This is a genomic window from Aquimonas sp. (assembly GCF_044377145.1).
Classification (GTDB): Bacteria; Pseudomonadota; Gammaproteobacteria; order Xanthomonadales; family Xanthomonadaceae; genus Aquimonas.
The window spans coordinates 1-55,052 of record NZ_JBILJQ010000004.1 but is presented as its reverse complement, the minus strand read 5'-3'; the positions used below and the strand labels follow the sequence as shown (position 1 = coordinate 55,052).

General features: G+C 66.2%; 57 protein-coding genes, 1 tRNA gene and 2 pseudogenes (1 of these 60 running past the window's edge). 45 read left to right on the top strand and 15 right to left on the bottom strand.

The genetic code is table 11. From position 1 onward, the window contains the following. Window positions 1-581, top strand: the 3' portion of a protein-coding gene (queF, locus tag ACIQ7H_RS02670; RefSeq protein WP_395788105.1) for an NADPH-dependent 7-cyano-7-deazaguanine reductase QueF. The gene continues 256 nt to the left of window position 1, outside the view; the window shows 581 of its 837 coding nt (coding positions 257-837); its start codon lies beyond the left edge, outside the window; the stop codon is at window positions 579-581. 94 nt (window positions 582-675) lie between these two features. Beyond that, entirely contained in the window at window positions 676-1,452 is a 777-nt protein-coding gene (locus ACIQ7H_RS02665) for an AMP nucleosidase (RefSeq protein ID WP_395788103.1), read from the top strand. 21 nt (window positions 1,453-1,473) lie between these two features. On the opposite strand, the gene ACIQ7H_RS02660 is transcribed toward ACIQ7H_RS02665, so the two are convergent. The 3 genes from ACIQ7H_RS02660 to ACIQ7H_RS02650 all read right to left on the bottom strand — a co-directional run bounded on the left by ACIQ7H_RS02660 (window position 1,474) and on the right by ACIQ7H_RS02650 (window position 4,280). Then, entirely contained in the window at window positions 1,474-1,821 is a 348-nt protein-coding gene (locus ACIQ7H_RS02660) for a hypothetical protein (protein ID WP_395788101.1), read from the bottom strand. 356 nt (window positions 1,822-2,177) lie between these two features. Next, window positions 2,178-3,107: a Grx4 family monothiol glutaredoxin gene (gene grxD, locus ACIQ7H_RS02655; protein WP_395788099.1), complete on the bottom strand. Its 930-nt coding sequence runs from the start codon at window positions 3,105-3,107 to the stop codon at window positions 2,178-2,180. A 312-nt stretch (window positions 3,108-3,419) separates the two neighbouring features. After that, window positions 3,420-4,280, bottom strand: a complete 861-nt coding sequence (locus ACIQ7H_RS02650) for a UDP-2,3-diacylglucosamine diphosphatase (protein WP_395788097.1) — start codon at window positions 4,278-4,280, stop codon at window positions 3,420-3,422. A gap of 288 nt (window positions 4,281-4,568) precedes the next feature. Here ACIQ7H_RS02650 and ACIQ7H_RS02645 point away from each other — a divergent pair, with 288 nt between their 5' ends. Both ACIQ7H_RS02645 and ACIQ7H_RS02640 read left to right on the top strand, forming a co-directional pair. Then, the gene (locus ACIQ7H_RS02645) at window positions 4,569-5,174 is read left to right on the top strand and encodes an SET domain-containing protein (RefSeq protein WP_395788095.1); all 606 of its coding nucleotides are present in this window, start codon (window positions 4,569-4,571) and stop codon (window positions 5,172-5,174) included. Continuing rightward, complete coding sequence (locus ACIQ7H_RS02640; RefSeq protein WP_395788093.1) at window positions 5,171-5,776, top strand: SET domain-containing protein; 606 nt, start codon at window positions 5,171-5,173, stop codon at window positions 5,774-5,776. The genes ACIQ7H_RS02645 and ACIQ7H_RS02640 overlap by 4 nt, the downstream gene beginning before the upstream one ends. Window positions 5,777-5,793: 17 nt before the next feature. On the opposite strand, the gene ACIQ7H_RS02635 is transcribed toward ACIQ7H_RS02640, so the two are convergent. Together ACIQ7H_RS02635 and ACIQ7H_RS02630 are read right to left on the bottom strand one after the other, a co-directional pair. Continuing rightward, window positions 5,794-6,546, bottom strand: a complete 753-nt coding sequence (locus ACIQ7H_RS02635; RefSeq protein ID WP_395788091.1) for a class I SAM-dependent methyltransferase — start codon at window positions 6,544-6,546, stop codon at window positions 5,794-5,796. 309 nt (window positions 6,547-6,855) lie between these two features. Continuing rightward, window positions 6,856-7,797, bottom strand: coding sequence for an NrtR DNA-binding winged helix domain-containing protein (locus ACIQ7H_RS02630; RefSeq protein WP_395788089.1), 942 nt, complete (start codon window positions 7,795-7,797; stop codon window positions 6,856-6,858). 175 nt (window positions 7,798-7,972) lie between these two features. On the opposite strand from ACIQ7H_RS02630, the gene ACIQ7H_RS02625 reads away from it, so the two are divergent. The 9 genes from ACIQ7H_RS02625 (at window position 7,973) to ACIQ7H_RS02585 (ending at window position 19,905) form a co-directional block, all read left to right on the top strand. Further along, entirely contained in the window at window positions 7,973-9,448 is a 1,476-nt protein-coding gene (locus ACIQ7H_RS02625; RefSeq protein ID WP_395788087.1) for a DUF3375 domain-containing protein, read from the top strand. Window positions 9,449-9,610: 162 nt separating this feature from the next. Then, entirely contained in the window at window positions 9,611-10,348 is a 738-nt protein-coding gene (locus ACIQ7H_RS02620; protein ID WP_395788085.1) for a DUF4194 domain-containing protein, read from the top strand. Then, entirely contained in the window at window positions 10,345-13,656 is a 3,312-nt protein-coding gene (locus ACIQ7H_RS02615; protein ID WP_395788083.1) for an ATP-binding protein, read from the top strand. Before ACIQ7H_RS02620 ends, ACIQ7H_RS02615 begins: the two co-directional genes overlap by 4 nt. Next, a complete protein-coding gene (locus ACIQ7H_RS02610) occupies window positions 13,640-14,797 on the top strand; it encodes a Wadjet anti-phage system protein JetD domain-containing protein (RefSeq protein ID WP_395788081.1) in 1,158 nt (385 codons plus the stop codon). Before ACIQ7H_RS02615 ends, ACIQ7H_RS02610 begins: the two co-directional genes overlap by 17 nt. A 68-nt stretch (window positions 14,798-14,865) precedes the next feature. Continuing rightward, the gene (dusA, locus tag ACIQ7H_RS02605; protein ID WP_395788079.1) at window positions 14,866-15,864 is read left to right on the top strand and encodes a tRNA dihydrouridine(20/20a) synthase DusA; all 999 of its coding nucleotides are present in this window, start codon (window positions 14,866-14,868) and stop codon (window positions 15,862-15,864) included. Beyond that, on the top strand, window positions 15,861-16,754 hold the full coding sequence (locus ACIQ7H_RS02600; RefSeq protein ID WP_395788077.1) for an arginine deiminase-related protein: 894 nt from the start codon (window positions 15,861-15,863) through the stop codon (window positions 16,752-16,754). Before dusA ends, ACIQ7H_RS02600 begins: the two co-directional genes overlap by 4 nt. A 117-nt stretch (window positions 16,755-16,871) precedes the next feature. Beyond that, window positions 16,872-17,201 carry a hypothetical protein gene (locus ACIQ7H_RS02595; protein ID WP_395788075.1) on the top strand — a complete coding sequence of 110 codons (330 nt, stop codon included), beginning with the start codon at window positions 16,872-16,874 and terminating at the stop codon, window positions 17,199-17,201. Window positions 17,202-17,290: 89 nt separating this feature from the next. Beyond that, window positions 17,291-17,971, top strand: a complete 681-nt coding sequence (locus ACIQ7H_RS02590; RefSeq protein ID WP_395788073.1) for a response regulator transcription factor — start codon at window positions 17,291-17,293, stop codon at window positions 17,969-17,971. A 512-nt stretch (window positions 17,972-18,483) separates the two neighbouring features. Next, window positions 18,484-19,905 carry an ATP-binding protein gene (locus tag ACIQ7H_RS02585; protein WP_395788071.1) on the top strand — a complete coding sequence of 474 codons (1,422 nt, stop codon included), beginning with the start codon at window positions 18,484-18,486 and terminating at the stop codon, window positions 19,903-19,905. Window positions 19,906-19,921: 16 nt separating this feature from the next. On the opposite strand, the gene ACIQ7H_RS02580 is transcribed toward ACIQ7H_RS02585, so the two are convergent. Both ACIQ7H_RS02580 and ACIQ7H_RS02575 read right to left on the bottom strand, forming a co-directional pair. Further along, window positions 19,922-20,707, bottom strand: coding sequence for a zinc-dependent peptidase (locus ACIQ7H_RS02580; RefSeq protein ID WP_395788069.1), 786 nt, complete (start codon window positions 20,705-20,707; stop codon window positions 19,922-19,924). A gap of 86 nt (window positions 20,708-20,793) precedes the next feature. Continuing rightward, window positions 20,794-21,132, bottom strand: a complete 339-nt coding sequence (locus ACIQ7H_RS02575; protein WP_395788067.1) for a hypothetical protein — start codon at window positions 21,130-21,132, stop codon at window positions 20,794-20,796. Between the two features lie 203 nt (window positions 21,133-21,335). Here ACIQ7H_RS02575 and ACIQ7H_RS02570 point away from each other — a divergent pair, with 203 nt between their 5' ends. From ACIQ7H_RS02570 to ACIQ7H_RS02515, 12 genes and pseudogenes are all read left to right on the top strand, one after another. After that, window positions 21,336-23,162: a DegV family protein gene (locus tag ACIQ7H_RS02570; protein WP_395788065.1), complete on the top strand. Its 1,827-nt coding sequence runs from the start codon at window positions 21,336-21,338 to the stop codon at window positions 23,160-23,162. Window positions 23,163-23,361: 199 nt separating this feature from the next. Continuing rightward, window positions 23,362-23,994, top strand: coding sequence for a glycerol-3-phosphate acyltransferase (locus ACIQ7H_RS02565; RefSeq protein ID WP_395788063.1), 633 nt, complete (start codon window positions 23,362-23,364; stop codon window positions 23,992-23,994). After that, window positions 23,991-24,773, top strand: coding sequence for a biotin--[acetyl-CoA-carboxylase] ligase (locus ACIQ7H_RS02560; RefSeq protein WP_395788061.1), 783 nt, complete (start codon window positions 23,991-23,993; stop codon window positions 24,771-24,773). Before ACIQ7H_RS02565 ends, ACIQ7H_RS02560 begins: the two co-directional genes overlap by 4 nt. Window positions 24,774-24,777: 4 nt before the next feature. Then, on the top strand, window positions 24,778-25,533 hold the full coding sequence (locus ACIQ7H_RS02555; RefSeq protein WP_395788059.1) for a type III pantothenate kinase: 756 nt from the start codon (window positions 24,778-24,780) through the stop codon (window positions 25,531-25,533). A 104-nt stretch (window positions 25,534-25,637) separates the two neighbouring features. Beyond that, window positions 25,638-26,300: an SPOR domain-containing protein gene (locus tag ACIQ7H_RS02550; RefSeq protein ID WP_395788057.1), complete on the top strand. Its 663-nt coding sequence runs from the start codon at window positions 25,638-25,640 to the stop codon at window positions 26,298-26,300. Between the two features lie 105 nt (window positions 26,301-26,405). Beyond that, window positions 26,406-26,481: transfer RNA gene (locus ACIQ7H_RS02545), tRNA-Thr, on the top strand. A 52-nt stretch (window positions 26,482-26,533) separates the two neighbouring features. Continuing rightward, window positions 26,534-26,908, top strand: coding sequence for an Hpt domain-containing protein (locus tag ACIQ7H_RS02540; protein WP_395788055.1), 375 nt, complete (start codon window positions 26,534-26,536; stop codon window positions 26,906-26,908). Next, complete coding sequence (gene rocF, locus ACIQ7H_RS02535) at window positions 26,905-27,858, top strand: arginase (protein ID WP_395788053.1); 954 nt, start codon at window positions 26,905-26,907, stop codon at window positions 27,856-27,858. The genes ACIQ7H_RS02540 and rocF overlap by 4 nt, the downstream gene beginning before the upstream one ends. 142 nt (window positions 27,859-28,000) lie before the next feature. Beyond that, a pseudogene (locus ACIQ7H_RS02530) lies at window positions 28,001-28,114 on the top strand (entericidin A/B family lipoprotein); the annotation flags it as partial. A gap of 7 nt (window positions 28,115-28,121) precedes the next feature. Further along, complete coding sequence (locus ACIQ7H_RS02525) at window positions 28,122-29,450, top strand: tryptophan--tRNA ligase (protein ID WP_395788051.1); 1,329 nt, start codon at window positions 28,122-28,124, stop codon at window positions 29,448-29,450. Between the two features lie 146 nt (window positions 29,451-29,596). After that, window positions 29,597-31,903, top strand: a complete 2,307-nt coding sequence (locus tag ACIQ7H_RS02520) for a DUF1800 family protein (RefSeq protein WP_395788049.1) — start codon at window positions 29,597-29,599, stop codon at window positions 31,901-31,903. An 11-nt stretch (window positions 31,904-31,914) separates the two neighbouring features. After that, complete coding sequence (locus ACIQ7H_RS02515; RefSeq protein ID WP_395788047.1) at window positions 31,915-33,579, top strand: DUF1501 domain-containing protein; 1,665 nt, start codon at window positions 31,915-31,917, stop codon at window positions 33,577-33,579. 76 nt (window positions 33,580-33,655) lie between these two features. Here ACIQ7H_RS02515 and ACIQ7H_RS02510 read toward each other — a convergent pair whose 3' ends face one another. The 4 genes from ACIQ7H_RS02510 to ACIQ7H_RS02495 form a co-directional block, all read right to left on the bottom strand. After that, window positions 33,656-34,183 (bottom strand): hypothetical protein, encoded by a 528-nt coding sequence (locus tag ACIQ7H_RS02510; RefSeq protein ID WP_395788045.1) that lies wholly within the window; start codon window positions 34,181-34,183, stop codon window positions 33,656-33,658. A gap of 11 nt (window positions 34,184-34,194) precedes the next feature. Then, window positions 34,195-34,797 (bottom strand): hypothetical protein, encoded by a 603-nt coding sequence (locus ACIQ7H_RS02505; RefSeq protein ID WP_395788043.1) that lies wholly within the window; start codon window positions 34,795-34,797, stop codon window positions 34,195-34,197. 102 nt (window positions 34,798-34,899) lie between these two features. Then, entirely contained in the window at window positions 34,900-35,208 is a 309-nt protein-coding gene (locus tag ACIQ7H_RS02500) for a P-II family nitrogen regulator (protein ID WP_395788041.1), read from the bottom strand. Continuing rightward, entirely contained in the window at window positions 35,205-36,146 is a 942-nt protein-coding gene (locus ACIQ7H_RS02495) for a sodium-dependent bicarbonate transport family permease (RefSeq protein WP_395788039.1), read from the bottom strand. The genes ACIQ7H_RS02500 and ACIQ7H_RS02495 overlap by 4 nt, the downstream gene beginning before the upstream one ends. A gap of 74 nt (window positions 36,147-36,220) precedes the next feature. Here ACIQ7H_RS02495 and ACIQ7H_RS02490 point away from each other — a divergent pair, with 74 nt between their 5' ends. From ACIQ7H_RS02490 to hemC, 4 genes are read left to right on the top strand one after another with little or no spacing between them, the layout of a single operon-like run. Then, complete coding sequence (locus ACIQ7H_RS02490; protein ID WP_395788037.1) at window positions 36,221-36,892, top strand: alpha/beta hydrolase; 672 nt, start codon at window positions 36,221-36,223, stop codon at window positions 36,890-36,892. 35 nt (window positions 36,893-36,927) lie between these two features. Continuing rightward, window positions 36,928-38,001, top strand: coding sequence for a sensor histidine kinase (locus ACIQ7H_RS02485; protein ID WP_395788035.1), 1,074 nt, complete (start codon window positions 36,928-36,930; stop codon window positions 37,999-38,001). Beyond that, window positions 37,998-38,732 (top strand): LytR/AlgR family response regulator transcription factor, encoded by a 735-nt coding sequence (locus ACIQ7H_RS02480; protein WP_395788210.1) that lies wholly within the window; start codon window positions 37,998-38,000, stop codon window positions 38,730-38,732. Before ACIQ7H_RS02485 ends, ACIQ7H_RS02480 begins: the two co-directional genes overlap by 4 nt. Further along, a complete protein-coding gene (hemC, locus tag ACIQ7H_RS02475; RefSeq protein WP_395788033.1) occupies window positions 38,729-39,646 on the top strand; it encodes a hydroxymethylbilane synthase in 918 nt (305 codons plus the stop codon). The genes ACIQ7H_RS02480 and hemC overlap by 4 nt, the downstream gene beginning before the upstream one ends. 80 nt (window positions 39,647-39,726) lie before the next feature. Here hemC and ACIQ7H_RS02470 read toward each other — a convergent pair whose 3' ends face one another. Beyond that, a complete protein-coding gene (locus tag ACIQ7H_RS02470) occupies window positions 39,727-40,488 on the bottom strand; it encodes a YdiY family protein (protein WP_395788031.1) in 762 nt (253 codons plus the stop codon). Next, window positions 40,473-41,366 carry an SLC13 family permease gene (locus ACIQ7H_RS02465; RefSeq protein ID WP_395788029.1) on the bottom strand — a complete coding sequence of 298 codons (894 nt, stop codon included), beginning with the start codon at window positions 41,364-41,366 and terminating at the stop codon, window positions 40,473-40,475. Before ACIQ7H_RS02465 ends, ACIQ7H_RS02470 begins: the two co-directional genes overlap by 16 nt. A gap of 114 nt (window positions 41,367-41,480) precedes the next feature. Between ACIQ7H_RS02465 and ACIQ7H_RS02460 the strand changes: the two genes are divergently transcribed. From ACIQ7H_RS02460 to ACIQ7H_RS02430, 7 genes are all read left to right on the top strand, one after another. Next, complete coding sequence (locus ACIQ7H_RS02460; RefSeq protein ID WP_395788027.1) at window positions 41,481-42,353, top strand: YbaY family lipoprotein; 873 nt, start codon at window positions 41,481-41,483, stop codon at window positions 42,351-42,353. A 236-nt stretch (window positions 42,354-42,589) separates the two neighbouring features. Then, window positions 42,590-43,081, top strand: coding sequence for a DUF2244 domain-containing protein (locus ACIQ7H_RS02455; protein WP_395788025.1), 492 nt, complete (start codon window positions 42,590-42,592; stop codon window positions 43,079-43,081). Window positions 43,082-43,083: 2 nt separating this feature from the next. Next, the gene (gene coxB / locus ACIQ7H_RS02450) at window positions 43,084-43,989 is read left to right on the top strand and encodes a cytochrome c oxidase subunit II (RefSeq protein WP_395788208.1); all 906 of its coding nucleotides are present in this window, start codon (window positions 43,084-43,086) and stop codon (window positions 43,987-43,989) included. Window positions 43,990-44,006: 17 nt separating this feature from the next. After that, window positions 44,007-45,626: a cytochrome c oxidase subunit I gene (ctaD, locus tag ACIQ7H_RS02445; protein ID WP_395788023.1), complete on the top strand. Its 1,620-nt coding sequence runs from the start codon at window positions 44,007-44,009 to the stop codon at window positions 45,624-45,626. 51 nt (window positions 45,627-45,677) lie between these two features. Next, window positions 45,678-45,812 (top strand): hypothetical protein, encoded by a 135-nt coding sequence (locus ACIQ7H_RS02440; RefSeq protein WP_395788021.1) that lies wholly within the window; start codon window positions 45,678-45,680, stop codon window positions 45,810-45,812. Continuing rightward, window positions 45,809-46,396, top strand: coding sequence for a cytochrome c oxidase assembly protein (locus tag ACIQ7H_RS02435; RefSeq protein WP_395788019.1), 588 nt, complete (start codon window positions 45,809-45,811; stop codon window positions 46,394-46,396). Before ACIQ7H_RS02440 ends, ACIQ7H_RS02435 begins: the two co-directional genes overlap by 4 nt. A 95-nt stretch (window positions 46,397-46,491) precedes the next feature. Continuing rightward, window positions 46,492-47,370, top strand: coding sequence for a cytochrome c oxidase subunit 3 (locus ACIQ7H_RS02430; RefSeq protein ID WP_395788017.1), 879 nt, complete (start codon window positions 46,492-46,494; stop codon window positions 47,368-47,370). 107 nt (window positions 47,371-47,477) lie between these two features. Here ACIQ7H_RS02430 and ACIQ7H_RS02425 read toward each other — a convergent pair whose 3' ends face one another. Continuing rightward, the gene (locus tag ACIQ7H_RS02425; RefSeq protein WP_395788015.1) at window positions 47,478-47,684 is read right to left on the bottom strand and encodes a twin transmembrane helix small protein; all 207 of its coding nucleotides are present in this window, start codon (window positions 47,682-47,684) and stop codon (window positions 47,478-47,480) included. A gap of 60 nt (window positions 47,685-47,744) precedes the next feature. Between ACIQ7H_RS02425 and ACIQ7H_RS02420 the strand changes: the two genes are divergently transcribed. The 8 genes and pseudogenes from ACIQ7H_RS02420 to ACIQ7H_RS02385 all read left to right on the top strand — a co-directional run bounded on the left by ACIQ7H_RS02420 (window position 47,745) and on the right by ACIQ7H_RS02385 (window position 53,705). Then, window positions 47,745-48,479, top strand: coding sequence for an SURF1 family protein (locus ACIQ7H_RS02420; protein WP_395788013.1), 735 nt, complete (start codon window positions 47,745-47,747; stop codon window positions 48,477-48,479). Then, window positions 48,476-49,024: a hypothetical protein gene (locus ACIQ7H_RS02415; protein ID WP_395788011.1), complete on the top strand. Its 549-nt coding sequence runs from the start codon at window positions 48,476-48,478 to the stop codon at window positions 49,022-49,024. The genes ACIQ7H_RS02420 and ACIQ7H_RS02415 overlap by 4 nt, the downstream gene beginning before the upstream one ends. A 2-nt stretch (window positions 49,025-49,026) precedes the next feature. After that, on the top strand, window positions 49,027-50,157 hold the full coding sequence (locus ACIQ7H_RS02410; RefSeq protein ID WP_395788009.1) for a heme A synthase: 1,131 nt from the start codon (window positions 49,027-49,029) through the stop codon (window positions 50,155-50,157). A 158-nt stretch (window positions 50,158-50,315) separates the two neighbouring features. Continuing rightward, a pseudogene (gene cyoE, locus ACIQ7H_RS02405) lies at window positions 50,316-51,230 on the top strand (heme o synthase); the annotation flags it as partial. Window positions 51,231-51,574: 344 nt separating this feature from the next. Beyond that, a complete protein-coding gene (gene msrB / locus ACIQ7H_RS02400; RefSeq protein ID WP_395788007.1) occupies window positions 51,575-52,042 on the top strand; it encodes a peptide-methionine (R)-S-oxide reductase MsrB in 468 nt (155 codons plus the stop codon). A gap of 8 nt (window positions 52,043-52,050) precedes the next feature. Beyond that, window positions 52,051-52,542, top strand: coding sequence for a peptide-methionine (S)-S-oxide reductase MsrA (gene msrA / locus ACIQ7H_RS02395; protein ID WP_395788206.1), 492 nt, complete (start codon window positions 52,051-52,053; stop codon window positions 52,540-52,542). A gap of 84 nt (window positions 52,543-52,626) precedes the next feature. Further along, the gene (locus ACIQ7H_RS02390) at window positions 52,627-53,040 is read left to right on the top strand and encodes an antitoxin Xre-like helix-turn-helix domain-containing protein (protein ID WP_395788005.1); all 414 of its coding nucleotides are present in this window, start codon (window positions 52,627-52,629) and stop codon (window positions 53,038-53,040) included. Further along, the gene (locus tag ACIQ7H_RS02385) at window positions 53,037-53,705 is read left to right on the top strand and encodes an RES family NAD+ phosphorylase (protein WP_395788003.1); all 669 of its coding nucleotides are present in this window, start codon (window positions 53,037-53,039) and stop codon (window positions 53,703-53,705) included. Before ACIQ7H_RS02390 ends, ACIQ7H_RS02385 begins: the two co-directional genes overlap by 4 nt. A gap of 9 nt (window positions 53,706-53,714) precedes the next feature. Here ACIQ7H_RS02385 and ACIQ7H_RS02380 read toward each other — a convergent pair whose 3' ends face one another. Next, complete coding sequence (locus ACIQ7H_RS02380; RefSeq protein WP_395788001.1) at window positions 53,715-54,611, bottom strand: hypothetical protein; 897 nt, start codon at window positions 54,609-54,611, stop codon at window positions 53,715-53,717. A gap of 108 nt (window positions 54,612-54,719) precedes the next feature. On the opposite strand from ACIQ7H_RS02380, the gene tnpA reads away from it, so the two are divergent. Then, window positions 54,720-54,908, top strand: coding sequence for an IS66 family insertion sequence element accessory protein TnpA (tnpA, locus tag ACIQ7H_RS02375; protein ID WP_395787999.1), 189 nt, complete (start codon window positions 54,720-54,722; stop codon window positions 54,906-54,908). Window positions 54,909-55,052 lie beyond the last annotated feature (144 nt).

Sequence of the window (55,052 nt, the reverse complement as noted above, 5' to 3'; positions counted from 1 at the left end):
TCGAATCCAAGAGCTTCAAGCTGTACTTGAACGGCTACAACCAGGAGCGGCTGGACAGCGCTGAGACCCTGCGTGCGCGTCTGATTGCCGACCTGTCGGCCGCCGCCGGTGCAACGGTTGGCGTGCGCCTGAAGTCGCTCGATGAAGCCGCTGCCGAGCCGATGGCCGAGCTGCCGGGCTTCTGCATCGACAGTCTGGATATCGACATCGACCACTACGGCCCGCCGCGCCCGGAATTTCTCAGCGCCAGCGATGAGGTGGTTGACGAACTCCTAGTGTCGCGGCTGCTGAAGTCCAACTGCCCGGTCACCGGCCAGCCCGACTGGGCCAGCGTCCAGCTCAGCTACCGCGGCCCGCGCATCGATCGCGAAGGGCTGCTGCGCTACCTGGTGTCGTTCCGCCGCCATGATGATTTCCACGAGCAGTGCGTGGAGCGGATCTTCATGGACATCAGCCGCCGCTGTGCACCCGAAAGCCTGACCGTCTACGCGCGCTACACCCGCCGCGGCGGGCTCGACATCAATCCTTGGCGCAGCACGCTGGGTGGCGAGCCCGCGAATCCGCGCGGGGCGCGGCAGTAGGTCGCGCCGGCTGGCGTAAACTGCGCGCCGTGCTCGATCAACTCTGTCTGCACCCGGCGTGGCGTCGCCGGCATCTGCTGCATCGGGAATCCCCATGAAAAACAAGAGCGAGATCGTTTCAAACTGGCTGCCGCGCTACACCGGCGTGGCCCTTGAGGACTTTGGCCAGCACGTTCTGTTGACCAATTTCGGTGGCTATCTGGATGTGTTCGCGCGCTTGACCGGCGCCGAAGTGGTGGGCCGCGATCGGCCGATGCCCAGCGCCACCAGTGATGGCATCACCATGGTCAACTTCGGCATGGGCAGCGCCAACGCCGCCACGGTGATGGACCTGCTGTCGGCCTACGGCCCGAAGGCGGTGCTTTTTCTCGGCAAGTGCGGTGGGCTGAAGAAAAAGAACCAGCTCGGCGACCTGGTGCTGCCGATCGCGGCGATCCGCGGCGAGGGCACCTCCAACGACTACCTTCCACCGGAGGTGCCGGCGCTGCCGGCATTCGCGCTGCAGCGCGCGGTGTCGACGATGATCCGCGATCTTGAGCACGACTATTGGACCGGCACGGTGTACACCACCAATCGCCGGGTCTGGGAGCACGACGAAGAATTCAAGGTCTATCTGCGCAAGCTGCGCTGCATGGCGATCGACATGGAAACCGCGACCATTTTCGCCGCCGGTTTCGCCAACTCGATCCCCGCCGGTGCTCTGCTGCTGGTGTCGGATCAGCCGATGATCCCGGAAGGGGTGAAGACCGAGGCCTCCGACCGCGTGGTCAGCGCCAATTTCGTCGAGAACCATATCCAAGTCGGCATCGAGGCGCTGAAGCTGGTGCGCCGGCACGGCAAGTCGGTCAAGCATCTGCGCTTCGACAGCTGACAGAGCCGCGCTCGGCTTGACTCAGTCTGAATCCAACAGGAAATGGAATGCGATCACGTCCGGGCTGTCCTGCCCGGGGGTGAATCGCGTTCGGCACAGAAAGTTCTGCGGGGTACGCTGTCCGCCTTCGCCGTCGACGCTGGCGATCACCCGCAGCTCGAACACGCTGTCCTCGATTGGGGTGATCGTCGCCAGGCTGGCTGCGGAATCGATTTCGAAGCTGCGCTTCTGCGCATCGCTGTAGGTGCGGTTCTTTGCGGTGGCCGCAAGAACCGATGCCGAACAGGCGTCGAAGCTCAGTTGATCTGTGCTGGTGACGCAGCCGGTGAGGCTGGTGCAGACGATGAGCAGGGCGGCCCGCAGTCGCATTTTCGTTTCCCTCCGGAATCTTGTTCTGTGACGCGGGGCGGCTCGCGAACCGGCTGCCGCGCATCCAGACCACACTGACGGTGGTATTCCATTTGTGCATCCTGTCACAGGTTTTGCAAGCTCTACGGGCAGCGGACGCGCGAACGGTTCAAGCACCAAGGCGTGCGTAGCGGTATCTCGGCCGCGCGGCGTGCATGGGCATCGATCAGATGCCTGCGGCAACTCGGTCGCGCAGAGGCGATCACCGCACGCTGCGCCCGCAGGCGTAGGCGATCCCACGGCGCGCTCGCCGGGCCGGGCTGCAGCCTCGGCTGCGATCAGCGAGCGCTGCAGCCGGCGGAATGTCGCGCGGCAACTCAGTAGCGCGGCACCGAAGGATCGATCTGCTGCGACCAGGCCTCGATGCCGCCCTCGACATTGAACAGCTGGCGGAAGCCCTGGCCGCGGAAGTGCTCGGCCGCGCGCGCGCTGGAGATGCCGTGGTGGCAGAGAAAGGCGAGCGCGGTGTCCTTCGGCAGCGACTCAAGTCCGCCGACCGTGGTTTCATCCAGCACCCGGTGCGGGTGCGGAAACTGCGCGTACTCGCGGTCCGATGCCGGGCGCACATCGATCACGGTGATGTCGCCCGCCGCCACCCGCGCGGCCAGTTCCTGCACGGAGAGGGCCTGCACAGCAGCCGGTGCGTTCGGGTTCCGGATCGCCAGACCGGCGCCGCGTACGTCTTCCACCCAGTCGATTTCCAGGCCCTTCGCGCGCTGCGCCGAGGCCAGGTCGAAGTGCACGCGCACGCCTTCGGACTCGGACACGATTTCATTGCCGGCCACCGGCTTGAGCTGGAACTGCGCGTTGAAGCGGCCGTCGATGGCCATGTGCAGGGCCAGGCCGGGGCCGCTGTCGGCCATCGCCGAGCGGATCGCCTCGGCGGCTTTCGGGGTGACCGTGATCGGCGGCGGGCTGCGGTCGGGCGCGCTGGCGCCGAACAGGCCATGCAGCTCGCCGCTGTTCAACATGCCCTCAATGATGTCGCTGCCGCCGACGAGCTCGCCGTCGACATACAGCTGCGGGATGGTCGGCCAGCTGCCAAAAAGCTTGATGCCCTCGCGGATCTCGCCGTCTTCCAGCACGTCTACGGTGTGAAAGGTCTCCACCACGGCCTGCAGTGCGCCGACGGCCTTGGCCGAGAAGCCGCAGCGCGGCGCTTGGGCATTGCCCTTCATGAACAGCACCACGCGGTGCTCGGACAGCAGGTTTTCGATGCGGGTGCGCAGGGCGGGTTCGAGCGACATGGCGGTAACCTGGGGACGAAGAGGCCGGTGAGTTTACCGGGTGTGGGGTGGCGGCCTTGTTTTCAAGCGCGCTGGTGTGGCCTGCGCTGTCTCTTGTCGCCCACCGTCGCTGATAGCTGTCGACCCCTCGCTCGGCAAAAACGCGCTTGCGCTGAAGCCGCGCCCGCCGGGCCGCACCGCGCATGGGCCGGATCTGCGCGCCTGCAGCGGAGCGGGCACTTGCCGCTGTGGATGGTGGCCTGGTGTGTCGGCTGTAGCCTTGCCTGGGCGCGGTGGGGCGCTTGAATCTGCGCTGGACGTGTCGGTACGGCTTCAGGCGGCGCGCTGCCGGGCCGAGATGACGTCGGCCAGCTCGACCGACAGCGATGAGAACGCCAGATCGACCGAGGCCGAGGCGAGCACGCCGCTGGCTTCGCTGCAGCCGATGCGGGTGCGGTGCTCGCTCCAGTGCAGCAGCTCCATGCGGCCATCGAAGTCTTCGGTCAGCGCGGTGCAGTGTTCGACCCAGTCGCCGTCGTTCAAGTACACGATGCCGTCGAACTCGCGAATGCCGCCGAAGTGGATATGCCCGCAGATATGGCCGTCCACGCCGTGCTCGCGCGCGGAGTTGACCACTCGCTGCTCGTACTGGTGGATGTACAGCAGGGCCTGGGCGATCCGCGATTTGGTGATGATCGACAGTGGCAGGTAGGCCAGGCGCAGCCGTCGGCGCAGCCGGTTGAAATTCCGGTTGGCCCAGAGCATCAGCCGGTGCGCGGAATCGCCGATCCGGATCAACCAGCTGCGGCCGATGTGTTCGGGGTCGAACTCGTCGCCGTGTGCGACCCGGTAGCGCCGGCCGTCGGCTGCGACGTGCACAGCGGAATAAGCCACCTCGATGCCTCCCAGCCGTTGCCCGCAGAAGGCGCGCATCGGTGCGTCGTGGTTGCCGGGCAGGTACACCACCCGTGTCCCGCGGCGGGCCAAATCCACCAGCTCAGCGATGATCGCGCTATGGCTGGGCGGCCAGTAGGGCCGGATCGCCAAAGCTTCGAGGTCGACGATATCGCCGACCAGATACAGGGTCTCGCAGCGGGTCTGGCGCAGGAAATCAAGCAGGTACTGCGCCTGGCAATCCGGCGTGCCGAGGTGCACGTCGGAGATGAAAACAGTGCGGAACTTGAGGACGGACATCGCACGGCCCTGCACAAGTGCGTTGCGAAAGCATCCCTTGGCTTGCCTTCACTGGCATGGCGGGCGTGTGTCGGTGAGGTGACACCGTCTGTCAGCGTTTGCGGGAGCTCCGCTGAACCGGTATTCAATTCAGCGACAGTCCTCGCCGGGCTGAGGCCGAGCCCCCACTAGCGAAAGTTCCGCGGCAGTCGCACTCTTCGCATCGGGCGGACGACCGGCAGCGGCGGTCCGTCATGTAGTCCGCAGCGCTGTCGACTTCGCCCAGTGCGCATCCGCGCAGGAGCATTCGTGATCCATCCAGCCAGTGAGCTGCGTTTCATTTCAGCCGAAATCGGCTACGGCGTATTCGCCACCGAGTTCATCCCACGTGGCACCTTTCTCTGGGTGCTCGACGCCTTCGACCGCATCCTCAGCCCGGCCGAGCGCGATGCACTGCCGCCCATGCTGCGCAGCGTGGTCGATCGCTACGCTTACCAGGCGCCGGACGGCGATTACGTGTTCTGCTGGGATTTCGGCCGTTACATGAATCACTCGTGCGCGCCTGCCAGTCGCGGTCTCGGCGATGCCTTCGAGATCGCCGTGCGCGACATCCAGCCAGGCGAGGAGCTGACCTGCGAATACGGCACCCTCAACCTGATCGCGCCGATGGCGTGCGGCTGCGGCGCATCCAATTGCCGCGGGGTGATTCGCCGTGATGACGCCGAGCACTACTTCGAACGCTGGGACGCCGAAGCCCGCGCCGCCTTCACCCTGGCGGCCTCGGTGCCGCAGCCGCTGCTGCCCTACGCCAAACTCGGGCCGCGCGATCTGCCGCTGGTGGCCGCGCTGGAGACGGGCGCCGAGGTGACATTGCCCTCGGCACGTGGCTACCACCGCGCCGTGAGCGCGCCATGATCCATCCGGATACCCGTTTGATCCGGGTCGACGACACTGTCGGCGCCGGCCTGGTGGCGACCCGACGGATTCCACGAGGCACCGTCACCTGGGTGCAGGACGCGCTCGATCGCGCGATCCCGCAGGCGCAGATCGATGCCTTGCCTGCGGCCTATGCGCCGCTGGTGGATCGCTGGACCTTCAGCGACGGGCGCGGCAAACGGGTGCTGTGCTGGGACTTCGGGCGCTATCTCAACCACAGCTGTGCGCCGAACTGCGGCGGCAGCGAGTACGGCTTCGAGCTTGCACTGCGCGACATCGCCGCCGGTGAGCAGCTGACCAATGACTACGCCACCCTGTTTCTGGGGCCGACCGAAGGCTTCGACTGCCGCTGCGGGGCGCCCAACTGTCGGGGTGCGATCAGCCATCTGCAGGTGCCCTCGGCGGTGCAGGGGGTGCACGATGGGCTGATCGCCGCCTTCGCTCAGATGGACCGTGTGCGCCAGCCGCTGGCTGTGCTGCTTGATCCCCTGCGGCTGGCCGCCGTACGCGAAAGCCTCGGCTGCCCGAGCCCGCTACGGCGCGCGCGTACCCGAAACACGCGCCGCGCCGAATCGGCGTAGCGCGCTGTCGGGTTGCCTCACACCCAGGCGGCGACCATCACCCGCTTGTGGTGCACCAGCTGCTCGTAGCCGTCGGCCGGCACGGGCAGCACCTCCACGCGCGAGAACCCGATGCGCTGCAGGATCCACAGCAGCGCCTCCAGGCTCGGCACCAGACAGATGCCGGTGGTGCTGGCCTCGGGGCCGTGGGTTTCGCCGGTCTCATCAATGATGCCGAAGCTGCCTTTCAGCGGGCGCACAAACCGGTAGCTGCCGTAGTCGACCCAACCGGTCTGGCCCGGCACGATCTGGGTTTCGATCACGCACAGCTTGCGGGTCAGCGCGCGCGCCACGCGCAGGGCGCCGACCGGGTTCTCCAAGTGGTAGATCAGGCCGAAGCACAGCACCAGGTCGTGCACGCCGAGTGCGGCGGTGTCCAGTGCGTGCACGTCGCTCTGCACGACATTGATCTGCGGCAGGTTCAGCGCATCGCGAATCAGCCGCGAGTCATCCACATGCTCATCGCGCGCATCGACGCTGAGCACCTTGCCGAAGCCGGCCGCGGCCAGCTGCACCGAGAACCAGCCCTGATGACAGGCCAGATCGACCGAGCTCAGCTGCGAGCGATCCCCCGCAAACTCCTGCGCGATCAGCGCGTCGAGCATCTGCGAGCGGGTGTGGTGGATCGAATCCAGCACGCCGCCGTCATAGGTCGGCGTGGTCGCGCCCGAGGGCAGCTTGAACGGATAGAACCAGGTCTTGGCGAGGGCGCGGGATTCGAGTTCGGACATGGAAGGATCATCGGCGAATGGCCCGATAGTCTAGAGGAGTGCGGTTGCAAGCGAGAAACCCGACGATAAGCAGCGGCGCAGTGAGCACGCGAGCCCGAGCGTCTCACCGAGCCGCCATAGGGTGGGTCTTGATCCACCGAAGCTGCGCGGTCATCGGGTCGCAGAGACAAGCAACGATTGACCTCGGACATCGCCTGCCCGACGTGATCCGTTTGGGGCGAGGTGCAGTGCCGGTGGGTCAAGACCCACCCTATGCGGGTATCGAAGCGTCTTCGCGCATGAGGCCTGATTCTCTGCTCGCAGCGGCGTCTACCGCCCCCACCACGCCCCCGGAAAGTACACCCCGGGCGCCGGCCGTTCGCGGAACACTTCGTGACGGAAGCGGAACAGTTCAGCCGGGCGGCCGCCGGTGGCGTGGTCAAGCCGGCCGGTGCCTTCGACCAGGCCGCCGGCTTCGATCAGGCGGCGGAAGTTCTGCTTGTGAACGCGCGCGCCGGCCAAGGCCTCGACGGTTCGCTGCAGATGGCCGAGGGTGAACTCGGGCGGCAGCAGCTCGAACACTACCGGCCGGTACTTGAGCTTGCCGCGCAGGCGACCAAGCGCGGTCGCCAGAATGCGCCGATGGTCCATCGCCATCACCCGGCCCGAGCCCGGCGCCGGCTGGCCTTCGCCGCGGTCGCGCAGAGCCTCGCCGACGGCGCCGGCTTCCCACAGCAGTTCGTAGCGCTCTAGAGTGCGCTCCGGATCCCAGGGCGCGGCGTCGAAGCCGAACACCAGATCGGCACGCTCGCGCCTGCGCTTCTCGCGTCCGCCCCAAGCGTAGAGATGCGGCTTCAGGTCACGGTCGATCAGCGCTGGACGACCGGCGCGCCAGTCTTCCCAGGGCAGGTAGGCGTACCAATCCGACCACTGCGCCGGCAGCTCACTGGGCAGTGGCTGCTCGCGCACCAGGGCCAGGTATGCCGTAGACACCACCCGAGCACCGAGCTCGCATTCGCGCGGATCACGCTCGCGGTCGCCGAAGGTGTAGAGCTGTTCGACGTAGCCGAGCGGGAATCCGGTCTGCTGCTCGACCCAATCGCGGACGCCGCGTTCGATGGTCTGGTGGCGGGCGACATCCAGCGGCCCCGAGGGCAGGGCATCTTCGCCTCCAGATTCGCGCACGGTCAGCACCCGCGGCGCTTCGTCGGTCACCGCGATGATCGCGGCTTCGAGGCTGAGCAGCAGCAGGGTGGGCGCGGTGGCGGGCATGGGCGCGGAGTATAGCGGCGGCTGCGGGCGACCCTGAGTCCGCAGCGCGAAGCGCGGGACATCGATCGACCGACATGGAGATCGCACGATCATCAACGATCCGGCGGACCCGCTCTGTCGAGTCCCGGCGGCTGTGGCAGTCTCTGCGCCCATGCAATCGCCTCTCGACACTCGCATGCGTGCCTTCCTGCAGGCGCGCCGTCAGCACCCCGCCTGGGTGCTGCTGGCGGCGCGGCGTGGGCCGCTGGTGTTGGCCTGCCTGAAGACGCTGTTCGAGCAGGCCGAGGCGCGCGAAGGCGTGCTGTGGGAAGACGCGCTGGACAGCCTGGCGCGCGCGCTGGCCGAGCAGGGCAACGATGCCGAGTTGGCCGCCGAGGACAGCGATCCGCAGGCCACCGCGCGGCGCGAGCTGCGCGACTGGATCAAGCGCGCGCTGATCATCGAGCGCGACGGCCGCATCCACGCCACCGATGCGCTGGAAACCGCGCTGCGATTCGTCGAAAGCCTGGACGGCCGGATCATGACCTCGACCGCCTCGCGGCTTTCGGTGGTGCAGCGCGAGATCGAGCGCCTGGAATCCGGCCTGAACCCGGATGCTGACGCCCGGCGGGCACGACTGCGTCGGCAGATCGCCGAGCTCGAACAGGAGCTGGCCGCCGTCGACGCCGGCCAGGTGCCGGTGCTCGACCCGGCCACCGCAGTCGAGGGCATCCGCGAGGTCTATACGCTTGCCATCGGCCTGCGCGCGGACTTTCGCCGCGTGGAGGACTCCTGGCGCGAGGCGGACCGCGGCCTCCGGCATGCGATCGTGCAGCAGGAGACCGGCCGCGGCGCCGTGGTCGACAGCCTGCTGGACGGCCACGACAGCCTGCTGCAGACCGCCGAAGGGCGGGTGTTCCAGAGCTTCCAGCAGCAGCTCTCGCACAGCAGCGCGCTGGATGCGATGAAGCTGCAGCTGCGCAGCATCCTCAAGCATCCGCATGTGCAAGGGGCGCTCAAGCTGCCGCAGCAGCTGGAGCTGCGTTGGCTGGTAATGCAGCTGGTGCGCGAATCCAGCGCGGTGATCCGCGCGCGGGCCCGCAGCGAGCGCGATGTGCGCAGTTTTCTCAAGACGGGCCTGGCCGCCGAGCAGCACCGGGTCGGTCAGCTGCTGAACGAAGTGCTGGCACTGGCGACTCGGATCGATTGGCGCAGCCAGCGCGTGCGGCGCAGCCCGGTCGCGCTGCCGCCGCTGGGTTTTCATGCGGCCGGACTGCCGGCGGTGGAGCGACTGCGCTTCAAGTCGCTGGATGCGGAAGGTCGGCGTGAACTGGCCCTGCAGCAGCGTCGCGCCGATCTGCACGAAGTCGAACCCGAGTTCTGGGCGGCCTTCGATGGGCTTGATCGCGAAGCTCTGCTGCAGAACACCTTGGCCACCCTGCGCGCCAGCACCGAGCCGCTGGGCCTGCCCGCGCTGGCCGAGCGCCTGCCGCCCAGCCACGATCTGGAAACGCTGGCGCTGTGGCTGGGCATGGCGCGCGAGGCCGGCATCGAGTTTGGTGAAGGTCGTGAAACGCTTGAACTGGGTGATGACGGCGGCGGCTGGCGTTTCGACGTGCCGATGATTCGCCTGTCGACGCAGGCGTTCGAGGGCTTCGAATGGGAGACTTGAATCTATCCGACCTGCAACGCGCCCCGCAGCCCGCTGGCGCCAAAGCTGCGCTGTTCCGCATCTGCAGTCGACCGCCGTCGAACCCGTCCGCCTTGGCAAGCCGCGCTTGCGGCCTGTCGCAGCCACATGCAGCATCTCCGCTTGTTCGCAGACACAGCGCTCATGTCTAACGGATTCTTTGACGCCCAGACCGCTGCCGCGACACCTGAGCCACAGCGGCCCTCGGGTGCGCCTGCGGCGACGGCTGCGCATTCCGAAACCCTTGATGCGCCGTTGCGTGCCGTGCGCGAGGCGACTCTGGAGCTGATGCGTGCCGGCGTGGTCGAGGCCGCGCGCAAGCCCTCGGCGTATCGCGCGCTAAATCTGGCGGTGCCTGCTGTCACGGCGATCCTGCTGCCGCTGGGCCTGCGCATGCGCATCGATGAGCTGCGCGGTCTGGCCTGGCTGGCGGTGGATGCAGCGGTCATCGGTGCAGCGGATGGCGCTGAGGACGAGGACGCCTGGTCGCATCCGCTGGTGCGCCGGCAGCGCTTGAATCTGGAGCAGAGCCTGCTGGTGGCGATCCTGCGCCAGCAGTTTGTGGCGCATGAAATGGAGGCCGGGGTGGGCGCGGCCGAAGCGCAGGTCGCACTGGATGATCTGCTGCCGCACCTGCAGGCGTACCTGGGCGAACTCGGCAGCGACGCACAGGAGAAGAAGCGCCTGCTCGGGCTGCTGGAGCAGCTCAAGGTTCATGCCTTGGTGTCCGAGGTCGATGAGCACGAGCGCGTCAGCATCCGGCCCTTGATCGCGCATCTGGCCAACCCAGAGAACCTGCACAACCTGCTGCAGTCGCTGCGAGCGGCGGCAGGTGAGGGCACGCCTGAATCCGAGCCCGAACCTCAGGACGACGAGGCGTGAGCCGCAGCCTTACCCGCCAGCGCCGCGTCGAGGCCAGCTATGTTCTGGCTGAGCTTGAACTCTATGACTGGGGTGCCTTCGGCGGCCTGCATCGGGCCGAGATCGACCTCGCCGGCACCGCCATCATCGGCCCCACCGGCGCCGGCAAAACGACCTTGGTCGATGCGCTGATGACCCTGCTGGTGGCCAGCCCGCGCTACAACCTGGCATCGACCGGCGGCCACGAGAGTGATCGTGATCTGGTGTCCTACGTCCGCGGTGTTTCCGGTGCAGGCAACGACAGCGGCGACAACGCGCATGTGGCGCGCACCGGTGCCGTGCTGAGCGGGCTCTCGGCGCGTTTTGTCAATGGCGAGAACGAAGTCCGCATCGGTGCGCTGCTGTGGCTGGACGGCAGCAGTTCGGCGACCGCGGACCTGAAACGCCGCTGGGTGTTCTGCAACGGTGACGGGCCGTGCCTCGAACACTGGCTGTCGACCCTGCGCGACGGCGGCACGCGGGCGCTGAAGGCGCTGGAGGGCGAATCGCCGGGCCTGAAGTTCTACGAGTCGAAGCAGGTCTATCTGTCCCGACTGCGCGGCTTCTTCGAGGTGGGCGAGAACGCCTTCACCCTGCTCAATCGCGCGGCGGGCTTGAAACAGCTCAACAGCATCGATGAAGTGTTTCGCGAGCTGGTGCTCGACGACAGCGCCAAGTTCGAGCGTGCGCAGGAAGTCGCCGACGAGTTCAACACCCTGGATGGCATCCACGCCGAACTGCAGACCGCGCGTCGCCAGCGCGATGCGCTGCTGCCGATCGAGCGTGATTGGGGCCTGCGGCTGCAGGCGCAGGATCAGGCCGATGCACTGGCCGAGCTGCGTCAGCTGCTGCCGCGCTGGTACGCAGCGCAAGCGGCCGATCTTTACGCGAAACAGGCCGAGGCGCTCGGCCGGGAGCTTGGCGCGCGCCGGCACGAAGTCGCCCAAGTGCAGGCCGTGCTGCACGCCGCCGAGGCCGAGGCGCAGGGCCTGCAGTCGATCTATCTGCAGGCCGGTGGTCAGGCATTGGAGCACCTTCAGGCGCGTTGCCTCAGCCAGCAGGCGTTGCTGTCGGGCTGCCGGCAGCGCGCCCACGAGTATCAGCAGCTGGCTGCCGCGCGCGGCTGGAATGCCGAGCTGGTCGCTACGACCTTTGCCGACAACCGGGACCGGGCGCAGGCCCTGTCGGCTGAACTGGCAGACGCCGAGGCCGCGCACGAGCAGCAATTGTTCGAGTGCGACCGCAACCGGCACGGCCTTCAGACCGAGCTGCAGGAGCTGCAGCGCGATCTGGAAGCGGTGCGCGCGCAGCCGGACAGCAACCTGCCGCCGGCGTATCTACGCCTGCGCGCCGAGCTGGCCGAGGAGCTGGGTCTGCCGCTGGAGGCCTTGCTCTATCTGGCCGAGCTTGTGGAGGTGCAGGCCGAGCACGCGCTCTGGCGTGGTGCAATCGAACGCGCGATTGGCGGTCATCGGCTGCGGCTGCTGGTGCCGCCTGAGCAGACCGGTGCTGCGCTGCGCTGGATCAATACCCGCGACAACCGCCTGCACGTACGCCTGCTGGATGCACAGGCCAGCACTGAGCCAGCGCGCTTTCTGGCCGATGGCTACACCCGCCGTCTGAACTATCGCGCACATCCGCTGCGCGAAGCGGCCAAGCAGTTTCTGGCCGGCATCGACCTGCACTGCGTCGACAGCAGCGAGGCCCTGCGCGAGCGCGAGCACGCGCTGACCGTGCAGGGCATGGTCTCGGGCCGACGCGGCCTGTTCGACAAACAGGATCAGCGGCGCCTGGATCAGGACTGGATGACCGGCTTCGACAACCGCGACCGCCTCGGCCAGCTGACCCGCGCCATCGTCGAGGTCGAGGCCGGAGTGCGCGCGGCCGAGGCAGCGCTGGCGGCGGCCCGACGCACACTGCTTGATGCTCGCGCCGAGCGCAGCCTGATCGAAGCGATTGCCGCGCTCGAGTTCAGCGCGATCGATGTGCCGGCAGCGCAGCGCGAGGTCGACAGCCTGCAGGCCGAGATCGATCGGCTGCTGGCACCGGAGTCGGATGCCGCCACCGCGAAGGCGCGCTGGCAGGCCGCGCTGCAGAGCGCGCGGGCGCACGGCGAGCGGCTCAACCAATGCGAGCGTGGCGCGCTCGAGATCGAAGTCAGGATGGGCAGCGCGCAGGCGGCGGAGGCACGGGCGAGGGCGCGTGCCGGCGCTGCGCTGACGCCGTCCGAGTGTGAGCGCCTGCAGGCGACACAAGCGGGGCTGAGCGCGAACAGTCTGGACGCTTGGCAGGATCGCGAGCGCGAGGCGTCCGCTGAGCTTGAGCAACAGGCTTCGCGTCTCGTTCAACGCTTGCGCCATCTCGACAATCAACTGGTGCGCGCGATGACCGCTGCCCGGCATGTCGACACCGGCGCGCTGGCTGAAGTCGGCAGTGAACTGGTCGACGTGCCGGCCTACCTGCAGCGCCTGCGCCAGCTGATCGAAGAGGCCCTGCCGGAGAAACAGCAGCGCTTCCTCGGCTATCTCAACCAGTCGTCGGACCAGGGCGTCACCCAACTGCTCAGCGATGTCGAGAACGAAGTCGCGCGGATCGAGGAGCGCATCGAAGAACTGAACCTCACCCTGCAGCGGGTCGACTTCCAGCCCGGCCGCTTTCTGCGGCTGGAGCCGCGCCGGGTGGTGCATCAGAGCCTGAAGGATCTGGACCAGGCGCTGCGGGTGCTGCGATCCGCCGCTCTGCGCGACGACGAAGGCGAGAGCCACTACCGCGCCCTGCAGCATCTGGTTGGCCTGCTGCGCGACGCGGTCGACAAGCGCAAGACCTTGGGCGCGCGCGCCCTGCTCGACCCGCGTCATCGCCTGCAGTTCGCGGTGTCGGTGATCGAGCGTAGCTCCGGGCAAATGATCGAAACCCGAACCAGCTCGCAGGGTGGCAGCGGCGGTGAGAAGGAGATCATCGCCAGCTATGTGCTGACGGCCTCGCTCAGCTACGCGCTGTGCCCGGCCGGTGCCAGCCGCCCACTGTTTGCGACGATTGTTCTGGACGAGGCGTTTTCGAAGAGTTCACAGGCCGTCGCCGGGCGGATCATCGGGGCGTTGGCGGAGTTTGGCCTGCACCCGCTGTTCGTCACCCCGAACAAGGAGCTGCGCCTGCTGCGCGAGCACACCCGCTCGGCGATTCTGGTCCACCGCCGCGGCAGCCAGGCCAGCTTGAGTTCATTGAGCTGGCAGGCGCTGGAGGAATTCGCGCGCCGCCGCAGCGAGGCCTCGCTTGAAGTCGCCGACTGAGCTGGCGCTGCGGCTGGCGCGGCAGTGGCAGATGCCTGCCGTGCGCGAGTCGCGCCTGTTCGAGCCAGAACAGTGGCCGCTGCGGCTGCCGATCGGCGCACCCGCGCCGTCCCAACTGCTCGGCAACATTGATGCGATACGCGCGCATGTGCAGGCGTGGCGACAGGTTCAGGCTGGCACGATCGAATGGCAGCCGCGCGCCTTCCGTGCGGCGGGCGCGCCGATCGAGCTGCCGCGCTATTGGCGCCTGGACAGCCCCAGCGAATGGATCGCCGCCTGCGCCGACGCCACCGTGCAGTCCGAGTTCGCGCGTCTGGAGAGGCTGATGCCGCAGCTGGCGCTTGGCCAGCGTCGGCTGCTGGTGCGTCAGCTGCACCTGCTGCGCGAGCGCAGCGACGCGGACGTGCTCGCTGCCGCGCGCTTTGCCGAGGCCGCGGAACCAGGCTGCGCACAGGGACTGCCGCTGCGCGCCATCGCGCTCGCGGGTGTCGACAGCAAGCTGCTGGAGCGCTGTCGCGCCCTGGTGCTCGCCCTGCTGGATGCGCGTTTTGACGGCGCCGCCAGCGCGCAGGGGCTGGAGAACTTTCTGGGCGCCTCCGGTTCGAGCGAACATTGGCTGCTGGTACTGCCACTGGCCCCCGGCCTGCTGCCTTTCGAGCGTCTGCGCCTGCGCACGTCCGAGCTGGCGGCACGCGGCCTGCCCGGCACGCATCTGCTGGTAGTCGAGAATGAACGCTGTGCGCACGCCCTGCCCGAACTGGCCGACACCGTCGCGGTACTCGGCGCCGGGCTCGATCTCGACTGGCTGGGCGCCGAGGTCTGGCGCGGCAAGCACGTCGCCTACTGGGGCGATCTCGACAGCTGGGGCCTGCGGATGCTGGCGCAGGCCCGGCGCCAGCAGCCCGGGCTTTGCGCCGTGCTGATGGAGCGCGAGCTGTTCGACAGCTTCGCCCTACAGCACGCAGTCGTCGAGCCGATACCTGCCGATCCTGAGCCTCCCGCTGCCTTGAGCGCGTCGGAGCAGGCGCTCTATCGACATCTGCTTGAGCAGGAGCGCGGGCGGCTTGAGCAGGAGTTCGTTCCGCCCGCGCGGGTTCAAGCCGCGTTGCGCGCGTGGCGTGAGGCGTCGCCCGCGCGCTGACCCGGGCATTCCGCCCTTCAGCTTCGGCGCGTTACCCTTGCCGCCCTGCAACCCCGGACTCGCCCGCCGTGCCCGCCGATTTCGCCGCCTCCTTCCGCCTGTCCGTCGCGCCGATGATGGACTGGACCGATCGTCATTGCCGGGTGTTTCACCGGGCGCTGGCGCCGCATGCGCGCCTGTACACCGAGATGGTGCATGCGCAGGCGGTGATCCACGGCGATCGCGAGCGGCTGTTGGGCTTCGATGGGGTGGAGCACCCGCTGGCCCTGCAGCTGGGCGGTAGCGATCCCGACCTGCTCGCGCAGGCCGCGCGGATCGGCGCCGACTGGGGCTATGGCGAGATCAACTTGAATGTCGGCTGCCCGTCCGATCGAGTGCAGGCAGGGCGCTTCGGGGCGTGCCTGATGCTGGAGCCGCAGCGGGTTGCCGAGTGTTTCGCGGCCATGCAGGCGGTTGTGACCGTGCCGGTGACGATCAAGTGCCGCATCGGGGTCGATCAGCAGGACGAGGCGACGAGTCTGTTCGGCTTCGTCGACACGCTGGCCGCCGCCGGCTGCCGCAGTTTCATCGTGCATGCGCGCAAGGCCTGGCTGCAGGGCCTGTCGCCGAAGGAAAATCGTGAGGTTCCGCCGCTGAACTATCCGCTGGTGCATGCCTTGAAGCAGGCGCGGCCCGAGCTGCAGCTGGCCATCAATGGCGGCATCGCCACGCTGGACGCAGTGCGCGAGCAACTGCTGCACATGGATGGAGTGATGATCGGCCGCGCCGCCTACCACGACCCATATCTGTTGCATCAGTTGGATCGAGCGCTGTATGCACCCGAGGCGGCTTTGCAGTCACGCGTCCAGCTGCTGCGCTCACTGCAGCCACATGTTGAAGCGCTGCGCGCGCGCGGGGTGATGCTCAAGCATTTCAGCCGGCACGTTCTGGGCCTGTTTCTCAGCCAGCCCGGCGGGCGTCATTTCCGGCATATTCTCAGCACCGAGGCGCATCGGCCTGAGGCGGGCTGGGAGCTGATCGAGCGTGCCTTGGCCGCGGTTGAGCTGCAGCAGGCGAGGGCGGCGTGAACGCGTTCGATTCGCAGGCCGCACGCGCCCTGCCAGCCAGCCGACCCGCCTGCGCACGCGCCGCCTTTCTGGTCTCGCCCGCGGGCGAGTCGCTGGCGGCGGAGTCAGCCAGCGATAACGTCTACATGGACTTGAGCCGGGTCTTCAGCAGCGACCGTGCCCGCGCCCAGCACCAGGGCCTGCAGCGTGCGCTCTCGACCGAGCTGCCGGTCATCAGTTTCGCCGGCGATCCGGCTGCGCCGGACGGCATGTTTCCGAACAATGTGTTCGGCACGCGCGCCGGCACCCTGATCATCGGGCAGATGCGTCATCGGGTGCGCCAACTGGAGGCCGAACGGTCCGACATCCGCGGCTTCTTTACCGATGTGCTGGGCTACGCCACGGTCGACCTGCGCGGCGGCGAAGTCGGCGAACTGACCGGCTCACTGGTGATCGACCGCGCACGCGGCATTGGCTATGCCGGCCTCGGCGAACGCTGCACGTCGGCCGCGGCGCAGGCGATGGCGCAGGCCTTCGACCTGCGCATGCTGCAGCAGGCGGCACTGGCCCCCGGCGAGTACCACACCAATGTGGTGATGGCGGTGCTGGCAGGCCGGGTAGCGGTGCTGTGTGCCGATGGCTGGGCCGATCCGAAGGTGGCGGATGCCATCGCAGCCGTCTATGCGCCGCAGGTACTGTGGCTCGAACCCGAGCAGAAGGCTGCGTTCGCAGCGAACTGCATCAGCCTGCGGGATGACTCGGTGTGGATGAGCGCAACCGCCGCTGACGTCCTGTCGCCGACCCAACGGACCCAGCTGCAGACCGGGGGACTGCGCATTCGCAGCGTGGAACTCGACGAGATCGAAAAAGCCGGCGGCAGCCTGCGCTGCTGCGTCGGCGAAATCTTCTGAACCTGGCGAGCCAGCAAGTGCCGGGGGGCGGCAGACTTCAGTACGGATTCACCCCGTGGCGGCAAGACTGCCCGCCAGTTCCCCAATCCTTCGCCTGTGGTTAAGATCCCGGATCTCATGACCCCCCTGAAACTTCCCGCGCTGTTGATCTTGCTGCTGCTGCCCCTTGGCGCGGTGGCCAACGGCCGTGACGATGCGCCTGTCGAGCCGCCGCTCGAATTGCGCGATTCGGTGCGTCGTGTGGAGCGCGAGACGGGCGGGCGCGTGCTGCGGGTCGAGCCGGTTCGCCGCGGCGGCCAGGACACCTACCGGATGAAGGTGCTCACCCCTGAGGGCCGGATTCGGGTGATGCAGGATGACCACGGCCGACTCGATAGCCGTCGTCCGTCTGGCCGCGTCGAGCCACCCGCGAGCCGAGAGGACCGCGGTCTGCACCACGACGATTGATACTCGACCAATGCGTGCCCGCGGGGTACGTCGAGGTCGCGCGGCACTCCGCAATCCCACCGTTCACCCGTGCCAATGGAGCCAAGCCAATGCGCATTCTGCTGGTTGAAGACGAAGCGCCACTGCGCGAGACCCTCGGCGCTCGCCTCAAGCGCGAGGGCTATGCCGTGGATCTCGCCAGCGATGGCGAAGAAGGCATCTACATGGGGCGCGAAGTCCCGTTCGACGTCGCCGTGATCGATCTCGGCCTGCCCAAGATGTCGGGCATGGATCTGGTCCGCGCGCTGCGTGCTGAAGGCAAGAAGTTTCCGATCCTGATCCTCACCGCGCGCTCAAGCTGGCAGGACAAAGTGGAAGGTCTGAAGGCCGGCGCCGACGACTATCTGGTCAAGCCCTTCCACGTGGAAGAGCTTCTGGCCCGGCTGAATGCCCTGCTGCGGCGTGCGGCGGGCTGGAGCAAGCCCTCGCTGGACTGCGGCCCGGTCAAGCTTGACCTTGCGGCACAGACGGTCACGGTCAGCGGCGCCTCGATCGACCTGACCAGCTATGAGTACAAAGTGCTTGAGTATTTGATGCTGCACGCAGGCGAGCTGGTGTCCAAAGCCGACCTGACCGAGCACATCTACCAGCAGGACTTCGACCGCGATTCCAACGTGCTGGAGGTTTTCATCGGCCGCCTGCGCAAGAAGCTCGACGCCGAGGGCGAACTGAAGCCGATCGAAACGGTGCGCGGGCGCGGCTATCGCTTCGCCATTCCGCGCGACGAGTAGTGCTTGAGCTTATGTTGTCGGCTGCCCCCGAGGGACAGTATCTGACCCTCGGGGGTGCTCATTGGATCGATCTAGCCCACCTCAGTGCGCCGTTCTACGAAATACTGCGGATACTCGGTGGGATAGCGTACGCAGCGTCTGCGTTACCTGCAGTACGGGTCATCCGCACACATTCCGCCCCACCTGTCCCAGTCGGAGCGAGACTCGGCGCTCAAACGTTCGCGGAACTCTCGAAAATCCCAATAGCCACCGGTGTTGTATCTGTTCTGAGCTCTGCCGGTGATGTCGCAGTCCCTACTGTCAGAGTTGCAACTGAGACGGTAGCACCAAGCTCCGTCAGTACATCTATCGCGGATATGTCCCCGGCCTTCAGCTGTTGCGAGCACAGGAGTGAGCATGGTGAAAGCGGCGAAAGCTAGAGATGCGAGACGAATGTACACAAACTTACCCCTGAGTATTGCGCGAAAGTGCGCCCCCGAAGTTTAGGGGGGTGCTGTTTGTTTTTTTAATAATTGCTGAACAAAAGCCATGCTGCGCAACGTTTGGGGGTTTGCATGTTCCGGAGGAAGATCTCACTCCAGCTAAGGCAGCTCCTCGGTACAGCGATCGGGATTCTTGCCTTTCTGGGCTTGACTGGTGTGGCGTTGGAGCAGGCCTTTCGTCAAGCGGCGGAGGTGAATCTGTCTGCCCGCCTGGAGACCTACGCCCACGCATACTTAAGTCGAATCGATTTGGCGAGAGACGGGGCATTGGTGATTCCCGAGGTTCCACCAGAGCCAAGGTTCGCTGTCGCTGGGTCAGGTCTGTACGCAGCGCTGATTTCAGAGGCATTCGAGTGGCAGTCCCCTTCTTCGGTCTCACGACGGCTTCCAGAGCCGCGAAGTCTGGCGATGGGTGCTCTTGAGTTCGAGGGTCCCTTTGCTTTTGATGGTGTGGATTACTATCGCTTCTCGCTTGGTGTCGTCTGGCAGAATGATGATGAAAGCGAGCTCGAGTTTACGATCTCAGTCTTGGAGAGTGCGTCCGCAGTAGAAACTCAGGTTGTTCGGTTCAGGCGTGCTTTGTGGTCTTATTTGGGCGCTGCCGCCCTGCTGCTGCTGCTGGTGCAGATCCTGATCTCGCGCTGGAGCCTGCAGCCGCTGCGCACGGTGGTCAAAAAGCTGGCTGAGGTCGAGCGTGGACAGGTCGATCGCCTGCGTGGTGACTATCCGCGCGAGCTGGCCCTGCTGACCAACAATATCAACGAGTTGATCGACAGCGAGCGCGAGCATCTGATGCGCTATCGCAATACCTTGGGTGACCTCGCGCACAGTCTGAAGACGCCGCTGGCGGTGCTGCGGGCACGGATCGACAACGACGGAGCTGCCGATGCAGACGAGCTGCGGATGGATGTGCGCGAACAGGTGGCGCGCATGGACGGCATCGTTGCCTATCAGCTGTCGCGCGCCGCCACCACCGGGCACCAGGTGTTCGCGGCGCCGATCGTGATCGTGCCGCATGCTGAGTCGCTGGTGCAGAGCTTGGAAAAGGTCTACGCCCGAAAGAATGTGCTGTGCGAATTCGATCTCGATCCGACCGCGCGCTTCTATGGTGAGCTCGGCGACCTGCTGGAGCTGTTGGGCAATCTGATGGAGAACGCGTTCAAGTGGGCGAACCATCGGGTTCTGCTGAGTACGCAGACGCTGACCGTGGCGCCGCAGCGTCGTGCGGGTTTGCTGATCTCGGTTGAGGATGATGGCCCGGGCATTCCGCCAGACAAGGTGGAGCACCTGCTGCAGCGCGGCGTGCGCGGCGACGAGCGCGTACAGGGCCATGGCATCGGTCTGTCGATCGTGCAGGACATCGTCCGCGCCTACCGCGGCGAGCTCTCGGTCGAGCGTTCGCACGAACTGGGCGGCGCGCGCTTCGTGCTGCGGTTCTCACCCGCGGCCTGATGTTCCGCAGCCTGCTCTACCCGTCGCCGGATTCATCCGTCGCCGGCAAACGCGCCCACGGCGACTCGCCGTAGAACGAAGTCAGTTGCGCGGCGACGGCAGGCATCGCCTGCTGCAGCAGGGCAGGGGCGGAGAAATGCACCTCGCTCACCACCGCGAAAAACTCCTCGGGAGATTCCGCGGCATAAGGGTCCATCAGCGTTTCCCGGCTCGCATCCAGTTCATCATTGAGCTGCGCGAATGCCGCCTGCAGATCGCGCACCCAGCTGCTGAGGCGCGCAGCCGGCAGGGGCGGTGTTCCATCCAGTACCCCATCGCGAAGGTCGAGCTTGTGCGCAACCTCGTGGGCGACGATGTTCATGCCCGATTCGGGATGGTCGAGGTCGAGCTGCAGGTCTTCCCAGGACAGGATCAAGGGCCCCTCACTCCAGGCTTCGCCGGCGAGGTCTTCGTCCCATTCGTGCAGCACGCCGGTGGGTTCGTCGATCTCCTGTCGGCGCACCCGGAAGCCGCTCGGATACATCACGACTTCGCGCCAGCCGCCCAGCCAGTGCCCGCCGAGATTCAATACGGGCAGGCAGCACAGGGTCGCGATCAGGGCGCGCTCGTCGTCATCAAGCTCAAGCCCTTGCACCGGCGTGATCGACTTGCGCTGCAGAAACCCGCCGGCAAGGCCGCGCAGCCGCAGCACCTGCGACGCGTCCAGCACCGAGCACACGGCTGCGCGCTCACAGACCGCATTCCAGCGCGTGGGACTCAGGGGATCCGGATTGCGGCGGCGTTGCCACCAAGCGGACAGCATGGGGCGGGACTACGCGAACAAAGCGGGGCCGTTGGGCGACAGGTGAAACACCACCAGGCCCGGCGGCGGCACCATCAAGCGGGCTGTCAGCGCACCATACCCGGCAGAAACGCGTTCCAGCGCGACGCTGCCCGGCTCGGCGCACTGGGCGCCACAGCCGCGGGAGGGGCGCTGCGAGCACTGGCTGGCACGCTCTCACCCGCTTCGATGCCGGCGGGAGATTCGGCGCGTTCGGCGGGAGGCGCCAGGAGCGTCACAGGTTGCGAGCCATCGGCATCGATCATCTCAGCTGCGGCAGCCTCGTTGGGGCGGTCGTTGCAGTCCACCGGCGGCGTGTCCATCGGCAGCACTTCAATCGCCAAGGCGGAAGCGAGTGGGGCGAGCGATAGCACGGCGGCCAACAGACACAGGCGAATGGAAGTCATCCCATTGCTCCTCGCAGAATTCCGGCGTGGGCGCTCGTATCCGATGGAACGAAGGGTCGCCGCAAGCGTTAAGACTCCGAGTGTACCTCCAGTTGCCGTGGAAATCGCGCGAGGCCGCAGATTCGAGTAGATGGACTGTGCGCTGGGTTCGATTCTGCCGCAGCGCAGCGTGACCTGTTCGGGGGCTCTGGCAGACTCGCCCGATGGTCGCCGTTCTCAACCCCCGCGCGCTCGCCGCGCCCGTCACCGCGGCGCAGCTGCGCCGCGCACTGATCGCCGGCATGCGCCGCGTTATCGAACGCCGCGAGTTACTCGACCGGATCAACGTGTTTCCGGTCGCCGATGGCGACACCGGCAGCAATCTCGCCTTCACCTTGAACAGCGTTTTGTGTGGAGCGCTGAGCAAGCGCTGCGCCTCGGTCGGGCAATTGCTTCGCGGGGTGGCCGAGGACGCCGTCGATGGCGCGCGCGGCAACTCAGGGGCCATTTTCGCGCAGTTTCTGTCCGGACTCAGCCAGCGCGTCGCCGACGCTCGCGTGCTGCCGCCAGCTGAGCTCGCCGAGGCCGCCGATGCCGGCGCCAGCGCGGCGCGCAGCGCGCTCAGCGAACCACGCGAGGGCACCATCATCAGCGTGATCCGCGCATTCGCCGATGCGATGCTTCGCAGTACCCGCGGGGGTGGCCACGACGTGCGCGAGAGTTTCGAGTCCGCGCTTGATCAGGCCCGGCGAGCGCTGGCGGACACCCCGCGCCAGCTGGCTGTGCTGCGGCAGGCTGGCGTCGTTGACGCCGGCGCACAGGGATTCGTCGATCTGCTGGAGGGAATCCACGACTACCTGTGCACTGGGCGACTGCGGGTGCAGCGGCGGGCCGAGCATCTTGATGACGTCCCCTTCGTCGGCGCCGACATCCACGATGAGGTCAGCCCCGAGCACCGCTGGTGCACCGAGTGTCTGCTGAGCGGCGACAGCATCGACCACGCAGAGCTGCGTTCGCGGTTGGCTGCGCTGGGCGCGGATTCGGTGGTGATCGCAGGCACCGCCAGCAGACTGCGTATTCACGCTCATGTCGCTGAGCCCGCGCAGATGTTCGAGCTGGCCGGCGATTTCGGTGTGGTTTCGGCGCACAAAGCCGAGGACATGCTGGTGCAGCAGTATGAGGCCGGCCTGCAGCAGGCGGTGGCGGTGGTTACCGATTCGGGGGCCGATCTGCCTGCGGCCTTGGCGTCCGCGCTGGGCCTGTCGAGCGTGCCGGTGCGGGTGTCGTTCGGCGACCAGGAGTTCCTGGACAAGGTCTCGATTTCGGCCGCTGAATTTCATCGGCGATTGAAGTCGAGTACGGTGGCGCCCAAGACCTCGCAGCCGCCACTCGGAGATTTCCGCCGCCAGTTTGAAACGCGGTTGTCGCACCACCGCGAGGTGGTCTATGTCGGCATTTCGCGCGCGCTGTCGGGCACCTTGCAGGCAGGTGAAACCGCTGCTGCACGGGTGTCTGCCGAGCGTATCAGCGTCGCTGACAGCGGCCATGCCTCCTGCGGCCAGGCGCTGCTGGCGCTGGCTGCCGCGCAAGCGGCGCGCGATGGCGCTTCCGCAGCCGAGGTGGTGGCGACGGTTGCCGCGCTGCGGCCGCGCGTACAGACCTGGGCGATGACCCGCGACGTCAGCTTCGCGGTGCGCGGCGGACGCATTCCCGCCTGGGCCGGGCGGCTGGTTGCAGGCCTCGGCCTGACGCCGGTTGCTCGAGCCAAGCCCAACGGACGGCTTGGCGTAGTCGGCGCGCTCAGCGGTGGCCCGAAGGCGGCGACCGAGCGCTTCGCTCGGCATCTGCTGAGGCGTCTGGACCGTAGGCATCGTTGGCGCGTGCTGGTCGGCCATGTTGACTGCCGCGAAGACGGCGAACGTCTGCTGAGCCTGCTCACCGCTGCGCTGCAGGTCGATTCGCTGGGCGTGGTGGAAGTCGGCCCCGCCATTGGTGCCCACGCCGGCACCGGCGCTCTGGTGGTCGGGCTAATGGATCTCGGCCCGCATTGAGCAGCGCGGCCGCTGCAAGCGACCAGCACGCTGCGTCATCATCGGGTCGCCGAGCGACTTACACTGCGGTCGCGTGCCTTCGAGCTCGCGACAGCATCGTTCGCGTCGATTCAGTGCCGCTGCACCACGATGACCGTGGCGCCGGGTGCACAGCTCGGTCGCGAACCAGCACGCTCAACCACCACAGATGTCTTCGACCATGAGCTCCACACTGATCGCACTCGCGCTTGCCTACCTGTTGGGTTCGGTCTCCGGCAGCCTGGTGCTCGGCCACTTCATCGGCGTCGATATCCGCGCGGCTGGCAGCGGCAATGCCGGTGGCACCAACGCGCTGCGCACCCGCGGCTGGCGCTTCGCGTTGGCGGTGGTCTTGATCGATATCGGCAAAGGCGCGCTGGCAGCGGGCTTGGCGTTCTGGCTGTGGGTGCCACTGGCGCCGTTGAGCGCGGAGCAGCTCGCGGGCGCCTGCACCCTCATGGCCGCCGTTGGCCACACGTGGCCGCTGTACTTCGGCTTTCGGGGCGGCAAGGGCGCCGGCACCCTGATTGGTGGACTCTGTGTCACCTGGCCGCTGTCGGTGCTGCCGGTGTTCCTGGTCTGGATCACCTCGCTGGTGCTGACCGGTTATGTCGGGTTGTCGACCGTGCTGGCGGCGGCCGTGCTGACGCCGCTGGCGTTCGCGTGGGCGCCGCTGCAGGTGCCGTTCGCGATCGCGGCCGCGCTGTTCATCGCATTCACTCATCGGAGCAATCTGGGTCGTCTGTACGCAGGCACCGAGCACCGCTTCGAGCGGGTGCGCATCTTCCGCCGTCGCCAGACGCCGGTCGCATGAGTGCGGCGGAACTCGGCGCGCGCGCGCGGCAGTACCTCGGCACGCTGGACCGCGCAGACGATCTGCAACTGGACTGGGTGGAAGCGGTGGATTCGACTAATGCCGCCCTGCTGGCCCGCGGCTGTCCACCGCCGGGCGGCTGGGCGCTGGTGGCGCAGCAGCAGAGCGCTGGCCGCGGCCGACAGGGCCGCAGCTGGCATAGCGCGGCGGGTGGCGGTCTGTGCCTTTCGCTGGCTTTGTCGCTGCCCGCTGGGCCCGCCAGCGCGATGGGGCTCAGTCTTGCCGCCGGGGTGGCGGTCGCCGAAACACTGCAGAGCTCGGGTGTCGCATCAGTGGCTCTGAAGTGGCCCAACGATATCTGGGTCGAGGAGTCCAAGCTCGGCGGCCTGCTGATCGAACTGAATGGCCGTGCCGCGGCCTGTTACGCGGTGATCGGTTTGGGTCTGAACATCGACCAGCCAGCGGGTTTCGATCCCGGCCAGCCGTGGACCGATCTGGCTCGGCTCGGCGTGCAGCCGGATCGCGCGGTGCTGGTCGCGCAGCTGCTGTCGGCCTTGTGCGAGCAAGCAAGTGTGCTGCGCCGTGAGGGCGTGTCGGCCGTGCTGCCGCGCTGGCGGCGCTTCGATCTGCTGCAAGGGCGCCGCATCAACGTGCGCTGCGGCAATGATGAGCTGGTCGGGCAGGCCTGCGGCATCGATGAGCGCGGTGGCCTGCGGGTGCTGCATGCCGATGGCGAACGGATCTATCTCGGTGGCGATGTCAGCCTGAGGCCCGCATAAGATCATGGCGATGAAACTGCTGCTCGATCTCGGCAACACGCGTCTGAAATGGGTGCTCGCGGATGACCGGCTCGGCATCGTCGATGCGCTTGGCCATGCCGGCCCGGATTTCCTGCCCGCGCTCGAACAGCGTCTGCGCGCGCTGCCGCCGGTGCAGTCGGTGCATCTGGTGGCGGTGACCGCAGAGGCGCTGACAACCGCGGTGATCGAGCTGGTGATGCGCACGGTGCAGAGTGCACATTGGCCGGTGCGGCGACATCGCAGCGCGGCGGCCGCCGCCGGTCTGCGCTGCGCCTATGCCGATCCGCAGCGGCTTGGGGCCGACCGCTGGCTGGCCCTGCGCGGCGCGCTGAAGGTGTCGTCACCGCCGCTGCTTGTCGTCAACGCGGGCACGGCGCTGACGCTGGACGCGGTGGCGGCCGATGGTCAGCACCTCGGTGGTCTGATTCTGGCCGGCATCGCCAGCATGCGGGATGGCTTGCTGCAGCGCGCCCCGCACCTGGACAGCGCCAGCACCCCGCCGGCGCGCGATCAGTTCTGGACGCAGGACACCCTGCCTGCCGTGGCGCAGGCGCCCTGGCAGGCCGCTGCCGGTCTGGTCGAGCGAGGAATGCGTCATCTGCGGACCGCAGCCGCAATTCAGCCCATGGTTCTGCTCGCGGGTGGTGATGCTGAAATTCTGGCCGGCCTGCTGGACTGTGAAGTGCGGGTCGAGCCGAATCTCGTGCTGCTCGGCCTCCTTGAAGCTGCCATCGAGTAGCGGCGCAGGGGCAGTACTCGACTCGCGCGAACGCGGCGTGCGTTCGGCTCTTTGGCGGGGCCTGCTATTCTGCGGCCCCTTCGATCAGTCGGATCCGTTCCGCCATGCTGCCGCGCATTCTCGTCATCCTGCTGCTGGCCATGAACATCGGCGTCGCCGTGTGGTGGTCGCTGCGGCCGGACTACGAGCCACGCCGGCATGCGGCGACCGAGCCCGCCGTGCCGAGCCTTGAACTGCTCAGCGAGCTGGATATCGTCGCTTCGGAGGCCGAGCTGGCCGAAGCACCGCAGCCGATCGCGCCGACCGTGGATGCCGTCTGTCAGCGGCTGGGCCCGTTTCTGACCCAGGCCGATCTGCGCCGCGCCGTCGGTGCGTTGACGCCCGCGGTGCAGCGCATCCAGTTTCGCGAAACCCGAGCGCTGGCGCGCAGGGGCTATTGGGTTTACATGCCGCCACAGGCCAACCGCGAAGCGGCCTTGGCCACTGCCCGCGAGCTGGCCTCACGAGGACTGCGGGATTACTACGTGGTGACCGCGGGCGATCGACAGAACACCATTTCGCTGGGCCTGTTCCGCGAGCTCGCCAATGCCCGGCAGCGCCAGTCCGACGTGCAGGGGATGGGCTTCTCCGCCGAGTTGGGCGAACGCACCGAGGACATCCCGCAGTATTGGGTCGACATCGCAGCGGACATCGATTTCGACTGGCGCGCGCGGCTGGGCGGCTACGCCGGTGTGAGTTCGCGTGGGATCGACTGCGAAGCAGGCTGATAGTCACTGCAGGCCCACGCGGATGCATCGCACCTTCGCGTTGTGATCGAGCTGGGGGGCTGACGCTTTGTTTTGCTGATCCGCTACACTGCGCGGCCATGCCATGCCGGCATAGCTCAGTTGGTAGAGCAACCGCCTTGTAAGCGGTAGGTCGTCCGTTCAATTCGGACTGCCGGCACCATTTTGCGGCAGCGCTGCCGCACCACCCGCCGAACTATCCGCAGCCAACCCGCGTGAGCATCGACGGTTTCGACTCCCTACTGGCACTGTATCGACTGGCGCTGAAGGACAAGCGCCAGCGCCTGCGTCGCCACATGGCGTCACTGCGCGAGCCCATGAATGCCGATGTGGCGGAGGCCGAGGTGGCTGAACTGCGCGGCATGCTGCACAAGATGGCGGGCTCAGCTGGCGCTTACGGTTTCCCCGAGGTCAGCGATCAGGCGCGTTTGCTTGAGCGCCAGTGGATCGCTTGGCTGAAGTCGCCGCCGGAATCGCGCCGGCCGCTGTCCGAACTTTGCGCCGACGTGTTGACGCCCACCCTGAAGCTGCTGGTCCTGATGGACAAAGCGATTGCAGCTGCCACCCGCGCTGCCGAGGATATGGAATGAATCCGTCTAGCCCGAGATTTCCCCCGGTCAGCCTGATCGGCGCGCCCACCGACATCGGTGCCGGCCACCGCGGCGCGTCTATGGGGCCGGAAGCGCTGCGAGTCGCCGGCCTCGGTGAGGCCTTGGCCGCGCGCGGGCTGTCGGTGCACGACCGCGGCAACCTGCGTGGACCCTTCAACCCTTGGCAGCCAGCGCACGATGGCTATCGCCATCTCGAACAGGTCGTCGAGTGGAACGTCGCGGTGATGCATGCGGTCGAGGCTGAGCTCAATGCAGGGCGCCTGCCGATCATGCTCGGCGGTGATCACTGTCTGGCGATCGGTTCGATCACCGCCGTCGCCAACTTCTGCCGTGCCAAGGGCAAGAAGCTGCGGATCGTCTGGCTCGACGCGCATGCCGACTTCAACACCTCCGAAATCACCCCCAGCGGCAATGTGCACGGCATGCCGGTGGCCTGCCTGTGCGGCTTCGGGCCGCGTCCGCTGACCCATCTGGGCGGCAGCATTCCGGCGATCACGCCGAGTCAGATCCGCCAGATCGGCATCCGCTCGGTCGACGAAGGCGAGCGCGCGCTGGTGCACGAGGCCGGGCTCGACATCTACGACATGCGCTACATCGACGAGCTCGGCATCAAGCGGGCGATGGAGCAGGCCTTGGCTGGCCTGGACGACGACACCCATCTGCACGTCAGCTTCGATGTCGACTTTCTCGACCCCTCGATCGCGCCGGGCGTCGGCACCACGGTCGAAGGCGGGCCGAACTACCGCGAAGCCCAGCTGGTGATGGAGATGATCGCCGACACCGGACGCATGGCATCGCTCGATATCGTCGAGTTGAATCCGGCCTTCGACCACTGCAACCGTACAGCCCGCCTCGCGGTGGATCTGGTCGAAAGCCTGTTTGGCAAGTCGACCCTGATGCGCGGCCCGCAGGAGTCAAACGCGCGCTGATCTCTCCGCTGCTGCGGCGTAGCTGCCTCCGTTCCCATGCGCTGCTAGGCTTGGCGACCCGGGGCAGGCGCTCATTGATTCTGCAGAGGATTGCTTTCGCGGCTTTCCCGACGTGTTGTGCGTCGTGTTCATCCTCGCGGCCGTGCCGTTACTGGCTGGCAGCAACACCATCCAGGGCGCCGGCAAAGACCTCAAGCGCGCTGGCGAGAAAATCGAAGGGGCTGCGCGCAACCAGGCGCGCCCGACACTGGTATAGAGGTTCCATGTCCCGCATCCGCGTTCTCACCGGTATCACCACCACCGGCACGCCGCATCTCGGCAACTATGTCGGCGCCATCCGTCCGGCAGTGGCCGCGAGCCTTGATCCCAACGTCGACGCATTCTTCTTCCTGGCTGACTACCACGCGCTGATCAAGTGCGACGAGCCGGCGCGGATCCAGCGCTCTCGGATGCAGATCGCGGCGACCTGGCTGGCCGCCGGGCTGGACCCCGATCGCGTGCATTTCTACCGGCAGTCGGATATTCCGGAGATCCCTGAGCTGACCTGGCTGCTGACCTGCGTCACCGCCAAGGGCATGATGAATCGCGCGCATGCCTACAAGGCGTCTACCGACGCCAATGAGGTGGCGGGCGAAGACCCGGATGCGGGCATCACCCTGGGCCTGTTCAGCTATCCGGTGCTGATGGCGGCCGACATCCTGATGTTCAACGCGCACAAGGTTCCGGTTGGGCGCGACCAGGTTCAACACATCGAGATGGCGCGCGATATCGGTGCGCGGTTCAATCACCTGTTCGGTGCCGGGCGGGCGTTCTTCACCTTGCCGGAGGCGGTGATCGAGCAGAGCGTGGCGACCTTGCCGGGCCTCGACGGCCGCAAGATGTCGAAGAGCTACGACAACACCATCCCGCTGTTCGACGGCGGCCATCGCGGGCTCAAAGATGCCGTTGCCCGCGTGGTCACCGATTCGCGCCTGCCCGGTGAGCCGAAAGACCCCGAGAGCAATGCGCTGGCGCTGATTCTCGATGCGTTCGCGAGCACCGATGAGGCCGCGTCCTTCCGTGCCGAGCTGCGCGCCGGTCTCGGCTGGGGCGAAGCCAAGCAGCGCCTGGTCGAGCGCCTTGAGCGTGACATCGCGCCGATGCGTGAGCGCTACGAGGCCTTCATGGCCGCGCCGCAGCAGCTGGAGGACGTCCTGCAGGCCGGTGCCGCGCGCGCGCGCCGGATCGCGGCCCCGCTGCTCGGCGAGCTGCGGGAGGCGGTGGGTCTGCGTCGCTTCGTGGCGGCGGCCGTGCCCGCAGATGCAACGGTGGCGAGCAGAGCCGCTCTGCCGATGTTCAAGCAATACCGCGAGAACGACGGGCAGTTCTATTTCAAGCTGGTCGACGCGGCCGGCGATCTGCTCCTGCAGAGCAAGGGCTTTGCTTCGCCGAAAGAGGCGGGGCAGGCGGTGGCGGCGCTGAAGCTTCTGCGCGGCGCGGAGCTTGCGTCCAAGTTGGTGACGCTGGCTCCAGATGCCGACCCGCAGCACGTGGCTGACGCGCTTTGTGAGCTGAGTGCGGCAGCGGAACGCCCGAGCGGCGGAACGGGCTGACCTTCCGTGTAACGCTTTGACACAAAGCGTCAGTTGCGGCTTCAGGCAGGTTTTCAGGGTTGCGGAGTACGGCCACTTTTCATTTGCTTTCCTCGGGCAAAGTGAATAACCGTTACGCCGATCCGTTCTACCCGGGGGATACCTGCATGTCATCCATACGCCTTGCCTGCCTGATGTGCGCGTTGCTCGCACTGTCGGCGCTGCTGAGCGCCGCGCCTGCCCGCGCTGGCGACGATCCGATTTTCTCGGACTCGTTCGAACTGCCATTCAACTTTCCCGCGAACGACGGGGAAGCGGTCCGATTCCTGAACCAGACCACTTTCGGCGCCGTGCCAGCGGACATCAGCACGGTACGCAGCCAGGGCGTCAGCGGCTGGCTGAACGCCCAGCTGGCTCTACCGACGACCACTGTTTCGCGCCCGTGGATGGAGGCCTACGCGGCTTCCTTGACCCTCAACAACGCGATCAGCCAGGACGTGCGTGTGCACCGTTGGTTCAGCGTGGCGGTGACCGCGCCGGATCAGGTCCGCCAGCGGGTGGCGTGGGCCTTGTCGCAGATCGTAGTGGCCTCCGACCGCGACGACTTCCTCTCCAACGAGCCGATCCAGATGGCGGAGTGGAACGACATCATCGTTCGCAATGCGCTGGGCAACTATCGGCAGCTGCTGCAGGACGTGAGCTACAGCCCGATGATGGGGCGCTACCTCACCACCTTGCGCAACCGCAAGTTCGAACTGAATCGACCGGGCGCGAATGGGTGCCCGGCTGGCACCAACTACTGCGCTGGCAACAATGGCGTGCAGCCGGACGAGAACTATGCACGCGAGGTGATGCAGCTGTTCTCGATCGGCCTGGTGGTGCGCGGTGAAGATTTCTACACCACCTATCCGGATGCGCAGAACCCCGGCACCTTGCGTTCCACCTACACCGAAACCGACATCAGCGAGCTTGCTCGTGTGTTCACCGGTCTGGCGCACCAGTGCACCCAGGGCGACTCCAGCGTCGGTGGCGTCACGCTCAGCCGCAATTGCGGCGCCAACAACACCAGCTGTACTGGCATCGGCTGCCGGTTCAGCAATACGGCCGGTCTGTTCGGCGCCAGCCCGCCGCGTGATCCGTTGAACCGCGGTCTGGTCCATCCGGACTGGTACAAGCCGATGGTCTGCTACCCGCGCTACAACGACAACGGCCGCGACACCTCGGCCGGCGTGCTGGAAACCGACAGCGGCAGCTTCGGGCTTCCGCCCGGAACGCCCGCCCCGGACAAGGTGCTGACCCTGGGCACAGCGGCTGGCGTTGACTCCACTCTGACCATTCCACCGAGCTTCCTCGACGGTTCGCCGCTGAACTGCCATGCCACCGGGAGCACCCTGAATGCTGCCCAGCAGCAGGCTTGCGTCGACTACTGCGAAGGCGGTGTCAACGCTGCGCTGGACCTGCTGTTCAATCACCCGAATACGCCGGTGATGGTTGCGCGCCAGCTGATCCAGCGCTTGGTCACGTCAAACCCCAGCCCGCAGTACGTCAGTCGGGTCGCCGCGGCATTCATCAACAACGGCTCCAACGTGCGTGGCGACATGAAGGCCGTGGTCCGCGCGATCTTCCTGGATGGCGAAGCGCGGCGCCCGAGCAGCGATCCGCTGCAGCCGCAGGACTTTGGCAAAGTGCGCGAGCCGATGCTGAAGCTGGTGGCGATCTGGCGCCACTTCGGCGCGGTGTCGGGCGATCCCGCCAACTTCCCCAATACCAACCCGCAGGGGGGCGCGGCCAATCCTTTGGCCGGCCAGCCCAGCCTGCGTCGCTGGGGGCCGACCAATCCGCAGAACGAGTATCAGATGCGTCCGTACGGCGCGCCCTCGGTGTTCAACTTCTTCGAGCCCGACTATCGCCAGCCGGGTCTGGTCAGCGAACGTGGGCTGTTCTCGCCCGAACTGCAGATCATCCACGAAGTGACCTCAGTGGCTGCCGCCAATGATCTCTACGCCCGGATCTGCTCCGGCTACGGCGGCACCAACTCCAATTGTCAGGAAGGCAGACTGACCGGCGGCCCGACCAACCCCGCGCCGCCCGATGCCAACAACAACCCGCCGCTTGATCGCGCCTACTTCCCGATCGCGCAGGTCAACCTGATCCCAGCACGGGTGGCAGTCAACTCCACCCAGGCTGATCCGACCGTAGCCGAAGACCTCGCCCTGATCGAGTTCTTCAACACCCGCATGATGGGTGGCTCGATGAGCGGCAGCGTGCCTCCGAATGCGGTCTGCCCGAGCACCGGCACCGGCATGAAGGGCCTGCTGATGAACGCCATCCGCTGCACCGGTGGCCTCAACCAGACCTTGAACGGTGCCGAGAACGGGACTACGGGTGGCGACCGAGTCCAACGCCAGCGCCGCAAAGCCCTGTTGCTGATGCACCTGATCGCCATCTCGCCCGAATACAGCACCCAGCGCTGAGGAGTCACGCCATGTCCCGCATCCACTTCGACAAGCGCCGCGACTTCCTCAAGGGCGCCGCCTGCATGGCCGCCTCGGGCGCGGCTTCAACCTTCGTGCCCCAGCTTTCCATGATGGGCACGGCTCTGGCCGGCACTGCGCCGACCGGTTACAAGGCCCTGGTCTGCATTTATCTGTCCGGCGGCAATGACTCCTGGAACCTGCTTATTCCGGGCGACAACAGCACCAACATCCCGGTGGCCGGCCGTTCGCCGCTGAGCGGTTACAGCCCCACACCCTTCGGCTGGTACGTCACCTCACGCGGTGGCCTGTTTCAGGGCACCGCGGACCGTCTTGGCATCGATAGACCGGGTGCCATCGATCAGGGCAACACCTTCATGCCGCCGGCGCTCGGCATCCTTGGCAACCAGTACGGCCTGAACCCGGCCGTGCCGGAGCTGCAGACCCTGTTCAACCAGGGCAAGCTGACCTTCGTCGCCAACGTTGGCCCCTTGGTGGAGCCGCTGCGCCGGCAGGGTTTCAACTCCCTGCGACGCCCACCACAGCTGTACTCGCACAACGATCAGACCAGCCTGTGGATGATTGGCGGCGGCAACAATTCCAGCGATCCCAGCGGTTGGGGCGGCCGGATGGCCGGCGAGCTGCTGAACCTCCCGCCAGCAAACGGTCTGGCGCCCTGCATCTCGATTTCCGGACAGACCCGCTTCCTGGTTGGCGAGTACCCGAACGGGCAGAACCTGTTCCCGTACCGGATGTCGACCAGTGCAACCTCGCCCTCGGTGACCCTGAACAACTATTCGGGTGCCACCAATGCGGGCGACAAGCGCCGCGAGGTGCTGCAGGGGCTGCTGAATGAAACCTACCCGCAGGCGTTCACCGGCGCTTACAAGGACGTGCTCAGTCGCTCGCTGAGCTTGGCCAGCACGGTCAACCAGGCGATCACCGGACTGACAACCGGCACCACATACGCCGCATTCAACACGGCGGTTGCGGCCATCCCCAACTCCGGGCTTGGCCAGCAGCTGCGCCAGGTGGCGCGGATGATCGCGGTCAGCCGCCTGTCGGGCGGCGCCATCGCCGCCAACCGGCAGGTGTTCTATGTCAGCACCGGCGGTTACGACACCCACGGTGGTCAGATCCCCAACGCGCGGCCCGCCAACGGCGTGTGGAACGGCCATCAGGGCCTGTTGCAGCAGGTTTCTCAGGCGATGCTTCGTTTCAACGAAGCGCTGGAGATTCTGAACAACGTCGCGGGCTACAGCGGAGTGAAGAACGAAGTGGTGACCTTCACCATGAGCGAGTTCTCGCGCACCATCAACTCCAACGGCAATGGCACCGACCACGCCTGGGGCGCGGTGCAGATGGTGATGGCGGCGCCGTCCTCCCAGGGCGGTCCGCTGTTGGGCAACCAGATCTACGGTCGCTACCCGCTGCAGCTGTTGAACCGCAGCTTCACCGGCGCGCCGGACGCGCTCGGTGAGTGCTTCAACCGTGGTGAGTTCCTGCCGACCACGTCGGTCGATCAGATGTCGGCGACTCTGGCGCGCTGGATGGGCGTGAGTCCTGCCGACCTGCCGCTGCTGTTCCCCAACATCAGCAGCTTCACCAATGGTGCGCATCCGAACGCGTCGGTGATGGCTTACAACACTCAGACGGTGCCCTTCCTGGTGGTCTGATCGTTGCGACGCTGAACATGAGAACGGCGCCGGGGTGACCCGGCGCCGTTCTCTTTAGAGCGTTGATCGACGCGACTCAGGGCCGGACGATGTCCTCGAAGCTGCCGATGAACAGGCGCTCGCCGCCGAAGGAGTCCGGCATCAGCGCGCCGCTGGCGATCCAGTCGTACACCAATGCCTGGAACTCGGTGCTGGCGCTGCCGCCGAGTGGCATGCGGCCACCAAACGGTGGGACGTCACAGTTGAGCTTCAGAAACAGTGAGCTCGCCAACGGCTCGAACGGGCGCACCCGCAGGATCGCTGAATTACCGTTCGATGGGGTGCCGCGTTCGTTGGCACCGATCAGGGCGACCCGGGCATTGGCGGTGCTCAGGCTCAGCCCCCCTTGGCTGCCGTGGCAGGACGCGCACTGGTTGGTGATGAAAGGACGAATATCGCCTTCAAAGCTCACGTTGTAGCGGATCGGGTGTGTTTCCGCCGAAATCGCGTCGCAGCCGCCGAGGCTTTGCAGCGACTTCGACGAGTCCGCCTCACCGCCAGGCCAAGCGAAAGCCGGCGCGCTGGCGAGAAGCATCAGAATCAGCAGCGGTTGATGGATCGGCATGCAAGGCTCCGTTATGGGGCGGGGGCAAGGTTGCGCTGACTGCGCGTGGATTCCAATGAATCCCGGAAGAGGGTCTGGCTGTAAGGATTGCCGTCGACATCGAAGCCGCGCGCACCCTGTTGGATCCAGTCATAGATCAGTGCGCGCAAGCGTCGCGGAATGCGTGTGACGACTTCGCCATCGGGGGGCGGCATCGCTGGATAGGTCTGGGGCGGGGAGCAGTTGAGCTGCGCGTACAGGAGGCTGTTTTCCGGATTTCCCGGATCCACCCGCAGCAGCTCGGGGTTGCGGAAGCTGACCGCAAGCACCAGTTGATAGCCCGCGAATTGCGGATCATCGAGGCGCAGCTCACCCATCGCAGTCTGGTTGTGACAGCCGACGCAGCCACCTGCGAGCCAGACATCATGGATATCGATTGGGCCATCAGGCAGGCCCGTGCCCGGCAGGTCGTACTCCATGCCGTAGGTAATCGGTTCGGCTGAGAGATCCTCGCAGTTGCTCGAGACCTCCAGACTGCCGCCTGTCTTCGCGATTTCCGCGGCGGGCCAGGCGTGAGCAAGCGCGCACGGCAGCGCGAGCAGACAGGGGAGCAGCAGACGAATGAGTTTGGGCATGGTGTTACGCAGTGTAACGCGGACTGCACATGCTGCTCGAAGCGACGGCAGAGTACTGTGATCGACTGCGTTTTCCGCACAGAGGCAGGGTGCGTCCGGCGCTCAAAACTTGCCCGGCCGCAGTACTTCGACATCGGTGAAAAAAAGAGTCAGCCCGAAGTTGGCGCCGTACTGCTCAAGCACGTGCGCGGCGATGCGGTCGGCAATCTCGGCATCGCAGATGATCTTCATTTCGATGCTGCGGTCGGCCTCCCAGCTGCCTTCGCGGATGCCACTGTGGCCGGCGCCACGGACGTCGGACACCGTGTAGCCGTGTGCGCCAAGGCGGCGTGCGTCGCGGGCCAGCGATTTTTCCAGGGCCGCTTCGGTGATGATCGCCAACAGTCGGCGCGGGTGCTTCGGAAGGGTCATGTGGAAGGGCCTCCCATCCATTGGGCGAGCTTGAGGTACAGGGGAATGCCGATGATCACGTTGAACGGGAAGCTGATGCCGAGCGAGGCGGCGATGGACAGCGCGGCATTGGCTTCAGGCACGGCCATGCGCATGGCCGTGGGTGCAGCGATGTAACTCGCGCTGGCGGCCAGGGTGGCGAGCAGGGCAACACCGCCGACCGACAGATCCAGCGCCACGCCGAGTGCCGCGCCGGCGACAGCCAGCACCGGCGGGAAGCACAGTCCGATCAGCAGCAGGCGCGGTCCGAAAGGCCCGATCTCGCGCAGCCTGCCGCCCGCAACCAGGCCGAGTTCCAGCAGGAACAGCGCCAGCATGCCGCGGAAGGGATCAACGAACACAGCCGCAATCGGCGCACTGCCTTCAACGCCGGCGATGGCGCCAATGGCCAGACCGCCGGCCAGCAGCAGCACCGATTTGCCGAACGCGACTTCGTGTGCCAGCTCAGCCCAGCGGACCTCCCGCAGCCGGCTCAGCCGCGCCAGCAGGATGCCGGCGACCAAGGCCGGCGCTTCCATCACGGCCACCCACAGCGCGGCATGTGATTCGTAGGCGATGCCGGCGCGGTCGAGCATCGCGGTGGCGACTGCAAACGTCACCACGCTGACCGAGCCGTAGTGCGCTGCCAGCGAAGCGCTGTCAGGCGATGAGAACTTCAACAGTCGCAGCAGCGGGAACAGGGCGAGCGGAATCGCAAACCCAAGCGCCATGGTGCCCGCTACTTGCGGCAGCAGATCGGACAATGCGTGTTTGGACAGCTCGACGCCGCCCTTCAGCCCGATCGCCAGCAGCAGGTAGATCGACAGGATCTCGTACACGGCTTCAGGCAGCCGCAGATCGGACTTCGCCAGCCGCGCAATCAGGCCCAACAGGAAGAACAGGACGACGATATCTATCATGGGCGCGGATGCTGGCACGCTCGGCGGGTCGATGCCAGCGCCGTACACTCGGCCGCTCAAAACTGGAGTAGCCCATGCTTGATTGCGTTGAAATCACCACTGGCGAACGCCCGCTGCACAGTGTCATCTGGTTGCATGGGCTGGGTGCCGACGGGCATGACTTCGAGCCGATGGTGCCTGAGCTGGTGCGTCCGGGGTGGCCGTCGCTGCGCTTCGTGTTTCCACATGCACCCGTGCGCGCGATCACCCTCAATGCCGGCATGCGCATGCGCGGCTGGTACGACCTGTTCGGGCTGAGCCTCACAGCGGTCGAGGACGAGGCCGGCATTCTGGCCTCGGTGGCTGCAATCGAGGCCTTGATCGCGCGCGAGCGCAGCCGCGGCGTCGAGTCGCACAGGATTCTACTGGCCGGGTTCTCGCAGGGCGGCGCGATCGCACTGGCCGCAGGCCTGCAACATGCCGAACGGCTCGCCGGAATAGTTGCACTTTCGACCTATCTGCCGATCGCTACGCGTATCGAAAGCCGCTTGAGCGACATGCAGAAAGGGCTGCCTGTCTTCATCGGCCATGGCGCGCTGGATCCAATCGTCCCGCAGCTGCTGGGCCAGACCACGCGCCAGCAGCTGGAGCATTGGGGGCATCCGGTTGAGTGGCAAAGCTATGCCATGCCCCACAGCGTCTGCGCGGAGGAGTTGAATGATCTCGCCGGCTGGATGGAACGGCATCTGCTCGGCGAGCAGCGGTAGTCGCTGACGGTGACGCCGCAGGCATACTTCTGCGGATGATCTCCGCCCCCATCGACGACTGGCTGCCCGACTTCTGCCGCGTGCCCACCCTGTTCGTGGTGATGGTCGCGGCGCAGATAATCGTGCTGGCGGCGGTGCTGATGCCGGGCGCCAGCGGCGATCCGGCCACCGCCGGCAGCCGATTGTTCGTTGCCAGTCTGTTCGCGCAGTGGCTGGCTCTGCTGGCGTGCGTGCTGCTGTGCAAGTTGCGGCCGGTGATTCTGCGGATCCGGCCACGCGGACTGTCGATTCTTGCGGGTTGGATCCTGCCAACCCTGACCACCCTGACCGGCGCTGCAGCGGTCAACCAGCTTGACCTCACCCTGGGGCTGGACCTGACCGTGCCCAGTGGGCATGGCCTGCAGTTCGCGCTGTCCTGCGCGGCAGTCGCCGGACTGCTTGCGGCCGCCTTGCTGCGCTATTTCTACGTACAGCAGCTGTGGCAGGCGCAGGTGCAGGCCAGCGCGCAGGCGGAGGTGCGGGCATTGCAGGCGCGTATCCGGCCGCATTTCCTGTTCAACAGCTTGAACAGCATCGTCAGCCTGGTTCGACGCGATCCGCGTACGGCCGAGCGCGCCATCGAGGATCTCTCGGAAGTCTTTCGCGCCGCGCTCGGCGCGGGCCAGGGCGATTGGACCCTCGGCGAGGAACTCGATCTGGTGGATCGCTACCTGGCGATCGAGCGGCTGCGCCTGGGCGACCGGCTGCGCCTGCGCAGCGAGATCGACGCCGATTGCCCGCGCACCCAGCGGCTGCCGCGGCTGTTGCTGCAGCCGCTGCTTGAGAACGCGGTGCTGCATGGCGTGGCGCGGCTGGGGCAGGGCGGCGAAGTGCATTTGCGGGTCAGCTGCGCCGACGGCGGCATCGAGGTGCAGGTCGATAACCCGTGCCCCGAGCAGCCCGGACAAGGCGCCGGCAACCAGCACGCCCAGGCCAGTATCGAGCAGCGTTTGCAGCACTACTTCGGGCCTGCAGCGTGGATGACTGTGGTGCCTGCCCCCGGCTACTATTCGGTGACTTTATGGATGCCCCGCACGCCCGACCTGACCCCGCCGACACCGCCGAACTGACTGTTCTGGTGGTGGACGATGAGCACTTGGCGCGGCAGCGCCTGCGCGACCTGCTGGAGGACGAAGCCGGCGTGCGCGTGGTTGGCGAGGCCGCCGACGGTCGCGAGGCCTGCGAGCAGGTGGATCGGCTCAATCCCGACATCGTGCTGCTGGATATCGACATGCCGGTGATGAACGGCCTGGAGGCCGCGCGGCACCTGGCCGCGCAGCCGCAGCCTCCCGCCGTGGTGTTCTGCACCGCCTACGAAGGCCATGCGTTGGCCGCATTCGAAGCGCGCGCGCTCGACTATCTGCTGAAGCCGGTGCGCGCCGAGCGCCTGCATGCGGCGATCGAGCGCGCCCGTGCGCTGGGTCGAGGCCGTGCGGTCGAGCGTTTGCAGGCCGTGCCGCGCGATCAGGCGCGAACGCATCTGTGCGCGCGCCTGCGCGGTTCGCTGCGGCTGATTCCTGTAGTCGACATCACCTTCCTGCAGGCGGAAGAGAAGTACGTGGTGGTTCACCACCGCAGCGGTGAGGACCTGATCGAGGACTCGCTGAAGTCGCTGGAGCTGGAGTTCCCCGAGCTGTTCCTGCGCATCCACCGCAACTGCCTGGTCGCACGCTCCGAGCTGCGCGAACTGCGCCGCGGCAACGATGGCCAGGTGCATGCCTTGCTGAAACACGATCAGGCCGCGCTGGAAATCAGCCGCCGCTGCCTGCCGCAAATACGTCAACAGCTGAAGCATCTATGACCCAGACCCTGCGGATCGCCACCCGCAAGAGCGCACTCGCGCTGTGGCAGACCGAGCACGTGGCCGCTCGCCTGCGTGCGCTGTATCCCACCATCGACATCTCATTGGTGCCTCTGTCTACCCGCGGCGATGAAGTGCTGGACCGCTCGCTGGCCGCGGTCGGCGGCAAGGGCTTGTTTCTGAAGGAGCTTGAGGAAGCCATGCTGCGCGACGAGGCTGATCTGGCCGTGCACTCGCTGAAAGACGTGCCGATGGAGCTGGATGGTCCGTTCGAGCTCGCCGCGATCCTGAGCCGCGCCAATCCCTACGATGCGTTTGTCAGCAACCACTTCGACGACATCAAGGCTTTGCCGAACGGTGCGCGGGTCGGCACTTCGTCGATGCGCCGACGCGCGCAGCTGAAGGCGCTGCGACCGGACCTGGACGTGGTGGACCTGCGCGGCAACGTCAACACACGCCTGACCAAGCTCGACGATGGCCAGTACGCAGCGATTGTTCTGGCCTGCGCTGGTCTGGAGCGATTGGGCATGTCATCGCGTATCCGCGCCCAGCTGACCCCGCCGCACTGGTTGCCGGCAGCCTCGCAGGGGGCGATTGCGATCGAATGTCGCAGTGGCAACACGGCCGTGATCGAGTTGCTGCGCGGCTTGGATGATGCCGACACCCGCGCCTGCGTCGAAGCCGAGCGGGCACTGAGTCGAGCCTTGGGTGGCAGCTGCCACGTCGCGATCGCCGCGTTCTGCACCCAAGCCGAGGGCGCGCTGCATCTGCGGGGCTGGGTCGGCGATGCCGAAGGTGGTGCCGGGCTGCGAGTCGAGGTGAACGGCGCGATCGGCAGTTCAGACGCGCTGGGTCAAGCTGCAGCCGAGCAGTTGCGCAGCCTGGGCGCCGAGCGCCTGCTGGCGATCGCCTGACGATTGGGCGGCCGCGGGCTTGACCTGTTGGCGGCGTATCGACCGGGGCGCTCGATGCCGAGTGCCCCGGTCATGCAGCATCACTGGAAGCTGTAGACCAGGTTGATGGTGGTGAGCAGATCAGTGCTCTTCGCACCCGGGCTGGTCTCGCTGTTGTAGCGAACCTGCAGGCCGACCTTCAGCGCCATGCGTTCGTTCATGGAGACCGCAACGCCGAGGTCGTTCTGGGCGAAGGTGTTGTCTTCGCCGCTCTCGATCAGCAGGGTGTTGCTGAGCTTGGTGTTGTCGGTGAGCTGTTGGCTGGCCTCCAGCAGGCCGCGCACGATGGCGCTGCTTTCCGTTGCGCCGGTGAACAGCTTGGCGCGACGGTAGCCGGGGCCGACTTCTGCATGCAGGCGGCCGGTTTCACGGTCGTAGAAGGTGTAGCCGAAGCCGAGTGCGAAGGTGCTCTGGCTCTCATAGGTGCCGAAGTCATCGCGTTCATGGCGCAGCGCGCTGATCCACGAGGCGCGCTCGTTCATCTTCAGTGCGCTCGAAGCCCCCATCGACCAGCGGTTGGCGGTCAGCTCGAAGCGCTCCTCCACCACGCCGTCGCCATCGAAATCACCGGTCAGCTCCCCTTTGGCGCGCAGCACACTCAGCCCGAACATGTGCTTCCAGCGCTCGTCCTCGTTGATGAAGTCGAGCTTGGCGTTGAGATTCTCAGAGCGGGCATTGCCGCGCGCGGCAGCGAGGCCGAGCTCGCCGGTGCCGGTCCAGCCGTCGGCGCGTGCAAGGCCGGGCAGGGCAGCGGCGACTGGGACAAGGGCGATCAGAGCAACAGCGGTCAACGTGCAACGCATGGTGTACCTCGTGGTTCGAGCAGTGGATGGTGGTAGCAAGGGCGGCCCGCAGACTGGTGTCCCACGCTTGAATTGCACGTGAATTCGGCCCTCACAGGGGCCAGATGATCGGAACAAGCGCCACCGCAAATGCCCGGAACAGCAGGTTGGGCGGCACGCTGACTTTTGGCGAAGGCCATGAATTGATAGCCGCTGGCGCTGCCGACCATGGTGTGGGTCCGATAGCCCACCGGTGTGGCGAAGCCGGTCGAAGCGGCGAAGGCGACGGCGACCAGAAATGCAGCGGGCTTGGCGTCTATCGACTGCGCTGCCGCCGCCGCGATTGGTGTCAACAGCTCCGCCGAGGCATTGTTGTTCACCAACGCTGTCGGGGTCGCCGTGAGCAGGAACATGGTGACCACTACGGCGAGCGGGCCCCAGCCGCCGATGGCATCCAGCATGCGGTCGACCAGGAATCCAAACGCGCCGGGGGTCTGCAATGCATTCCACATCGGCAGCACGCCGGCCAGCAGCATGATCACCCGCCCGTCCACGGCCTTGTAGGCCTCGTCGTGCGCCGGGCAGCGGAACAGCGCCAGATCGATGCAGCGGAGGATCGCGCCTTGGGTCCTGCGGGGGCGGGCGCCGCCGACAGCTTGGCCACGGCAGACGGCCAGGCTGCGGTATGGCGCTTGCTTTTCACGGCGGCCGGGTGATTCGGTGATGCTGAAGGGCCGCCGGACGTTTCGCCCGCGCGGCTTCGAGCGGCGAACGCGCTGAAGCGCCAGCGAGCCGTGAGCCGTGAGCGTGCAAAGCGCGCAGATCGCGGTTCGAAGGGCGAGCTGATTCACTTTGCCTCGCACTTCAAACGGTTTACGCTGCGCGGCTGATCTGTCCACGGCGTGCTTGGCGCAGGCGCGCGGTGCACACGCCGCGGCGTGCGTCGCGCCTGCGATCCATCCGACAACCCGATTCTCAAGGATCGGGGACTTCCAATTCCCCAGGAGTGGTACATGCAACTCAAGCTGATCCCTGCCGCCATCGCCCTTGTCCTGCTCGCAGCCTGTGGTGCGCAGGATGCCCCAGCCCCGGCCGCGGCGCCTGCGCCGACCCAGGCGTCCAGCGCTGCCGCTGTGCAGCCGTCGACTCCGCAGTTCTCGACCGCAGTGACGGGAGAGCTGACGGTAGCAGGCTTGGCCGAACTGCCACCGGGCTTCCAGCTGTCAGTGCGCCTGCTTGATGTCACCGATCCCTCGCAGGTCCCGCCGGTGGTGGCCGAGCTGAGCAGCCCGGCACCGAGCCTGCTGCCGGCGAAGTTCTCGCTGCCCTACGACCCGGCCAAGATCAGCGCCGAAGGTCGATACGCCGTGCTGGCTGCGCTCGTCATCGAGAACGTGCCGCTGTACTCCAGTGCCGCGCCCACCCCGGTCCTGACCCAGGGCAATGCCGATCGCGTCAGCCTTGAGCTGGTGCGTGGCGGTGGGCAGGCCGATACGCAGATCGCGCCGACCGAAAAGATGAAGCAGGAGTTCGGCGCCTTGGAGCGCAGCATCGGTGGCTTCCAGCGCGTGACCGGCGAGCGCATGAATGACGATGTCACCGTCGGCTGGGATGCCTTCATTGCGGGCGGCAAGGTGCGCTTTGCGCGCGAGCAGGTCGACTACGGCGACGCCGGCAGCGCCAGCTTTCGCTACGCCTTCCAGGACGGCAAGCCCTGGGTCATCGTGCGCGAGCAGCGTGGCCGCAGCAGCTGGCTGGGCTGGAATGCTGCTGGTGAGCTGATTCTCAATGAAGGTGAGCGCGGTGCAGTCATCGAGGCAGATGAGGCTGAGCGCCTGCGCGCCCAGGCTGCCGAGGTCATGAGTCTGGCTTCGCGCGGCAACTGAGGCAATCCGAAGGCTGCGGGCCGCTGCGCCGAGATCGGCTGCAGCGGCCCGAGGCCTTCATGTCGGTCTGCAACACTGCCTTTTCACCCGCGCTTGGCGCGGCTTGCACGTAGCAGCGGGCAAGCTTCGGCAATGGCGATCACACCGTTCTCGATTGCTGGCTGTGCGTGCTGGCCCTATCATTCGCGGGCTGCAGCGCTGCCGTATGGCGCGCGCGCCGGAATGGGAGCCGCCGGGTGATCGAGTCGGACGCCTGTGTCGACGGATTGGGTCAGCACTGGGTGCTGCGGCCCAATCGCTCGTTGAGCATTCCGCACATGCGCCTGTTCTTCGCGCTGGTGCTGCTGACGGCGCTGCTGGTGACGGGTTTCAGTTGGCTGGGTGGCAATGTGTTCGCACCGCTGTTCGCGGTTTTTGATGTGCTGGTGCTTGCGCTGGTGTTCTGGTTGGTCTGGCGGCGCGCCGAGCGCGCTGAAGTCATCCAGGTTGGGCCCGAACGGGTTTCGGTCAACCGCTTGCCAGAGCTGGTGGCGGCTCTGGATGAGCACCCTCGCTGGGTGCGGGTGGAGCTGGCGCAGGGGATGCTTTATCTCGCCAGCCACGGCCGGCGGGTGAGGGTGGGAGAGTTCCTCGGCGAGTCCGAGCGCGAACGGCTCCGCAACGAATTGGAGCACGGGCTGAAACTGGCGCGTGATCAAGGCAGTTACAGGATTTCGGATAGAGGGTGATGCTGATGAAGCGTGTCCATTGGAGCCAACTGGGACTGGGCCTCGTCGCCCTGGTGTTCTCGGCGCTGGCGTTTGCCAACCCCGAGCGGTGGCAGCTCAACATGACCACCGGCGTCACCGATACATCGGCCGAGGTCTACCACCTGCACATGATCACGCTGTGGATCTGCGTGGTCATCGGCATCCTCGTGTTCGGCGCGATGGCCGTTGCGATGTTCAAGTTCCGCAAATCGAAGGGCGCCAAGGCCGCGACCTGGAGCCACAACACCACCGCGGAGATCATCTGGACGGTCATCCCGATCCTGATCCTGATCGCCGTTGCCTGGCCGGCCACCAAGACCATGTTCCGGATGGAAGACGTGACCGGCTCCGAGATGACGGTGAAGATCACCGGCTACCAGTGGATGTGGCGTTACGAGATCGTCAGTTACAAGGGTCAGCCCGGTGGCGTGAACTTCGTCAGCCGGATTGATCGCGGCAGCGACGCGGCTCGCCAACAGAGCGCGGTCAACTCGCCAAACGAAGTGGTCGACGCTGAAGGCAACAACGTCTACCTGCTCGATGTCGATCGGCCGCTGGTTCTGCCGACTGACACCAAGGTCCGCTTCATCATCACCGCAGACGATGTGATCCACAGCTGGTGGGTGCCGGCGTTCGGCTGGAAGCAGGACGCCATCCCCGGCGTGGTCAACGAGAACTGGACCCGCATCAACGAACCAGGCGTGTATCGCGGCCAGTGCGCGGAGCTGTGCGGCAAGGACCACGGCTTCATGCCGATCGTGGTGAAGGCTGTGCCGCCTTCCGAGTTTGAGAGCTGGCTGGCCGCCGAGCAGGCCAGCGGCGCCGAGGCCACGCGAGTGGCGCAGATCGATCCCGCGACGGCTCCTGCCGCCGCGGCCAAGCTTTGAGCGGGAGTCAGGACACCATGGCCACTTCGAGTGCAGCGCACCACGACGACCACAGTCACGATCACAAGCCGACCGGCTTCTTCCAACGCTGGGTTCTGACCACCAACCACAAGGACATCGGCACCCTGTATCTGGTGTTCTCGCTGGTGATGTTCCTGATCGGCGGCGCGATGGCGCTGGTGATCCGCGCCGAGCTGTTTCAGCCCGGCCTTCAGCTGGTAGCACCTGAGTTCTTCAACCAGATGACCACCATGCACGCGCTGGTGATGATCTTCGGCGCGGTGATGCCGGCCTTTGTCGGCCTGGCCAACTGGATGGTGCCGCTGATGATTGGCGCGCCGGACATGGCCCTGCCGCGCATGAACAATTGGTCGTTCTGGATCATGCCGTTCGCGTTCACCCTGCTGCTGATCCCGCTGGTGCTGCCGGGCGGTGGTCCTGCCGGTGGATGGACCCTGTACCCGCCGCTGTCCCTGCAGGGCGGTACCAATGTCGGGTTCACGATCTTCGCGATCCACCTGATGGGGCTGTCTTCGATCATGGGTGCGATCAACATCATCGCCACCATTCTGAACATGCGCGCCCCGGGCATGGATCTGCTGAAGATGCCGGTGTTCGTGTGGACCTGGCTGATCACCGCCTTCCTGCTGATCGCGGTGATGCCGGTTCTGGCGGGTGCGGTCACCATGCTGCTGACCGACAAGTTCTTCGGCACGGCCTTCTTCAATGCGGCCGGTGGCGGTGACCCGGTGATGTACCAACACATCTTCTGGTTCTTCGGCCATCCGGAGGTCTACATCATGATCCTCCCGGCCTTCGGCATCGTTTCGGAGATCATCCCCACCTTCGCCCGCAAGCCGCTGTTCGGCTACCAGGCCATGGTCTACGCGACTGCTTCGATCGCCTTCCTGAGCTTCATCGTGTGGGCGCATCACATGTTCACGGTTGGCATGCCGCTCGGCGGCCAGCTGTTCTTCATGTACGCGACCATGCTGATCGCGATCCCGACCGGCGTGAAAGTCTTCAACTGGGTGTCGACGATGTGGAAGGGCTCGATGACCTTCGAGACCCCGATGCTGTTCGCGATCGGCTTTGTGATCATGTTTACCATCGGTGGTTTTTCCGGCCTGATGCTGGCTATTGTCCCGGCCGACTTCCAGTACCACGACACCTACTTCGTGGTGGCCCACTTCCACTACGTGCTGGTGACCGGCGCGATCTTCTCGATCATGGCGGCGGTGTACTACTGGCTGCCGAAGTGGACGGGCCACATGTACAACGAGGCCCTCGGCAAGTGGCACTTCTGGCTGTCGACGATCTTCGTCAACGTGCTGTTCTTCCCGCAGCATTTCCTTGGCCTGGCGGGCATGCCGCGGCGTATACCCGACTACAACGTCGCGTTCGCCGACTTCAACATGATCAGCAGCATCGGCGGCTTCGGCTTCGGTATCTCCCAATTGCTGTTCGTCTACATCGTGTGGAGCTGCGCACGCGGTGGACAGAAGGCGACCGCTGGGGTGTGGGAGAGCGCCAAGGGTCTGGAATGGACCGTGCCCAGCCCTGCTCCGCACCATACCTTCAGCATTCCGCCGGTGATCGACGACAGTAAGCTCGCCCACGGCGACACCTCGCATTGATCACGCACTGACAGCGGCCAGAGGCTTGCCTCTGGCCGCTGTGGAGTTCAAATGAAGCGCCCCGAAGTTCCCGCAAACGTTACCCCGGCGCAGCGCAGCGCAGCCAAGCGCACGGCACTGCTGATCGGTCTGATCGCCTTTGCCGTGTATGCAGCCTTCGTGATGTCGGGAGTTATCGGTCGATGAGCGCGAACGAGTCCGCCGGCACCAGCCGTCTTGAGACGCGAAAGCTGTTGGGGCGCGCGGCGCTGGCCTGTGGGATGGCGTTTCTGTTCGCGTTCTCGCTGGTGCCGCTGTACCGGATTGCCTGCGAAAAAGTCTTCGGCATCAAGCTGGAACAGACTGCGACCGGCGAGACCGTGGTCGCCAGCTATGCAGTGGACGAGTCGCGGCTGGTGACGGTGGAGTTCGACACTGGCGTCAACTCGCAGCTCAACTGGCAGTTCCGTTCCGACCAGCTGCAGATGCAGGTCCACCCGGGCAAGATGTACGAGGCCATGTTCCACGCCCGCAACATGGACGAACAGGCCATCGTCGGTCAGGCAGTCCCGAGCGTTGCGCCGGCGCGCGCGTCGATCTTCTTCAACAAAACCGAGTGCTTCTGCTTCACCGAGCAACTTTTGAACCCGGGCGAGGAGCGGCCTATGCCGGTGCGCTTCGTGGTGGATCCTGCGTTACCGCCGGAAATCACCACGCTGACCTTGTCCTACACCTTCTTCAACAATGAGCACGCCACCGCCCGCATCGCGGCTCATGGCGGCGCCCATTGATTTGCTGCCGGAATCAGTCTGCAGTTCGCCTCGCGCGCGCGAACCTCTGACTTCGGCTTGCTAGAATCTCGACCTTACGTTCACCGGGAAAGCTCATGGCCACCACCCACGCCGACGACGCCAACGTCTACTACGTCCCTCACAGCAGCCCATGGCCCATCGTGGGTGCGATTGGCCTGTTCATCACCATGCTGGGTGTCGCCAGCTGGATGGACGGTGCCGACTGGGGCATGTGGGTGTTCTATGCCGGTCTTGCGATCGTGCTGTTTATGCTCAGCGGCTGGTTTGCCGATGTGATATCCGAGTCGGTCGCGGGCAAGTTCAACGCCCAGGTCGACCGCAGCTTCCGCATGGGCATGGTCTGGTTCATCTTTTCAGAGGTGATGTTTTTCGCCGCCTTCTTCGGTGCGCTCTTCTACGCACGCACTTTTTCGGTGCCGTGGCTGGGCGGCGAGGGCGCAGGTGCTGCTACGCATGAGTTCCTGTGGAGCAGCTTCGACGCCGCTTGGCCGACCAATGGCCCGAGTGATCTCAACGGCAGCTTCCAGACCATCCCCGCCTGGGGCATCCCGCTGCTGAATACGTTGCTGCTGCTGGCCTCCGGTGTGACCCTGACCATCGCTCACCACGCGCTCAAAGCCGGCCATCGCGGTCAGATCATGATCTGGCTGGCCGCCACCGTGCTACTGGGCGCAGTGTTCATGTACTTCCAGATCTACGAGTACGCGCACGCTTACGGCGATCTGAATTTGAAGCTCAGCTCGGGCATTTACGGTTCGACCTTCTTCATGTTGACCGGCTTCCACGGCATGCACGTTACCCTCGGCGCGATCATGCTGGCGGTGATGTTCTTCCGCGTCATGAAAGGTCACTTCACCAAGGACAACCACTTCGCGTTTGAAGCTGTGGCTTGGTACTGGCACTTCGTTGACGTGGTGTGGCTCATCCTGTTCCTGTTCGTCTACGTGCTCTGACACGCAGCGACGCGCCAAACTGAAAGGGGGTCGGCGCTCGCCGGCCCCCTTTGTTTTTGCCACTGGGTCTGTTCATCGTTGCGGATGAGCAAGTGCAACCCGAACAGTCAGCCGCCGATGCCGTGCGGCTTGATCACCCCGGTGGCGATGCCGACCAGCACCAGCACGATCAGCAAGACCGAGAAACCGATTCGCCGAGTCAGCGCGTTCACCGTGCGGTGCGTGGTGCCGCGGTCGGAAATCATGTAGTACAGCCCCGCGCCCAGGTTGTAGAGGATCAGGGCGAGGAAGGCGACGATCAGCAGCTTTTCCATGGTGGCGAGTACCCGCGAGATGATGGCCCCGATTATCGCACCGCAGTTTGGAAGCTCAGCGTGAGAACGCTGCGAGCCTCGCTGTTGCGTCATCTGCTGGCCGTCAGTGGACTGCTGCTGTGCGCGCTGTTCGCCACACTCGCGACCTGGCAATACGGACGTGGCGAGTTCAAGGAAGGCTGGCTGGCGCAGGTTGAGGCTGCGCGCGATGCGCCGGCGCGGCCGATCGCGCAAACGCTGGCCGATCCTGGATCGGCTGAGCTTGCCGTCGCCGTTGCGGGGCAGCTCGAGCTGCGCGCCGGCCCGCGATTGCTGCTCGACAACCAACAGCGCGAAGGCCGCGTCGGTGTGCGCGAGTACGCACTCGCACGGCCGCTGCCTGTTGTTGAGGACGACGCTGCCTGGCTGCTGGTGGACATGGGCTGGCTGTTGTTGCCGCCGGATCGCAGCCTGCCGAGTCTGCCGGCTTTGCCCGCTGAGCTGGATGCTACCGGACTACTGACGCCGTTACCCGGTCAAGGGCTGCGGCTGGGGCAGAATCCTCCGGCGGGCGTGGGCACGGCCCTGCTCAACTACCTCGATACCGTTGAACTCGGCGCGCAGCTTGGAGTGGCGATTCGCCCGCGTCTGCTCCGGCTTGATCCCGCGATCGCCATCGGCCATGCGCGCGATCTGGACGTGCTGCCGAATACACTGCCGCCCGAGCGCCACCGAGGCTACGCCCTGCAGTGGGCCGGCCTGAGTCTGGCGGCGTTCTTCATCACCTTTCTGCTGTATTTCCGGAGTCGCGGATGAACCCGCAACAACGCTCGCGCCTGCTGCTCGTTCTTGTAGTGTTGATGTTCGGCACCCCCTTCGTCGCCGCCGTGGTGATGCGCTTCGGCGGCTGGCAGCCGGGCCAGACCCGCAACTACGGCACCCTGGTGCAGCCGCCGCAGGACTGGAGCGCGATTCCGCTCAAGACCTTGGATGGGGCAGCCTATCCGTTTGACCCCGAAGGCCGCCGCTGGCACCTGCTGGTCCTGCCGCCGGAGTCCTGCGAGGAGCAGTGCCGAGACCAGGCCGATGTGCTGCATCGACTGTGGGTGTCGGAAGGCCGCCGCGCCGAGAAGCTTGATGTCCTCTGGCCCGGCGCCTGGCCGCAGGGCCTGGAGCGTTTCGGCGGGCTCCGCGAGATCGAACTCCCCCCGGCGCTGCGCGCACAGGTGCCGGTGCAGGGCACGGCAGGTGACGGCGTGGCCGCGGTACTGATCGACCACAACGGATTTCTCGTCGTGAGCTATGCGGCGGGCTTCGACCCCAGCCGTATGCGCCGCGATATCGACCGACTGGTGAAGTAGTCATGCCCCATCGCAATTTTCACAAACTCGCCTGGATCGCGCTCGCGCTCACGCTGTGTGTAATCGCTTTCGGCGCCTTCGTGCGCTTGTCCCATGCTGGCCTCGGCTGCCCGGATTGGCCGGTGTGCTACGGCAAGCTGACCTGGCCCAAACACGAGCACACCATCGCCGCCGCCAATGTCGCCTTTCCAGAGCGACCGGTTGAGGTTGTAAAGGCTTGGCGCGAGCAGTTCCACCGGCACATCGCCGCTCTGCTGGGCGTGCTGGTGCTGGCCTTGGCTGCACTTGCGACTCGCGGTCGCCGCCATGGCTGGACGATCATCTTCAGCGCCAGCGCGATGGTCGCCCTGGCAATTCCGCTGTACATGCGCGAGCAGTACGTCGCTTCCTCGGTACTGGTCTTCATCGCCGAGGCCATGCTGCTGGCTGCCGCCTGGCGCTGGTCCAATACCGACTTCGCGCGCATCGCCACCTTCACCCTGGCATTCATCATCTTCCAGGCCATGCTCGGCTTATGGACGGTCACTTGGCTGCTGAAACCCATCGTGGTGATGGCGCATCTTCTGGGCGGCATGACGATGTTCTGTCTGCTGACCTGGATGGCGATGCGCGCGGCACCGAACGCGGCTTTGATCGAGCCCTCCGGCGTACGCCTTAAGCCGATGCTGATCGTGGCGATCGTGCTGGTCGCGATCCAGATCGCGCTGGGCGGCTGGGTCTCAGCCAACTATGCGGCACTGGCCTGTGGGGTCGATTTCCCGACCTGCCTCGGTCAATGGTGGCCGGACATGGACTTCGAACAGGCGCTGGTGCTGTGGCGCGGAATCGGTGTCGACTATGAAGGTGGCGTGCTGGATCCCGACGCCCGCACCGCGATCCAGATGATGCATCGCATGTTTGCGCTCGTCGTGGTCGGCCATGTGCTGTTCCTGGCGCGGCGCCTGATCAGCATCGGCATGGTCCACTACGGCTGGGGCATCGGCGTGGTGCTGGGTGTGCAGGTTTTTCTTGGCATCAGCAACGTGGTGGGAGGCCTGCCGCTGCCGATCGCCACCGCCCACAATGCGGTCGCAGCCATCCTGTTGTTCTTGCTGGTGGGCCTGCTGGCGCGCCTGCGACCGCGCTCCTCGTAGTGGTGCGCCTCCGAGGCCTGGAGCCGCAGGCCTCATTGGGGCACGCGGTATCCGGAAACCGCGGCCGATCGTGAATCGGTGACCACGAGCCTCCCATCTGATTCAACCGTTCGCGCGTCGCGGCTTGCAGCCTCGGCGTCCGGGCCTCACGCTTCGAGACTATGACCTCCACTTTTCGCCAGTACTGGCCGCTGACCAAGCCCAAGGTCGTGGCACTGATCGTATTCACCGCCCTGGTTGGCATGCTGCTGTCCTCGCCTGGATTGCCGCCGTGGCAGGCGCTGGTGTTCGGCAACCTCGGCATCTGGCTGGCGGCTGCATCGGCGGCGGCCATCAACCATCTGATCGACCAGCGCATCGATGCGATCATGGCGCGGACCCAGCATCGTCCGCTGCCGTCGGGTGAACTGGTTGGCTGGCAGGTGCTGGTGTTCGCGGTCGTACTGGGCGGCGCTTCGATGCTGATCCTCGGCCTGCTGGTCAATGTGTTGACCGCCGTGCTGACCTTCGCCTCGCTGATCGGCTACGCCGTGGTCTACACCGCGTACCTCAAGCGGGCGACGCCGCAGAACATCGTCATCGGCGGCGCCGCGGGTGCTGCGCCGCCCGTGCTGGGCTGGGCGGCGGCTACCGGAGAGGTGCATCCCTACGCCCTGTTGCTGTTCCTGATCATCTTCATCTGGACCCCGCCGCACTTCTGGGCGCTGGCGATCTTCCGCCGCGACGACTATGCCCGCGCCGGCATACCGATGCTGCCGGTGACCCACGGCGTCGAATACACCCGCATGCAGGTGCTGCTCTACACCCTGCTGCTTATTGCGGCCACCCTGCTGCCTTGGGTGACCGGCATGTGCGGCAGCTTCTATCTGGGTGGCGCGCTGGTGCTGAACGGCGTGTTCCTCTACTACGCCCTGCGCCTGATGCGGCCGCCGAACGAGCGCTTCGCAATGGAGGTGTTCAACTACTCGATCATCTACCTGATGGCGCTGTTCGCCTTTCTGCTCGTCGACCACTACATCGAGCCGGCGCCGGCCGTGGCGAATGCGCTCTATTTCGAGCCGGTGGCGGGCTAGCCCCACTGCTGAGCCTGCGCAGAGCATGCTCGCTCATTGAAGCGGCCCCGCGGCCAGCTGAGGTCGCCAATGGACCGCCGCACCACGCTAGGTTATCGCTGCAATCAAGCTTTGGCTCGGTCGCTCCACGCATGCGGGTGCCGGTTGCTTTCAGGCTGAAAACCGCCGGCGTGTTTCCGATCTGAGCCAGGCAGTGCCGAGCCGAGCGCCGTTCATCATCTCTGGTCCTGCGCAGGCACCCTGAATCAGCATGTCGCTGTGTGCACGACAGCCGCGGCACACTGTCGCCCGCGTTGGCCTACTGGGCCGATCCCGAATTGCCGTTCGAACCTCAAGGTCCCGTCATGAGCTCAAAACCGACATCACCGAACTGGAACGACGTGCTGCACTGGGCGCGCCAAGGCAATCCGCCGCCGCCCGGCCGTGTGGACCTGAGCGCCGTCGAGTGGCAGTCGCGGCTGAACCCCGACCAGTTCCGCGTGCTGCGCCAGCACGGCACCGAGCGCGCCTTCAGCTCCGGCATGTGCGGGCTGTTCGAGCCGGGTCTCTACGCCTGTGCGGGCTGCGGCACCGTGTTGTTCGATGCCACCACAAAATTCGAAAGCCATTCGGGCTGGCCCAGCTTCACCGCGCCGGTCGTCGAGGGTGTGGTCGCCTATGTGGAAGATCTCAGCCATGGCATGCAGCGCATCGAAACCCTGTGCGCGGTTTGCGATGGTCACCTCGGCCACGTGTTTCCCGATGGCCCGCCACCGACCGGCCTGCGCTACTGCATCAACGCGCTGGCGCTTGAAAAGGAATCAACCCCGTGACCGACACCATCACTGAAACCGCCGTGCTCGCCGGCGGCTGCTTCTGGGGCATGCAGGAGCTGATCCGCGCGCTGCCCGGCGTGCGGCGCACCCGCGTCGGCTACACCGGCGGCGATGTGCCCAACGCCACCTATCGCAACCACGGTAGCCACGCCGAGGGCATCGAGATCGTTTTCGACCGGAGCGTCTTCAGCTATCGCCAACTGCTGGAGTTCTTCTTCCAGATCCACGACCCGAGCACCCCCAACCGCCAGGGCAACGACCGCGGGCCCAGCTATCGATCTGCTATCTATCCATTGGACGAACGCCAGCGGCAGATCGCGCTGGAGACCATCGCCGCCGTCGATGCATCCGGCCGCTGGCCAGGCAAAGTCGTCACCGAAGTCGAACCCGCAGGCGCCTTCTGGGAGGCCGAGCCCGAGCATCAGGACTACCTGCAGAAGTACCCGACCGGCTACACCTGCCATTGGGTGCGGCCGCAGTGGGTGGTGGATAGGTAGTGCATGCATTGCTCACATCCACCCACTTGCTTTAACTCCCAATCGGCAGCATTGTAAGAACCAAGTCCCGATTGGTACTAAATCATGCGCGCCGCCAGTTCTTTGCCTCAGCCCCGTCCTGCCGTTCTGGAAGCGCCCAGTGAGCTGGCGGGGCCGGGTCTGCGGACCTTCTTCAACATCGCCAAGCGCTGGGGGCTGGACACTGCGCAGGAGCAGGTGTTGCTGGGCTCGCCGGCGCGCTCGACCTTCTTCCGTTGGAAACGCGGCGAGATCGGTGTGGTCTCGCATGATCTGATCGAGCGCCTGAGCTATCTGCTGGGCATCTACAAGGCCCTGCAGATTCTGCTGCCGGTGGCCGAGCGCGCCGACGCCTGGCCGGGGCGGCCGAACAGCGCGCCGGTGTTCAATGGGCAGACACCGCTGCAGCGCATGCTCGGCGGCCAGGTGGCCGACCTCTATGCGGTGCGTCAGTACCTGGATGCGGAGCGCGGCGGTTGAGCCTGCTGCCGCGTCAGGACGCGGTGGTGTGGCGGCCGAGCTACCGCATCGTGCCGTCGATTTTTCCGCCGCGTGGCCTGTTCGATAGCGTGGCCGCGCCAGCAGATCTTGAGGCCGTGTTCGAGCTCGAAAGCCTCACCAACGATCGCGTACGCGAGCAGCTCGGCCACCTGCAGCGGGTACCGCCCGCGCGGCGCATCAGTGGGCCGGGCAGCACACCGATCATGAGCGCCTTCACCCATGTGCCACCGGACGGCTCGCGCTTCGCAACGGCGGCGTTCGGCGCCTACTACGCAGCGCGCGAACTGCCCACCGCCATTGCCGAAACCGTCTACCACCGCCAGCGCTTTCTGCGCGCCTCGAACGAGCCGCCGATCGATCTGGAAATGCGCTGCTACACCGGCAATGTGCGCGCTGATCTGCACGATCTGCGCGGCGGCTGGCCGGAGCTGCACGCCCCCGACAGCTATGTCGCCAGCCAGCGCTTCGCCACCGAACTGCGTGCGGCCGGCAGCGACGGCATCGTGTTCGACAGCGTGCGCAGGGCGGGCGGCCAGTGTGTGGCGCTGTTCTACCCCGACCTGATCAGTCCGGTGAGGCAGGGCCCGCATCTGCTGTATCGCTGGGACGGGCGCGCGATCGAGGCCTTTGTCAAAGCCAGCTGATTTGGCGTTTCAGTCGCTCGACCTGCTTCGACCACGGCAATGCTGCGGTCGCGCTTCGGTGAGTTCGGGCAGCTTGCGCAGGGCATCGCGAAAGAAGCCGCGATCGACCGGCTGCAGTTCGCGCAGTCGACGGCGAAGACGCTCGGCGGATTGTTCGGCTGCGATCACATCGCCGGCGTGGGCGGAGTACCAGGCGGCTTCAAGCAGAAGGTTCGTGCGCTGCAGCGCATCGACCTGCTGCCGCCCGGCATCGACGTTGGCGAGTTCGGCCGCGGCGAGCTCGCGCCAGCTGGCGTGCTGCAGCGGCGCCAGCACCGGCGCGATCAGGCTGCGGAAGCGCGTGGGGCTGAGCACCGGCCAGCGGCGGAACTCGTCCAGGCGTGGACGCACTGCCTCCGGCCCACCTTCGCGCACCATCCGCAGCAGGTAGATGGTGTTCCAGCTGCTGCCGCCTGCGCCGTACTGGCGGCTGAGGCTGGTGGCCAGGGCGATCCACTGCAGCGGCGGGCCGGCCGGTGCATTCAGCGGACGTAGTCCGCAGCGCTGGAACAGCCACAGCGACCAGCCGAGGTTGCTGGCGGCCGATGCTGCTGCATCGAACAGCTCGGCTTCGCTGGCCTGCTGCAGGGCGCGCTGATACTGCAGCAAGGAGGCCGACGCGGCCTGCTCGCGCTCGCTCATCGCGAGGTCCTCGCGCAGCGCGGTCGCGCGCTGCAGCAGGGCCTGCAGATTGGCGTACTCGCTGCGTACCCGCGGGTGATGTTCGAACAGCAGTGCCCAGCGCGGCTCGACGCTGGCGGCATGCAGGATCCGCCGTGCGCCTGAAGCGTCGCGCCCCGCATACGCGCACCAGGCCGAGACGATCGCCGCCATCGCGCCCAGCCAGGCGTGTTCCGGCGCCTGCACGTCATGCCAGTGGCGATCGAGGTCGGCCGTAAGCGTCCGCCCACCTCACCTACCTTCCTTACCTGATTCTCCCGACCGTCTCCGGTTTCCCCAACGGAGGACCGGTCGATGGCGTGTTCGGAGGTGCGGCGATGGCGGGCGCATGTGCGCTCGCAGGTGCGGAGTGGGTTGAGCCAGGCGGCGTACTGCCGGATGTGGGGCATCCGTCGGCGGGAGTTCGCTGCTTGGCGGCGGCGGATGTGGATGCGCGAGTTGGCACCGCTGCGGTTGTTGCCGATCCAGCGGAGAGACGGCTGATGCGTCTGCCTTCGCAGTGGTTTCTCGCGGTCGAGCCGATCGATCTGCGCTGCGGCATGGATCGGCTGCTGGTGTGGGTGCAGCGGAGCGGCGGCGTGGCCTCGGGTTCAGTGGGGTACGTCTTCCGCAACCGCAGCGGCTCGC

Coding starts and splice junctions, on each gene's coding strand:
- ACIQ7H_RS02570 (WP_395788065.1), top strand. CDS start 21,336: ATGGTCGCCGTTCTCAACCCCCGCGCGCTCGCCGCGCCCGTCACCGCG.
- tnpA (WP_395787999.1), top strand. CDS start 54,720: ATGGCGTGTTCGGAGGTGCGGCGATGGCGGGCGCATGTGCGCTCGCAG.
- ACIQ7H_RS02435 (WP_395788019.1), top strand. CDS start 45,809: ATGAGCGCGAACGAGTCCGCCGGCACCAGCCGTCTTGAGACGCGAAAG.
- ACIQ7H_RS02590 (WP_395788073.1), top strand. CDS start 17,291: ATGCGCATTCTGCTGGTTGAAGACGAAGCGCCACTGCGCGAGACCCTC.
- ACIQ7H_RS02650 (WP_395788097.1), bottom strand. CDS start 4,280: ATGTCCGTCCTCAAGTTCCGCACTGTTTTCATCTCCGACGTGCACCTC.
- ACIQ7H_RS02515 (WP_395788047.1), top strand. CDS start 31,915: ATGTCCCGCATCCACTTCGACAAGCGCCGCGACTTCCTCAAGGGCGCC.
- ACIQ7H_RS02430 (WP_395788017.1), top strand. CDS start 46,492: ATGGCCACCACCCACGCCGACGACGCCAACGTCTACTACGTCCCTCAC.
- ACIQ7H_RS02640 (WP_395788093.1), top strand. CDS start 5,171: ATGATCCATCCGGATACCCGTTTGATCCGGGTCGACGACACTGTCGGC.
- ACIQ7H_RS02520 (WP_395788049.1), top strand. CDS start 29,597: ATGTCATCCATACGCCTTGCCTGCCTGATGTGCGCGTTGCTCGCACTG.
- msrB (WP_395788007.1), top strand. CDS start 51,575: ATGAGCTCAAAACCGACATCACCGAACTGGAACGACGTGCTGCACTGG.
- ACIQ7H_RS02565 (WP_395788063.1), top strand. CDS start 23,362: ATGAGCTCCACACTGATCGCACTCGCGCTTGCCTACCTGTTGGGTTCG.
- ACIQ7H_RS02550 (WP_395788057.1), top strand. CDS start 25,638: ATGCTGCCGCGCATTCTCGTCATCCTGCTGCTGGCCATGAACATCGGC.
- ACIQ7H_RS02485 (WP_395788035.1), top strand. CDS start 36,928: ATGATCTCCGCCCCCATCGACGACTGGCTGCCCGACTTCTGCCGCGTG.
- ACIQ7H_RS02620 (WP_395788085.1), top strand. CDS start 9,611: ATGTCTAACGGATTCTTTGACGCCCAGACCGCTGCCGCGACACCTGAG.
- ACIQ7H_RS02555 (WP_395788059.1), top strand. CDS start 24,778: ATGGCGATGAAACTGCTGCTCGATCTCGGCAACACGCGTCTGAAATGG.
- ACIQ7H_RS02595 (WP_395788075.1), top strand. CDS start 16,872: ATGACCCCCCTGAAACTTCCCGCGCTGTTGATCTTGCTGCTGCTGCCC.
- ACIQ7H_RS02660 (WP_395788101.1), bottom strand. CDS start 1,821: ATGCGACTGCGGGCCGCCCTGCTCATCGTCTGCACCAGCCTCACCGGC.
- ACIQ7H_RS02510 (WP_395788045.1), bottom strand. CDS start 34,183: ATGCCGATCCATCAACCGCTGCTGATTCTGATGCTTCTCGCCAGCGCG.
- ACIQ7H_RS02575 (WP_395788067.1), bottom strand. CDS start 21,132: ATGACTTCCATTCGCCTGTGTCTGTTGGCCGCCGTGCTATCGCTCGCC.
- ACIQ7H_RS02580 (WP_395788069.1), bottom strand. CDS start 20,707: ATGCTGTCCGCTTGGTGGCAACGCCGCCGCAATCCGGATCCCCTGAGT.
- ACIQ7H_RS02625 (WP_395788087.1), top strand. CDS start 7,973: ATGCGTGCCTTCCTGCAGGCGCGCCGTCAGCACCCCGCCTGGGTGCTG.
- ACIQ7H_RS02410 (WP_395788009.1), top strand. CDS start 49,027: ATGCCCCATCGCAATTTTCACAAACTCGCCTGGATCGCGCTCGCGCTC.
- ACIQ7H_RS02460 (WP_395788027.1), top strand. CDS start 41,481: ATGCAACTCAAGCTGATCCCTGCCGCCATCGCCCTTGTCCTGCTCGCA.
- ACIQ7H_RS02635 (WP_395788091.1), bottom strand. CDS start 6,546: ATGTCCGAACTCGAATCCCGCGCCCTCGCCAAGACCTGGTTCTATCCG.
- ctaD (WP_395788023.1), top strand. CDS start 44,007: ATGGCCACTTCGAGTGCAGCGCACCACGACGACCACAGTCACGATCAC.
- ACIQ7H_RS02490 (WP_395788037.1), top strand. CDS start 36,221: ATGCTTGATTGCGTTGAAATCACCACTGGCGAACGCCCGCTGCACAGT.
- ACIQ7H_RS02500 (WP_395788041.1), bottom strand. CDS start 35,208: ATGACCCTTCCGAAGCACCCGCGCCGACTGTTGGCGATCATCACCGAA.
- grxD (WP_395788099.1), bottom strand. CDS start 3,107: ATGTCGCTCGAACCCGCCCTGCGCACCCGCATCGAAAACCTGCTGTCC.
- ACIQ7H_RS02470 (WP_395788031.1), bottom strand. CDS start 40,488: ATGCGTTGCACGTTGACCGCTGTTGCTCTGATCGCCCTTGTCCCAGTC.
- ACIQ7H_RS02505 (WP_395788043.1), bottom strand. CDS start 34,797: ATGCCCAAACTCATTCGTCTGCTGCTCCCCTGTCTGCTCGCGCTGCCG.
- ACIQ7H_RS02560 (WP_395788061.1), top strand. CDS start 23,991: ATGAGTGCGGCGGAACTCGGCGCGCGCGCGCGGCAGTACCTCGGCACG.
- rocF (WP_395788053.1), top strand. CDS start 26,905: ATGAATCCGTCTAGCCCGAGATTTCCCCCGGTCAGCCTGATCGGCGCG.
- ACIQ7H_RS02665 (WP_395788103.1), top strand. CDS start 676: ATGAAAAACAAGAGCGAGATCGTTTCAAACTGGCTGCCGCGCTACACC.
- ACIQ7H_RS02390 (WP_395788005.1), top strand. CDS start 52,627: ATGCGCGCCGCCAGTTCTTTGCCTCAGCCCCGTCCTGCCGTTCTGGAA.
- ACIQ7H_RS02495 (WP_395788039.1), bottom strand. CDS start 36,146: ATGATAGATATCGTCGTCCTGTTCTTCCTGTTGGGCCTGATTGCGCGG.
- ACIQ7H_RS02440 (WP_395788021.1), top strand. CDS start 45,678: ATGAAGCGCCCCGAAGTTCCCGCAAACGTTACCCCGGCGCAGCGCAGC.
- ACIQ7H_RS02630 (WP_395788089.1), bottom strand. CDS start 7,797: ATGCCCGCCACCGCGCCCACCCTGCTGCTGCTCAGCCTCGAAGCCGCG.
- ACIQ7H_RS02525 (WP_395788051.1), top strand. CDS start 28,122: ATGTCCCGCATCCGCGTTCTCACCGGTATCACCACCACCGGCACGCCG.
- hemC (WP_395788033.1), top strand. CDS start 38,729: ATGACCCAGACCCTGCGGATCGCCACCCGCAAGAGCGCACTCGCGCTG.
- ACIQ7H_RS02425 (WP_395788015.1), bottom strand. CDS start 47,684: ATGGAAAAGCTGCTGATCGTCGCCTTCCTCGCCCTGATCCTCTACAAC.
- ACIQ7H_RS02415 (WP_395788011.1), top strand. CDS start 48,476: ATGAACCCGCAACAACGCTCGCGCCTGCTGCTCGTTCTTGTAGTGTTG.